We start from the raw sequence: 56,903 nt of genomic DNA, 5'->3' as shown, positions 1-56,903 counted from the left end.
CACCCTCACCGAGCGCGGCCTGCGCATCGTGAGTGGTCGCACCGAAAGCCACGTCATGCTGGTCGACCTGCGCGCCAAGGGCATCACGGGCAAGGAAGCCGAAGCCGTCCTGGGCGCCGCCCACATGACGATCAACAAGAACGCGATCCCCAACGACCCGGAAAAGCCGATGGTCACCAGCGGCGTGCGCATCGGCACCCCGGCGATGACCACGCGTGGCTTCAAGGACGAAGAGGCTCGCATCACCGCGAACCTGGTGGCCGACGTGCTCGAGAACCCGCGCGATGCGGCGAACATCGACGCGGTGCGCGCCAAGGTGCACGCGCTGACGAGCCGCTTCCCGGTCTACCGCTGATCACCTGGAAGACCTGACCGCATGAAATGCCCTTTTTGCGGTCATCTTGAAACGCAGGTCGTCGAGACCCGCGTTTCGGAAGACGCCGACTTCGTGCGCAGGCGCCGCCAATGCAGCGCCTGCGACAAGCGCTTCACCACCTACGAGCGGCCTGACGTCAACTTCCCCGTGGTGGTCAAGAAGGACGGCAGCCGCGCCGACTTCGACTCGACCAAGGTGCGCGCCTCGATGATGCTGGCGCTGCGCAAGCGTCCGGTGAGCATCGAGCAGATCGACAACGCCCTGCTGCGCATCGAGCAGAAGCTGCTGGCCAGCGGCCTGCGCGAAATCGACTCGACCAAGGTTGGCGAACTCGTGATGCGCGAACTCAAGAAGCTCGACAAGGTCGCCTACGTGCGCTTCGCCTCGGTGTACCGGAGCTTCGAGGACGTGGACGAGTTCAGGCAGTTACTGCGCGACATCTGAGGGCCGGGCGCCGGCCTCTCAACGATTCCAGCAAAGCTGCACCAGCGCATCCGAAGCGTCGGCCTGGCCCGCAGCCAGCCTGACACCCTGCTGGTTCACCGTCAGTGTTCCGCACTCGTCGTTGCGCGATGCGCCCTCCGGCACGGCCTGCAGCGTGTAGGTGGTCGCTGTTCTCGCGGCATAGCCGATGGCGTAGTTCGCCGTACCGGACGACGGCGCCTGCCGCAGCCCTGCCGGCAGCGCGACGGTCGCCGGGGGATACCTGCCATTGACGGTCAGGTACCGCTCTGTCCATTGCGCCGCCTGCAGCAACTGCTGCTTGGCATCGGCCCGCTTGGCCCGCAGCACATAGCGCGTATAGCTCGGGTAGGCGATTGCCGCGAGGATGGCGATCACCGCCGTCACGATCATGAGCTCGATCAGCGTGAAGCCGCGCGAGCGGAACCGCTCCTTGGCCTGCGCCTTGGGATGCTTGTCCATGGCCTAGTTCGACGACATCAGGTTGCGCCAGCCGAAGCGCCGGACGATATCCGGCCGCTTCGGCGCATTGCATTCGCCGGCCGCATTGCAGATGACGTCCTTGCCTTTTTCCCGGTCCTGCGGCTCGAAGGCGATGTCGTCCCTGCCGGAACGATTGCGAAAGCCGAGGTAGCCGCCAGCCGTGCCGGACCCGTTGTAGGCGATGCCGTCAGGGGCCGAGCCGCTGAAGAAGTCGATCACCATCGACCAGCCGTCGTCGCCGGTGCCCGCGGTGCAATCGAGCGGATTGCTGCCGGTGCCGGGAATGGTGGTCGAGAACAAGCCGGCGCTGTTGCTCAGCGCGTCGCCCGGATAGACGATGCGCTCCCTGGCGGCCGGCAGTCGGAGGTACCAGCCGCGCCTGGCGCTGGAACCGCTGTAGCTCACACTGTTGCCCGAAACGGTGCGGAACTCGGCATCACCTTCCCTGACGGCGTCGGTGCCAATGGCCTGCGCCACAAGGTCGGTCAATGCCGCGGTGCCCGTGCTGCCGTTGGCCCGGTCCCGGACGCCGTACAGATACTGGCTGGCGACAGTGCTTTCATCGCCGGCGGCAAACAGGCGACCCGTGCCGAACACCACCATGTAGCCGCCCCGCGGATGGCCGACGACCACCGGCGCCGCCGTGATCGGCTGCGTGGCGCCGGCCGTGAACAGCGGCACGTCGTCGAGGCTCGACGCGGTCGCGCCCGAGCCCATGGTGGCCTTCCATTTGCGGCTGTCGGCATCGCTCAGGTCGAACCGCCACAGGTTGCCGAGCAGGTCGCCGGCGTACGCAAAGTCGACCTTGCCGTCGCCGTTGCGGTCCACCACGCGCGGGGCGGAAAGCCCGTTGCCGGTGCCGCTGCCCTGTGTGGCAGGCGCGGGGATCTTGAGGACCGACTTGTCGCCGTCGAGATACTGGATCCACAGCACCGCTTTCTCGCTCGTGCTGTTGTAGCCATTGCCGAGGATCACGGCCTTGCGGCCGTTGTTCAGCAGCGCCACCTGCAGCGCACGCCTGGAGAAGGAATCGAGCGCGGGTTGCTGGAACTGATGGCCCAGGTCGCTATCGGAAAGCGCGGTCGTATCGATCACCGCCACGCTGGCAGCCCTGGACTCGTCGATGTTCTCGGGCTTGGTGACGTCGAGCACGAAGTAGCCCTTGCCGCCGGCTCCCAGCGTGCCCACCAGGAAGGATTTCCACCCGGCCGCCTTCTCGGCGTCCGTGGCTGTGGCCGTGGCAGCCGCCCCCATGTAGATGTCGGCCACGAAGGTGCTGCCGTCGACGTAGTACCTGTGCGAGTAGGCGGTTTCGCTGAGCCGCTTGAGACCGGGTGCGGCCGCCGTGCCGTAGAGGCCTTCGGGCACATAGGCGAACTCTTCCCTGCCGGTGGCCGCATTGAAGGCATACAGCATGCCGTCGTTGGCGCCCACGTAGACCATGGGCGTGCGAGCGGTGGCGGCGAACGTGGCATATGCATCGTTGGTGAAACCGCTCCTGGGTTGCCCCGCATACCAGACACTGGAACCCACGATGTCACCGAGCACATGGCCGCGCTTGCGCAATTGAAGGCCGGCGCCCTCGTTGCTGCGATCGCCGCGCAGGAAATCGAGCACGGCACGGCCGAGCGCGATGCTCGCGGTGTCTGTGCTGGCGGTTCCCTTGAGCGCGGCCTTCTGCACGTCGCTGAGGCTGGCCCAGCGAAACGGCACGCCGGAGCCCGTGGTTGCGGCACTGGTGGCCGTTGCCGCGGCAGTGCCCGAGAAGCTCAGCACCTTGCGATCGCCGTCGTGCGCGCCCCCTGCGGCCATGCGGGCATCGAGCAGCCCGCGCGCCGACCAGTCGGACGTAGCGGCCAGCCTGCCGTTGGCACCGAACCTGGTGGCGGTGAGCGCGCCCGACCAGTCGGCCGAGTCGTAGCCGGCTCGATAGACCGCCGTGCCGGTCGACACCCTGGAGGCACTCGCCGAAATCGAAGTCAGCGGGATGCTGGTGTTGAGCAGGATCTGCCCGAGGATGGACCTGAAAGCATCGCTGAGCGCCTGCGAATTGGAGGCCGGCGTGAAGGTGCCACGGCTGTTGAGCGCGGCATGCCAGAGGTCCATGCGCACGGCGGCGGCGTTGGCAGCCTTCTCGTGGTAATAGCCATAGGAGCCGCTGCCGGAACGCCAGGGCGGGAATATTCTGGTTCCATTCGACGAGCTGGTCTCGGTTTCCGTCGCCGTGCTCGCCAGCGGGTTCATCCAGGTGGCCGAGCCATCGACCAGGCGCGCATAGTCCCCGCTGTACGTCGGCTGCGCGGTCTCGGCTGAAATGGCCGGTGCGCCCGTCCACGACGAAGCGGCGCCAAAACCGACGGTGTAGGTCGTCAGATGCTGCCAGGTGGCCGGATCGTTCTTGGGATTCCAGTACTCGGGGACGGTCGCCGTGCCTATCGTGACGTTGCCGGCTTCCGCAACGATCTTCCTGAGATTGTTCGGCACGCCCGGCTGCAGGTCGCTGGCCCAGTAGTGAAAGGCCATGTCGGCCAGGGTCGGACGGTATTCCGCGATCGGCCTCCAGTTGCCCGTGGCATCCCTCGCCCAGTTGGCGCTGTCGCTGATGGCGCCGGCATTGTCCTTGTAGGGCGCGCGCGGCAGGTAGTCCATGGAATCGGGCAGGACGCGGTTCGTCCCGTCGGCGTTGCCGATGGCCGGCATGCCGAGCGCCGCCGGATCCGGGTTGAATCCGAAGAAGTTGTAGTCGCCGTCGGTCATGAAGATGTGAAAGGACTTGCGGCAGCTCGACTGTGTGGCTCCCTCCACGCCCGGGTCGTCCGAGTAAGGGCTGTAGCGCCCGGTGGTCTTCATGTACTCGCCGGCGCGGGTCATCATGGCGTGCAGCGGTGTGCCGCCGCCCGCGGCCAGGGCGTCGACCCAGTTCATGAACGCGGCGCGGTGCGTGCCGCCCAGCGAATTCATCAGATTCGCGTTGGCGAGGCCGTTGATCCGGCAGCCGCCGGCCTGGTAGGTGCCTGGCGAGGTATCGCCGAAGAACCCGACGCAGCTGTTGTCCTTGTTGCCGTTCATCGCCTGCCAGGAGAGACGAATACGGTCATCGGGAATGTTGGCCACCGAGAAATTGGCGCGGAGCGCGGTCTTCAGCGCTTCCATCCGGTTGGGCGTTCCGGGAGGCGGCGCAGCTTGCCCGTCCGACGCCCGCGAGGACCAGGCCATGCTCCCCGAGTTGTCGACCGACACGATCACGTTCGGCGCCGGCTCATCGACTGTGGTGCTGCGCGGCGCCTGTGCCAACACATACTGCCCGGCGTGGCCAACGGCCTGCGCCAGTACCAAGCCGCACACCAGGGCGTTCCTCGAAAACCTGTCGATGTTCATATGCCTCCCTCTCGCAATGCTCAATTCACCTTGGTGACCGGGTCCGGATCGAAGGACACCTGCAATTCGACCCGCGTCCCGCCTGCGGCGCTCGCGCTGCGCGCCCCCGTGGAGACGGCGGTGATTCGGTACAGCGGGTATTTGCTGTTCTTGCGGTCGATGACTTCGATCCAGTACCTGGCGCTGGCCAGCGCCGGATTGCCCGCAGCGGGCGCCCCCGTGAATTGCCCGTACGACGCATGCTTGTTCACATACGCGGTACGGGTCCAGAACCGGTAGGCCTCGCTGCCGGACGCAGCCGCCACCGAATCGGCCGCGGAGAAATAGCAGATGCCTTGCTCGCAACTGTTGGCGCCGTCGGCCATGTAGGCAGTCACCCAGCCGGTTTCCCTGTCGGGGAAGACACGGCCATCGTCGGCCTTGCGGCAGCGCGACGCCGGGAGCGTCGAACAGGCCACGTAGGTCTGGGTTGCGGTGGCAAAAGCCAGTTGCCGGATGTCGCGCTCCGCATCCAGCAGCGCGGCTTCCGCAGCCTCGAAGGCGCGCTGGTGTTCGCGCTGGTTGCCTGCCACCGACTCGAGCAACTGCGCCACTCGCGCGCCGCCCACCGCCAGCAGCGCTGAGAGCAGCAGCATGATCAGCACGATGAAAAGCGAAAACCCACGCTGCGCCAACCAGGCGCCGGAACCACCGCCGAACCGGAGCGCGCGCCTCACAGCGCCCCCAGGTTGTTTCGCAGCGCGAATACCGCCGTGTAGACGCGCCGCAGCCTGCCATCGCCGCTGGCCTGCGACTTGCCGTCGCAATCGGTATAGCCGCCGCTCGGGTTGTTCCTGGAACTGCCCGCAAGTTGCAGGCAGACGCGCACCGTGCGAACGCGGTTGAAGCTCGCCACGTCATCGGCCGTTACGTAGCGCACCACCTGTTCGCTTCCCGCCGCAGCCCCTACGCCGTACGCGACATCGAAGCGCTCGACGCCGTCGATGATCGGCTGCGGCGCGGTATTGCCGCTGCCCTTGCATCTCAGGACGCCGTTCGCCACCGAGAACTCGCTGGTGATCACCCGCACGTTGTCCGGAGCGACAGGAATGGCCGGGTCGTAAACGTCGCCCGCCGCGTTCTTGGCGCCCTGCCCCAGGCAGTCCTTGAAGTGATCGGGATTCGGCGCGTAGCCGATCTTCAGCCTGTCGTGCACCGAACCGCCCGGCGACTCCTCTCCCTTGATCGCGAAGAAGGCCGGCTCGCTCGCAAGATTGGTGTTCCTGTCCGCATTGGCATTGAAGTAGTACAGCGGCTCGGTCGCGTCGATGGGGATGTAGCCGGCCTGCCGGATCTGCTGGCCCAGCAGCCTGAACGCCAATGCCGACGATTGGTGGAGCGCGTTGACGTCGTCGCTCGTCATGGCTGTGTTGCGGGTGCCGAGCATGCTGGCGATGGCAGCCAGCACCACCAGCATGCCGATGATCAGCGCGACGAGGAACTCGACCAGCGTGAAGCCGGCCTGCGGCGGGCGAGGAGCGCGGGCCTTGTCGTTCATGGCTGCGGCACCGCAACGACGACTTCCAGGCAGGCCTTGCCCGTCGGGCAGCTCCAGGCCGGATCCGGCGCGATCGGGTTGACGACGGCAGGCTCGTCCCAGGCGATGTGCATGAACAGCAAGCCGCCGGCCGCCGCCTTGCCCTGCATGTCGGCCAGTCCGCCCGGCAACGCACTTGCTACCGTGCGCTTCCAGTTCCACAGATCGTAGGCCGCGAGCTCGACGGCGCTGCAGCTGGCATCGGCCCCTGCGCATGAACGCTCGGGTGCGGCAGCGCTTGCCGGCGACCAGTCGGCCACATAGGGGCTGTCGGCCGTGGCGCCCGTGACAAGGTTGGCACGGATGCGGTCGGCCATGTCGCCGGCCAGTTGCACGGCCATGTTCAGGTTGCTGGCACCCGCGCTGTCTGCGAGCACGCGCAGCTGGAGGCCGGCCAGCGCCAGCAGGCCGAACGAGAGCACGAGAACGGCCACCATGGCCTCGATCAGCGAAAAGCCCGCCTGGCTCCCGCGCGGCTTGCGAAATGGAACGCTCAGCACGTTGCGCTCCCCTTCACCAGCCGGTCGCGCCCACCGAGCGCCACGCACACTGCGGCGGCATTGGGCGAAGCGTCGTTCCCGGCCGGGCGGAAGCTGAAGCTGGCAACGCCTGCAGAGTGGCCCATGGCATCGAAGGACACGGCACCGAGGGAACTCTTTCCGATCGCGACCCGCGTGTCGGGGTCTTGCCGCCTGAGGGTTTCGACGGTGTCCCCGCTGCTAACCGTCGTGTCCCAGCCGCAGCTCTAATCCCTGCCGCGGCACTCTGCACGCTGCTGGAGGGTCACGGTTTTTCCGCGCCGGGCGGCCTCGGAGCGCGCGTGGCTCAGGCTCGCCATCAAGGCCGAGGCCATGCCCTGTACGCGATACTTTTCGATCAGGCTGCTGAAATTGGGCAGCGCCATGGCCAGCAGGACGGTCATCAGTACGATGACGGTCATCATTTCGACCAGCGTGAAGCCCCGCGCGGACGCGCAGAATCTGTTGTTCATGTCGTATCGCCCGCCGCCTTGCACCACGGTGCCGGACGGACGCTTCTCCCCTGATTGCAATAGCCGGAAATTCTATTTTTTCAATTTCTTATTGAAGGCCATTGCGCGACAAGCGGTCAAAGCAAATGGATCAACGGTCAATGGTTTTCAATTGATTCCAAATTGCCAATCAAATAAATTCGATTTAACAAAAAGATGACAAAAGAAATTGCGAATTTCATGGCCCATGCACTGGATCTCGCGCGCCAGGCCGGACCCGAGACCGATCCGAATCCGCGTGTCGGCTGCGTCCTGGTGGCCGCGGATGGCGCTGTGATCGGCCAAGGCAGCACCCAGCAGGTCGGCGGCCCGCATGCCGAGATCATGGCGCTGCGCGATGCGGCCGCGCGGGGCCATTCGGTCGCGGGCGCAACCGCCTGGGTCACGCTCGAGCCCTGCGCTCACCATGGCCGCACCGGCCCGTGCTGCGATGCGCTGGTCGCGGCGGGCATTGGCCGGGTCGTTGCATCGCTCGCCGACCCCAACCCGCTGGTCGCCGGCCAGGGCTTCGAGCGGCTGCGCGCTGCGGGCGTCGACGTCGAGGTGGGCTCGGGCGCAGAGGAAGCACGGGAGCTCAACATCGGCTTCTTCAGCCGCATGGTCCGCAAGACCCCCTGGGTGCGGCTCAAGGCCGCGGCCTCGCTGGACGGCAAGACCGGCCTGCACAACGGCGTGAGCCAATGGATCACGTCCGAACCGGCGCGCGCCGACGGCCATGCATGGCGTGCGCGGGCCAGCGCGGTACTGACGGGCGTGGGCACGGTGCTGGAAGACGATCCCCGGCTCGACGTGCGGCTGGTGGAAACCACGCGCCAGCCGCACGTGGTGGTGATCGACAGCCAATTGCAGACCCCGCCCGACGCAAAGCTCTTCTTGCCCGGCCGTGCCGTCTGGATCTACGCCGCGGCCCAGGACAGCGCGAAGGCCGCCGCCCTGGAAGCGCGCGGCGCCACCATCGCCTTTCTGCCCAATGCGCAGGGCAAGGTCGATCTGGCGGCGATGCTGCGGGATCTCGCCCGGCGCGAGGTCAACGAACTCCACGTCGAGGCCGGCCACAAGCTCAATGGATCGCTGCTGCGCGAAGGCCTGGTCGACGAACTGCTGGTGTATCTGGCGCCGAAACTGATCGGCGATGGCCTCGGCATGGCATCCGGCATTCACACGGGCGGCCCGTTGGCCGACCTGGCGGGCGCGCTACCGCTCGAATTCCGGACCTTCGACCGGGTGGGACCGGACCTGCGGATCGTGGCCCGGGTCGCCGGAAGGGACGCTTTCTAGCGGGCGAATGCGGGCGTCCGACGGCCGGACCCAGGATGTCTGCGAAAATGCGCGGATGTTCACCGGAATCATCACCGGCGTGGGGCGCATCGCCGCCATTCACGACCTCGGCACCTCCTCCTCCTACGGCAAAAGACTCAGCATCGCGGTGCCCGACGGCTACCTCGATGACGTCGGCCTTGGCGACAGCATCGCGCTCAACGGCGCCTGCATGACCGTCACCACGCTCGCCCCCGAGCGACAGCAGTTCACCATCGACATTTCAGCCGAGTCCCTCGACAAGACTGCGGGCCTGACCGACGAAGGCAGCCGCATCAACCTCGAGAAGGCGCTGCGCGCCAGCGACCGCCTCGGCGGGCACATCGTCTCGGGCCACGTGGACGGCATCGGCCGCGTGAGCTTCTTCGAGCCCGTCGGCGAAAGCTGGGAGCTGCGCATCGTTGCGCCGCAGGCGCTGGCCCGCTTCCTGGCGTACAAGGGCTCGATCACCATCAACGGCGTGAGCCTGACGGTCAATAGCGTGAAAGACGTCGCCGAAGGCGCCGAGGTCAGCATCAACCTGATCCCGCACACCGTCGAAAACACCTCGCTCGGCAGCCTGCAGGCCGGCTCGAAGGTCAACCTCGAAATCGATACCGTGGCGCGCTACGTGGAGCGCATGCTCCAGGCCGGCGTGCTGGTGCCGCCCTCCACGTATTCCAAGGACACAGCCGAATGAATGCCTCCGTCACGCCGATCGGCGCCCCCCGCGCCGCGCGCGCTCCTGCCCCCATCTCCCCGGTCGAGGAGATCGTGGCCGAGCTCGCCGCCGGCCGCATGGTGATCCTGGTCGACGAGGAAGACCGCGAGAACGAAGGCGACATCGTCATCGCGGCCGACCACATCACGCCCGAAGCCATCAACTTCATGGCGCGCCATGCACGCGGCCTGATCTGCCTCACGCTCTCGCGCGAAATGTGCGAGCGGCTGCAGTTGCCGCCGATGGTCCAGCGCAACGGCGCCAAGCATTCGACCGCGTTCACCGTGTCCATCGAGGCGGCCGAAGGCGTGACCACCGGCATCTCCGCCGCCGACCGCGCCCGCACCGTGCAGGCCGCCGTGGCGCCCAACGCCGTGGCCGCCGACCTGGTGCAACCGGGTCACATCTTCCCGCTGCAGGCGGTGGACGGCGGCGTACTGATGCGCGCCGGCCATACCGAAGCCGGCTGCGACCTGGCCGCGATGGCCGGCTGCTCGCCCGCCTCGGTGATCTGCGAGGTGATGAACGAAGACGGCACGATGGCGCGCCTGCCCGACCTGCAGATCTTCGCGGCCGAGCACGACATCAAGATCGGCACCATCGCCGCGCTGATCGAGCATCGCAGCCGCGTCGAATCGCTGGTCGAGAAGGTCGGCTGCCGCGAGATCCAGACCAACTGGGGCGCCTTCACGGCCCATGCCTTCATCGACAAGCCCAGCCGCGGCGTCCACCTCGCGCTGGTGCGCGGCAAGTGGGCGCCGGAAGACACGGTGTCGGTGCGCGTGCACGAGCCGCTCTCGGTGCTCGACGCGCTCGAAATCAACCGCCCGATGCACTCGTGGAGCCTGGACGCCAGCCTCTCGCACATTGCGGCCGAGGGCAAGGGCGTGGCCGTGCTGCTGAACTGCGGCGAGACCGCCGGCGAGCTGCTTGCGCAGTTCGACGGCACCGCGCGCCCCGCGCAAGCCCCCGAGCGCGGCCGCATGGACCTGCGCAGCTACGGCATCGGCGCGCAGATCCTGCGCGAATGCGGTGTGCACAAGATGAACCTGCTGGGCACGCCGCGCCGCATGCCCAGCATGGCAGCAGGCTACGGCCTCGAAATTGCCGGCTACCTCACGAAAGACTGAACGACCATGCAAGGTTCAAACAAGGGCGAGACGACGCTCAACGGAAAAGGACTGCGCATCGGCATCGTGCAGGCGCGCTTCAACGCCGACATCACCGACGCGCTGGCCTCGGCCTGCCTCTCGGAGCTCGAGGCACTGGGTGTGGCTGCCAGCGACATCCACCACCTGCAGGTTCCCGGCGCGCTCGAAGTGCCCGTGGCCCTGCAGGCGCTCGCCGAGCGCGGCGGCTACCACGCGCTCATTGCGCTGGGCTGCATCATCCGCGGCGAGACCTACCACTTCGAACTCGTGGCCAACGAATCGGGTGCGAGCGTGAGCCGCCTTGCGCTCGACTACCGCCTGCCCATCGCCAACGCGATCCTCACCACCGAAAACCTCGAGCAGGCCATCGCGCGGCAAACCGACAAGGGCCGCGACGCAGCCCAGGTCGCCGTCGAAATGGCGCAACTGCTGGCCACCCTTTCATGACCGAAGACACCTCCAAGCCCCTCAAGCCCGCTGACGCCAAGCCGCGCCAGTCGCGCGTCGGACTCACCAGCACCGGCGCGCGCAAGGCTTCGGCCAAATCGAACCGCAGCCGCGCGCGCGAGTTCGCACTGCAGGCGCTCTACCAGCACCTGGTGGGCCGCAACGACCCGACCGACATCGATCATTTCACGCGCGACCTCGCGGGCTTCCACAAAGCCGATGCGCTGCACTACGACGCGCTGCTGCACGGTTCGATCGAAGGCGCCGAGCAGCTCGACGCGCTGATCCGCCCGCTGCTGGACCGCAAGTTCGAAGAGATTTCGCCCATCGAGCACGCCGTGATGTGGATCGGCGTGTACGAGTTCCAGAACTGCCCCGACGTGCCATGGCGCGTGGTGCTCAACGAGTGCATCGAACTCGCCAAGGAATTTGGCGGCACCGACGGCCACAAGTACGTGAACGCCGTGCTGAACGGCCTGGCGCCGCAGCTGCGTCCGCTCGAAGTGGAAGCCGACCGCGCTTCAGGGAAAGCCAAGGCATGAGGAGCGCCGCCCGGCCGCCCGAAGGCGCTCGCCCCCTCGCTTGCGAGGGGGGAGGCGAAGACCCGCAGCGCCGCAGCCTGGGGGTGCAATGAGAATTTCGACGCGCGCCCAGCGCATCGAGCCCTTCTACGTGATGGAGGTGGCGAAGGCGGCCGGTGCGCTGGCCCGCGAAGTGGCCCACACCGACCGGCCGATGATCTTCCTGAACATCGGCGAACCCGACTTCACCGCTCCGCCACTGGTGCAGGAAGCCGCGGCCCGCGCGGTGCGCGCCGGCGCCACGCAGTACACGCAGGCCACCGGTCTCGACCACCTGCGCGAACGCATCAGCGGCTGGTACAAGCAGCGCTTCAACGTCGACGTGCCGGCCCGCCGCATCGTCATCACGGCCGGCGCCTCGGCCGCGCTGCAACTGGCGTGCCTCGCGCTGATCGAGTCGGGCGACGAAATTCTCATGCCCGACCCGAGCTATCCGTGCAACCGCCACTTCGTGAGCGCGGCGGACGGCAAGGCCGTGCTGGTGCCGACCACGGCCGAAGAGCGCTTCCAGCTCACGGCCGCGAAAGTCGAGGCCGCCTGGACCGACAGGACGCGCGGCGTGCTGCTGGCGTCGCCCTCCAACCCGACCGGCACCTCCATCGCGCCCGGCGAGCTGCGCCGCATCCACGAGGTGGTGTCGCAGCGCGGGGGCATCACGCTGATCGACGAGATCTACCTCGGCCTTTCGTACGACGACGCATTCGGGCAAACCGCACTGGCCATCGATGACAACGTCATCAGCATCAACAGCTTCAGCAAGTACTTCAACATGACCGGCTGGCGCCTCGGCTGGCTGGTGGTGCCCGAGGCGCTGGTGCCGGTGGTCGAGCGGCTCGCGCAGAACCTCTTCATCTGCGCCAGCACGGTGTCGCAGTACGCGGCGCTCGCCTGCTTCGAGCCCGAGAGCATCGCCGAATACGAACGCCGGCGCGCCGAATTCAAGGCGCGCCGCGACTGGTTCATTCCGCAGCTGAACGCGCTGGGCCTGAACGTGCCCGTGGTGCCCGACGGCGCCTTCTACGCCTGGGCCGACTGCACCGGTTTCGCCGAGAAGCTCGGCATCTCGGGCAGCTGGGACTTCGCCTTCGAAACCATGAAGCGCGCCCACGTCGCCGTCACGCCCGGCCGCGACTTCGGCACGGCGGAGACGGCGAAGTTCGTGCGCTTCTCCACCGCCAGCTCGATGGCGCACCTGCAGGAATCCATCGAGCGTCTGCGGGCGATGGCAGAGAACCGGGCCCAATGAGCTACGCGTTTCCGATCCGCGTCTACTGGGAAGACACCGATGCCGGCGGCATCGTGTTCTACGCCAACTACCTGAAGTTCATGGAACGCGGTCGCACCGAGTGGTTGCGCTCACTGGGCGTCGAGCAGCACAAGCTGCGCGAGGAAACCGGCGGCCAGTTCGTGGTGAGCGAAACGCAGCTCAAATACCATCGCCCCTCGCGGCTGGACGACGAACTGCTCGTTACAGCCGATCTTCAACAATTGGGCACCGCGTCGTTGATAATCGGCCAGCGCGTGCTATCAAAAACAGAGCAAAAGCGGACAGATGCCTCGGCGCCTGTCCTGCTGTGCGAAGGCACGATCCGCATCGGCTGGGTGGACGCCGCCACATTGCGTCCCGCACGCATTCCGAAGCAAGTGACGGGAACCCTCGAGCGCTACAGCGGCTCCATGACACAACCTTTCAAGCCATGAACCAAGACCTCTCCATCATCAATCTCCTGCTCCATGCGAGCTTCGTGGTTCAACTGGTCGTGCTGCTGCTGGTGATCGTCTCGATCGCCAGCTGGGCCGCGATCATCCGCAAGTACTTCGCGCTGCGGCGCATGCGCGCCCTCAACGACGATTTCGAGCGCGAGTTCTGGTCGGGCACCAGCCTGAACGAGCTGTTCGCCTCGGCCGCGCAGAACGCCAAGTTCGCCGGCCCCATGGAACGCATCTTCGCCTCCGGCATGCGCGAGTACCAGAAGCTGCGCGAACGCCACGTGAGCGACGCCGCCACGCTGCTCGACGGCGCCCGCCGCGCCATGCGCGCGAGCTTCCAGCGCGAGTTGGACGCGGCCGAGCAGAACCTCTCGTTCCTGGCCACCGTGGGTTCGGTGTCGCCGTACGTCGGCCTGTTCGGTACGGTCTGGGGGATCATGCATGCCTTCACCGGCCTCGCGGCCCTCGCCCAGGTGACGCTGGCCACCGTGGCCCCCGGCATCGCCGAGGCGCTGGTGGCCACCGCCATCGGCCTGTTCGCTGCCATTCCGGCGGTGGTGGGCTACAACCGCTTCGCCCGCGAGATCGACAAGATCGCCATCGCCCTCGAAACCTACATCGAGGAGTTCTCCAACATCCTGCAGCGCAACCTCTCGGCCAACCCGAACGCGGGCGTTGCATCGTCGGTGGCTCCGGCCAACCGCTGAGCGGAGGCGCAACGCATGCCCGCCATTTCATCCCGGGGCCGCGGCCGCCGGACGATCAACGAGATCAACATGGTCCCGTTCATCGACGTGATGCTGGTGCTGCTGATCATCTTCATGGTCACCGCGCCGCTCATCACGCCGAGCGTGATCAACCTGCCTTCGGTCGACCGCGCCAACAAGCAGCCCGACAAGCCCATCGAGATCGTCATCAAGAGCGATGACGAGGTACAGATCAAGAAGGACCCGTCCACCGGCACGGGTGGTACGTCCATTCCCATGACGCAGATTGGCTCCGCGGCCAAGACCGCCCAGGGCGGCGACGACCAGCGCCCGGTGGTCATCAGCGCCGACAAGTCGGTGAAGTACGAAACCGTCGTGAAAGCAATGAACCAGCTCAAGAAGAGCGGCGTCGAGCGCGTAGGCCTGTCGGTCACGACCACGGGCGGCAAATAAGGCATGTCGCTCGCACTGGATCGCCCCGAGTTCGCGCCGCCGCCGCAACGCGGCACGCCGCGCGCCGTCGTGCTGGCCCTCATTGCGCATGCGCTGCTGATCGCCGCACTCACCTGGGGCGTGCGCTGGCGCAGCGATGCCGACGAAGGCGCGGTCGATGCAGAGCTGTGGTCGTCCACGGTTCAGCAGGCAGCGCCCCGCCTGCAGGCACCGCCGGCGCCCGCACCGGTTCCCGCGCCGCCGCCGCCCGCCCCCGCACCGCCGCCCCCGCCTGTTGCCAAGGCCCCTGAGCCCGCGCCCGCACCCAAGGCCCCCGACATTGCCCTGGAGCGCGAGAAGAAGCTCAAGGAGCAGAAGGAACAGAAAGAGCGCGAGCTGGAGCAACAGCAGAAGAAAAAAGAGCTCGAAGCCAAGCAACGCGCCGAGGACGAAGCCGAGCGCAAGAAGGAACAGCAGAAGAAGCTGGCCGAGCAGAAGAAGCAGCAGGAAGCCGAGGCCAAGCAGGCCGAAGCCAAGAAGGCCGAGGCCGCCACGAAGCAGGCCGCCGCCGACCGTGCCGCAGCGCTCAAGCGCATGCAGGGCCTGGCCGGTGCGAGCGGCAGCGACGATTCGAAGGGCACGGCCCAGCGCTCTTCGGGGCCTTCGAGTGGCTACGCCGGCCGCATCGCCGCTGCCGTGCGCCCGAACATCACCTTCCCCGATGCCGAAACCGTGAACGGCAACCCGGCGGCCGAGTTCGAGGTGAGCCTCGCGCCCGACGGCACCATCGTCGGCGTCAAGCTGAGCAAATCGAGCGGCCTGCCTGGCTGGGACGACGCGGCCGAGCGCGGCCTGCGCAAGACCGACAAGCTGCCGCGCGACACCGACGGGCGCATCTTCCCATCGCTGATCGTGACACTGCGGCCCAAGCGCTGATTCCTGCCAGTTCCGGGCGATCTTCTCCAAGGCCGCCCGGAACTCCTCGGTTGCCGCACTGTCTACCCGCGCACAACAACAGCCGGGTCCACGCCCGCACAAGATGAACCCCAACGGCCGCATCCGCTACGGCAGCAGTCCACTGCTCGCCAGCCCCACACCCGTGTGGCGCAGCAAGTTCATCGTGGCCAGCATCGCCTTCGGCTTCGTGCTGCTGGCAAGCCGGGCCGCCTACGTCCAGATCTTCAACAACGACTTCTTCCAGCACCAGGGCGAGGTGCGCTACCAGCGCACGCTGGAGCTGCCGGCCAACCGCGGCCGCATCCTCGACCGCAACGGGCTGATTCTGGCCTCCGACATTCCGGCGCCCAGCATCTGGGCCATTCCCGAGGACATCGAGCGCGACGACCCTACGGTGCAGGCCAAGCTCAGGCAGGCCGCCAAGCTGCTCGGCATGCCGCAGAAGGATTTCGACAAGAAGCTCGAGGACGAGGACAAGACCTTCGTCTGGATCAAGCGCCAGGTCGATCAGCCGGTCGCCAAGGCGGTCGCCGCGCTCGACATCAAGGGCATCTACCTGCGCCGCGACTATCGCCGCCAGTACCCCGAAGGCGAGGCGGCGGCGCACGTGGCCGGCTTCACCAATGTGGAAGACATCGGGCAGGAAGGCGTGGAACTCGCGTTCAACCAGGAGCTGGCGGGCAAGTCGGGCTCGCGCCACGTCCTCAAGGACCGGCTGGGCCACATCGTCGAGGACACGGAGGACCAGGTGCCGCCGACCGACGGCCATGACATCCAGCTGAGCATCGACGACCGCGTGCAATTTGTGGCCTACGAGAAGCTGCGCGACGCCGTGGTCGCCAACAAGGCGCGCGCGGGCAGCGTGGTGGTGGTCGATGCGCGCACGGGCGAGCTGCTGGCCATGGCCAACTACCCGAGCTACGACCCCAACGACCGCCGCAAACTCACCGGCGAGCAGCTGCGCAACCGCGCCATGACCGACGTGTTCGAGCCCGGTTCGACGATGAAGCCGATCACCGTCGCCACCGCGCTGCAGCTGGGCCGCGTGACGCCCAAGACCATCATCGACACCAACCCGGGGCGCATCACCGTGTCGGGCGCGACCATCCACGACGACGAGAACTTCGGCGTGCTGACGGTCGAGGGCGTGATCCAGAAATCGAGCAACGTCGGTGCCACCAAGATCTCGCAACGCATGACGGCGCAGGAGATGTGGAACTCGTTCACCGCCGTGGGCCTGGGCCAGAAGCCGCAGACGCCCTTCCCCGGCGCGGTCAGCGGGCGCCTGCGGCCCTGGAAGTCGTGGCGGCCGATCGAGCAGGCCACCATGTCGTATGGCTACGGCCTCTCGGCGTCGCTCTTCCAGATCGCGCATGCGTACACCGCGTTCGCGCACGGCGGCGAGGTCATTCCTGTGAGCCTCCTGAAAAGCACCGGCACCGAGCCGCCCGGCGTGCAGGTGTTCTCGCCGCAGGTGGCCAGCGAGGTGCGCCAGATGATGCACTTGGCGGCCGCGCCCGGCGGCACCGCGCCGCTCGCGCAGACCGAGGGCTATTCGGTCGGCGGCAAGACCGGCACCGCGCACAAGCAGGTCGGCAAGGGCTACGCGAGCAACAAGTACCGCGCCTGGTACACCGGCATGTCGCCCATCGACAAGCCACGCATCATCGTCGCGGTGATGATCGACGAACCCGGCGCGGGCAAATATTTCGGCGGGCTGGTTGCGGCGCCGGTGTTCAGCCAGATCGTGCAGCAGACGCTGCGCGTCATGAACGTGGTGCCGGACCTTGCGGTGGCGTCGATGGCGCATTGATTCGCCACCCTCGTTTAGGATCGCCGGCAACTCATTGCCTGACGCTCCCGACATGGTCGACACCTCTCCTGCCGTTCGCCTCGAAGACCTGCTCCCGCTCCCCTACCAGCAAGCCCTCGCCGCCCATCTGCAGGCGAACGAACCCGAGTTGTGGCGCTGGGCGGCCTCAGCCGAAGCGCGCGAGGAGCACGCCGCGGCCGTCCGCGCCGACCTGCTGCGCAACTCGTACCGGCTCGATGCCGATGCCCACCCCGAGCTGCACGCGCATTGCAATGCGGCGGCGCACCGCATGGGCATCGCGGCGCGCGTCACGCTCTACCAGGCGGGCGACGGCACGATGAACGCCACGCTCTACTTCCTGCCCGGCGAGGCGCACATCGTGCTCTCAGGCCCTCTGATGGAGCGGCTGCAAGGCCCCGAGTTGGAGGCCGTGCTCGGCCACGAACTCGCGCACTACCTGCTGTGGGAGCGCGACGGCGGCAGGTACCACGTGGTCGACCGCATCCTGCAGGCCGCGGCGGCCGATGTCCGCGCCGATGCGAGCCACCTGCATGCGGCACGCCGCTACGGGCTCTACACCGAGGCCTTTGCCGACCGCGGCGCCTGCATCGCCTGCGAGGCGCTCGAACCGGCGGTCACCGCGCTGGTCAAGGTGCAGACGGGCCTGGCGCAGGTCAATGCGGCAAGCTACCTGAGGCAGGCCGACGAAATCTGCGCTGCGCCCGAACTGCAGACGCGCGGCACCAGCCATCCCGAAATCTTCGTGCGGGCGCGGGCTCTGCGCCTGTGGACCGAGCGCCAGCCCGAGGCCGACGATTGGCTGGCCGGCGCGCTCGAAGGCCCGCTGGACATCGCCACGCTCGATTTGCTCGGGCAGCAGCGCGCCGATGCGCTGACGCGCGAAACCATCGCGCAGCTCTTGCAACGCCCGTTCCTCCAGTCCGAATCGCTGCTGGCCCATGCGCGCCGTTTCTTTCCGAACTTCGCGCCACCCGCCGGGCCGATGCCGCCGCCTGCTCCGGTGCCGGCCGGCGTGCGCGATTACCTGGCCAGCGTGCTGGTCGACTTTGTCGCGGCCGATCCCGATCTTGACGACATCACGCTCGCCGCCGCGATCGGCCTGGCCGAAGCCATGGGCTGCGCCGCGCAACTCGAAGAACGCGTCGTCAAGGACATGCGCCTTCCCAAGCGCAGCCTCACGCGTGTGAAGCGCGACGCCGCCACGCTGCTCGAAAAGGCAGCGGCCCAACATCTGCAGGGCGCATCCGCATGACCACACCCGCCATCGCTCCCCTGCTGCAACTGCTGGACACCGCGGACGCCCACGGCGGCCTGCAGACCGACGACGTGCTGAGCCTCGTGCTGCCGCTGCTGCGCGAAGTGTCCGCACTCCACGAGCAAGGCAAGGTCGCCGCGCTCGGCAGCGCGTTCGCCTACCGCGTCGACGACACGCCCGCCCTCATGCTTATGCAGCCCGAAGGCACCGAGCCGCACCAGAACCGCGAAGCCATTGCGCCGCTCGAACAGCCCGCCGCCTCCGTGCTGCGCGTGGTCGGCGAGCACCGCGTGACGCTCGATGCCGACGAGGGCGTCTCCGTCGAGAACCTTGCGCTCATGGCCGATGCCTCGCCCGATGCCCTGCCGACCCGCCCCGTGTACCTGCCCGGCTACACCGCCTGGGAATTGCGCTTTGCGCACCACGACGCACTGAGCGACATCTTCTGCCTCGGCCAGGTGCTCGCCAGCCTTTCGTGCGGGCTCGATCTCACCGACAGCGAGGAACTGGCCCGCTTCGCCGCGAGCCGCGGCAACCTGTTCGCGCTCAACCGCCGCCTGCACCCGGTGGTGGCCGCGGTGATCGGGGAGATGACCGCGCTGGACCGCCACGAGCGCGCACGCGACCTGCCCTCGGTGATCCGCCGGCTCAAAACCTACCGCGACCAGCCGCTGGACCTGGGCCTGGACCGCATCGCACCCGCGAAGGACGGCGCGGGCCAGCGCCGGCAGGCGATCCGCCTGCACCTGCGCGATCGCCTCTTCGACCTCTCGCGCCGCAACCGCCTGCTGCACTTCAAGCCCAGCCAGACGCATGTGAACCTCACGGTGGCGAGCGTGCCCCTGGTGGTGGACATCAAGAACATCCGCATCGACCAGCTCTGCGTGTGGGACGGCCGCTTCGCGAGCGACATCGCCACCTGCGACCCGGTGCCGCTCGCGCGCTGGCTGCGCTTCGAAGACCAGCCCTACCTGCCGGGCGCGCTCGACCGCATCCTGCAGGAGGCGCGGCGAGATCGCTCCGAGTACGGCTTCTCGCAGCTTTCGCTGGTGATGGCCTTCCTGCGCTGGCACAACCTGAAGGAAGGAGAGAGCGAGCGAGCCGAGCGCATTGCCTCGCCGCTGCTGATGCTGTCGGTCGAGCTCACGCGCAAGAAGGGCGTGAAGGACCAGTACCTGCTCGAAGCCGCTTCGAGCGAAGCGCAGGTCAACCCGACGCTGCGCCACCACCTGCGCCAGCTCTACGGCATCGTGCTGCCCGAGACGGTGGACCTGCACGAAACCACCATCGAGCAGTTCCACGCCCAGTTGGCCGCGCAGATCGCGGCGACCGAGCCCGGCGTGCAGCTGCGGCTGGTGAAGCAGCCCGAGATCGAGCTGATCCATCAGCGCGCGCGCCAGCGGCTCGAACAGTTCAAGCGCCGCACCCGTGTGCGCAATCCCGGCGCGCAACCCGTCGCAGCACAGGACTTCAGCTATGCGAAGGACGACTTCCGCCCGCTCGGCCTGCAGCTCTATCACGCCAAGGTGCGGCCGGTTCCGCTGCCGCTGCGCAGCGCGGTGGGCGCACCTCCCATGCCACGCGCGCCGCAGATGGCCGCCACCGCCGCGCAGACCGAACAGCAGACGTACTCGCTGCACGAAAGCACCGGCAACCCCTACCAGTGGGACGTCGACCTCACCTCGGTGACGCTCGGCAACTTCAATCACCGCAAGATGTCTCTTGTGCGCGACTACTCGGCACTGAGCGAATCGGAAATCGCGAGCGACGCCTTCGACCGCGTGTTCTCGCTGCAGCCGCGCCAAGTCGATGCCGAGCCGCCGGCCGCGCTGCCACTGGCCGACCAGTGGCCCGTGGTGCAGGCCGATGCCACGCAGACCGCCGCCGTGGCGCTTGCGCGCACCGGCACCAGCTACATCATCCAGGGGCCGCCGGGCACCGGGAAGTCGCAGACCATCACCAACCTCATCGCCGACTACGTGGGGCGCGGGCAACGCGTGCTCTTCGTCTGCGAGAAGCGCGCCGCCATCGACGTGGTTTTCCACCGCCTGCGGCAGCAGGGACTGGACGAGCTCTGCTGCATGATCCACGACTCGCAGGGCGACAAGAAGGCCTTCGTGCAGAACCTCAAGAAGACCTACGAGCACTGGCTCGCGGCCCCCGAGGAACTGGACGCAGAAACCCGCGAGCGCACGCAGCTCGTCGACACCATGGACGCCGACCTGAAGGCGCTGGAACGCTTCGACGCCGCGATGCGCGAGGCGCCCGAGCACCTGGCCGTGGCGGTGCGCACGCTGATGGCGCGACTGATCGCGCTCAAGCCGCACGATCCCGCGCTCACGCCGCTGCAGGCCGAGGCACTGCCCACCTTTGCGGCCTGGCGCAGGCACGAAGACCTGGTCGCGCGCCTGCATCTCGCCGTCACCGAAAGCCTCGGCGTGCCGTACCTGTCGGCACATGCGTTCGCACAACTCGCCCCGGTGCTGCTGCGACAGGAGCGGCCGCTTGCGCGGCTGGTCGAACTCAGCGACCGCGCGGCTGAACAGATCGGCCCGCATCGCGACGCGTTGGCCGGCGCCTGGCCGCCGCTGGGCGACGATCCCACCCTCTGGGGCGATGCGCTGGCCGTGGTGGCCGACGCGCGCCGCGTGGCCGCGCTGGCCGCGCGCGGGCATCTCTCGCTGCTCGACACCGCGCACCCCACGAGCCTCGCGTTCGGCGAGGCGATGACGCAGCGCCGCGCGCTGCAGCAGGCGCTCGAGGAGGCCCTCGAACGCACGAACCGCTGGCGCGACAAGCTCTCGCCGAGCGACACCGAAGCTGGCCTCGCCCAGGCCAAGGCGCAGCAAGGCTCGCTGCTGCGCTGGCTCAAGCCGTCGTGGTGGCGGCTGTCGGGCGAACTCAAGCGCCGCTACGACTTCACCGGGCATGCCGTTCGCCCGCAGCCCAGCCAGGTGCTCGATGAACTGCTGGCCGAGCACACGGCCCGCGCAGCCGTCGGCAAACAGGCGATGCAGATCGAGGCCACCTACGGCTGCGCCGATCCCGATGACTTCGTGCAGCAGCTCGACGCCCTGCGCCGCGGCGATGCCACCGGCAACGGCGTGCGCGCAACCTTCCACGCGCACCTGCGCTCCGACGCCGGCGCGAGCCGCAGTGTCGAACGGCTGGCCGCGCTCGGCGAACGCACCGACGCGCTCGACGCCCTGTGGCGCGACCTGCTCGACGACCCCACCGCGCAGCCGCTGGCCTCGCTCGAAACGCTGGCCCGCACGTTGCGCGAACAAGCCGACAGCCTGCCGGCCGCGCTGCCTCACCTGCAGGAGCTTGCCGATGCCGACCCGGCTTTGGCCCGTGCGCTGCGCACGCTGCCGCTGCCGCCCGAGGCCGTCGAGTACGCCGTCGCGCGCGAAGGCCTGGAGCGCGTCTACCGCACCGAGCGCTGGCTGCCGCGCTTCGACAGCGCCGCGCTCGCGCGCCATGCGCAGCGCCTGGCCGACGGAGAGCGCAAGCTGCTCGACCGCAACGCTCGCACCCTTGCCGCCGCAGTGCGCCAGCGCTTTCGCGACCACGTGCAGAAAAGCGCCTTGCCCGCGAGCCAGCTCGACGCCGGCGGCAAGCTCTTCAAGAAGAGCTACAACGCAGGGCGGCGCGAGCTCGAACACGAGTTCGGCAAGACCATGCGCTACAAGGCCATCCGCGAACTCGCCTCGGGCGACACCGGCCAGGTGGTGCGCGACATGAAGCCGATCTGGCTCATGAGCCCGCTCTCGGTGTCCGACACGCTGCCGCTCGCGGCCGACCTCTTCGACGTGGTGATCTTCGACGAGGCGAGCCAGATCCCGGTGGAAGAAGCCGTGCCCGCGCTCTATCGCGCGCCGCAGATCATCGTGGTGGGCGACGAGATGCAGCTGCCGCCGACGAGCTTCTTCTCGTCCGGCCGCGACCCGGAGGACGAGACGGTGTCGGTGGAAGACGAAGGCGACCGCATCGCAGTCGTGCTCGATGCCGACAGCCTGCTGAACCAGGGCGCGCGCAATCTGCCGGCCACGCTGCTGGCCTGGCACTACCGCAGCCGCTACGAATCGCTGATCGGTTTCTCGAACGCGGCCTTCTACGCAGGCAACCTCTTCACCATTCCGGACCGCAGCCTCCCGGCGGACGCGCGCGACGAAATCCTCGTTCAATCGCGCAACCCGACGGACGCATCGGTGGCCGCGAACGTCGACGCCCTGCTTTCGCGCGCCATCAGCTTCCATCGCGTGACCGATGCGGTGTACGAGAACCGCATCAACGACGGCGAGGCGCGCCACATCGCGCAGCTGGTGCGTGAACTGTTGAAACGCGAGACCGGGCGCAGCCTGGGCATCGTCGCGTTCTCCGAAGCGCAGCAGACCGAGATCGAGGCCGAGCTCGATGCGCTTGGCGCCATCGACAGCGACTTCGCCGCGCGGCTCGAAGCCGAGTATGTGCGCGAAGAAGACGACCAGTTCTGCGGCCTCTTCATCAAGAACCTGGAGAACGTGCAGGGCGACGAGCGCGACATCATCATCCTGAGCATCTGCTACGGCCCCAACCCCGAGGGCCGCATGCTGATGAGCTTCGGCCCGATCAACCAGCGCGGCGGCGAGAAGCGGCTCAACGTGATCTTCAGCCGCGCGCGCCACCACATGGCCGTGGTCTCGACGATTCGCCACGAGGCCATCACCAACGACCACAACGAAGGCGCCGCGGCGCTCAAGCAGTTCCTGCGCTATGCGGAGTGCCTGTCGCGCGGTGATTCGGCCACGGCTCGGCGCGTGCTCGAAAGCATGAATCCGCTCACGCGGGGCAGCAGCGCGCAGCATGCGCGTGCCGACGAGGTGACGGCGCAGCTCGCAGCGGCGTTGCGTGCGCGTGGCCATGCGGTCGACGAGCAGGTGGGGCAGTCGCGCTTTCGCTGCGATCTGGCGTTGCGTGCGCCCGGGGGGGGGCACTATGCGCTGGGCATCCTGGTCGATACCGCGACGCACTACGAGAACCGCAACGTGCTGGAGCGCTACGTCTCGCGTCCGCGCGTGCTCGATGCGTTCGGATGGGACGTGGTGCAGGTGCTGGCGAAAGACTGGCTGCACACGCCGCAGGCCGTGCTGGAGCAGATCGAGCAGGCGCTAGCGAAACGCCCCTGACCCCGCCCCAAGCTCAGTCGTAGACGATCAGCGCCTTGCCCGCTTCCGCCTGCGCGGTCCAACTCGCCAGCGCCGCGTCGGTCGGGAAGAACTTGGCGCGCTCGCCCAGCTGCAGCTCGACCTGCGCACCGCCACGCGCCATCGACAACCGCACCGGCAGGCCCTGGATCAGGTCGCCGACCTCGGTTTGCTCGGTGCGCGGCGGAAAGTCTTTCAGCAGGCGCGCGATGTCGGGCGCCTTGCCGTTCACCGCCACGCGCAGGAACTTGCCGAAACGGCAGCGCGCGGTGGCCAGGTCCCACACCTGCTGCACCTGGAAGCGCGCCTCGAAGCCGCCGCGCGCGGGCTGCAACCGGCCGCTGACGATGACCAGCTCGTCGTCCTTCAGCGTGTTGCGGTTGGCGTTGATGAGTGCCTCGTCGGCCGTGGCGTCGATCGAGTCCGACTTGTCGTCGAGCTTGAAGATCGCCAGCCGGCCGCGCTGGCCGTTGATCACGCGGAAGTCGCTCACGATGCCGGCAATGACCTGCTGGTCGCGGCTGTCGAGCAGGTCGCCGATCTCGCGCTTGCAGAAGCGCCGCACCTCGTGCGAGACCTCGTCGAACAGGTGGCCCGACAGGTAGAAGCCCACGGCCGTCTTCTCGAGCGTCAGCCGCTCCTTCACGCCCCAGGGCGTGGCGTCGACGAGGTCGGGCTCGGCGGTGGCCGAACCGTGCTCCGCGTCGCTGAAGATGTCGACCTGCGCCGCATTGGCCGCCGTGGCGTTGGCGAATTCGAAGGCGCGATCGACCGAGGCGATCAGCGACGCGCGGTTCTGCTGGATCGCGTCGAACGCGCCGGCCTTGATGAGCGCTTCGACCGTGCGCTTGTTGATGCGCTGGCGGTCGATGCGCACGCAGAAATCGAACAGGCTCTTGAACGGCCCGCCCTCCTCGCGTGCACGCACCACGGCCTCGACCGCGAGCTGGCCCGTGCCCTTCACCGCGCCCAGGCCGTAACGGATGATCTTGTTCGTGACTGGCTCGAAGCGGTAGTTGCCGCGGTTCACGTCCGGCGGCTCGAAGGTGATGCCGAAGTTCTTCTGGGCGTCCTCGAACAAGAGCTTGAGCTTGTCCGTGTCGTCCATTTCCACGGTCATATTCGCGCAGAAGAACTCGGCCGTGTAGTGGACCTTGAGCCAGCCCGTGTGATACGCCAGCAGCGAATAGGCGGCCGCGTGCGACTTGTTGAAGCCGTAGCCCGCGAACTTCTCCATCAAGTCGAAGATCTCGTCGGCCTTGTCCTGGACGATGCCGTGCGTTGCCAGTGCGCCCGCGCGGAATTTCTCGCGGTGCTCGGCCATCTCCTCGAGCTTCTTCTTGCCCATCGCGCGGCGCAGCAGGTCGGCGCCGCCGAGCGAGTAGCCGCCCAGGATCTGCGCGGTCTGCATCACCTGCTCCTGGTAGACCATGATCCCGTAGGTCTCGGAGAGCATCTCGGCCACCGCCGGGTGCGGGTACTCCACCTCTTCGCGGCCGTGCTTGCGCGCCACGAAGCTGGGAATCAGGTCCATCGGGCCCGGACGGTACAGCGCGTTCAGCGCGATCAGGTCTTCGAGCCGTGTCGGGCGCGCATCCTTCAGCATGCCCTGCATGCCGCGGCTTTCAAACTGGAACACGGCCTCGGTCTTGCCGTCGGAGAAGAGCCGGTAGGTGGCCGCGTCGTTCAGCGGGATGTTCTCGAACGCGAAGTTCTCCTGGCCCTTGTGGCGCTTCATGATGAACTCACGCGCGATCTCCAGGATGGTCAGCGTGGCAAGACCCAAGAAGTCGAACTTCACGAGGCCGATCGCTTCGACGTCGTCCTTGTCGTACTGGCTCACGGCCGATTCGCTGCCGGGCTGCTGGTAGAGCGGGCAGAAGTCGGTGAGCTTGCCCGGCGCAATGAGCACGCCCCCGGCGTGCATGCCGATGTTGCGGGTCATGCCTTCGAGCTTCTGCGCGAGCTCGACCAGCATGCGGACTTCTTCTTCCTTCTCGATGCGCTCCGCGAGCTGCGGCTCCATCTCGATGGCGTAGTTGTTCTTGTCGCCCTCGATCTTCTTTTCGGGCGGGTACTGCAGCGTGACCGACATGCCGGGCTTGTTCGGAATCAGCTTGCTGATGCCGTCGCAGAACATGTAGCTCATGTCGAGCACGCGGCCCACGTCGCGGATGGCCGCGCGCGCGGCCATGGTGCCGAAGGTGGCGATCTGGCTCACGGCGTTGCGGCCGTACTTGTCCTTCACGTAGTCGATCACGCGGTCGCGGTTGCCCTGGCAGAAGTCGATGTCGAAGTCGGGCATCGAGACGCGCTCGGGGTTCAGGAAGCGTTCGAACAGCAGCTTGTATTCGAGCGGGTCGAGGTCGGTGATCTTCAGCGCATAGGCCACCAGCGAGCCGGCACCCGAGCCCCGGCCCGGGCCCACCGGGCAGCCGTTGTTCTTGGCCCACTGGATGAAGTCGCCCACGATCAGGAAGTAGCCCGGGAACCCCATGTTCAGGATCGTGTTGATCTCGAACTCCAGCCGCTCGACGTAGCGCGGGCGTTCGGCCTCGCGCCTGGCCTCGTCGGGAAAGAGATGCTTCAGGCGCTGCTCCAGCCCGGCGAACGATTCCTGGCGGAAGAAATCGTCGATAGGCATGCGCACGCCTTCGCTGATGAAGGGCGTCGGAAAGTCCGGCAGTTGCGGCTTGCCGAGCACCAGCGTCAGGTTGCAGCGCTTGGCGATCTCGACCGTGTTGGCCAGCGCGCTCGGCACGTCGGCGAACAGTGCCTGCATCTCGGCGGTCGACTTGAAGTACTGCTCCTCGGTGAACCGGCGCATCCGGCGCGGGTTGCCAAGAATTTCGCCTTCGGAAATGCACACGCGCGCCTCGTGCGCCTCGTAGTCTTCGCGGGCGGCGAACTGCACGGGGTGCGTGGCGACCACCGGCAGGTGCAGCCGGGCCGCCAGCTGCACGGCAGCGATCACGTGCGGCTCGTCTTCAGGCCGGCCCGCGCGTTGCAGCTCGATGTAGAAGCGATGCGGAAAGATGCCCGCCAGCTTCAGTGCCAGCTCGGCCGCACGCTCGCCCTGCCCCTGCAGCAGCGGCTGCCCCAACGGCCCGGCCTGGGCGCCGGAGAGTGCGATCAGCCCGCCTGCCAGTTCCTCGACCCATTCCAGCTTGCAGGCCGCCTGCGACTGGCCCCGGCCCACGTTCTGCGTCCAGGCCCGCGCCAGCAGCTCGGACAGGTTCAGGTAGCCCTCCATGTTCTGCACCAGCAGCACGATGCGGGTGAGCACGCCGGGCTCCTTGCCCATCCCTTCCACGAACACTTCAGCGCCGATGATGGGCTTGACGCCCTTGCCGCGGCCCTGCTTGTAGAACTTGACCGCACCGAACAGGTTGTTCAGGTCGGTGATGGCCAGCGCGGGCTGCTTGTCGGCAGCGGCGGCCTTGATGACTTCGTCGATTCGGTTGGTGCCGTCGACGACGGAAAACTCGGTGTGCAGGCGCAGGTGAACAAACATCCTTTCATTGTAGAAAGCGCCGCCTCCACGATGTGGGTTGGCAATCCCTGAAATCGCTCCCGGCCTGCCGGGAAGAGGCCCCGAGTCAGGGAAGCCCCACCGGCGGCACCTAAAATCCCGCCCCGTGCAAGAGATTTTGAATATCGCGGCCTACAAGTTCGTGGCCATCGACGACAGCCCCGTGCTGCGTGAAGACCTGCGCGCCCGCGCGCAGGCCCTGGGACTCATGGGCACCATCCTGCTGGCGCCCGAGGGCATCAACCTGTTCCTGGCCGGCCCCACCGACGGAGTGCGGGCTTTTCTGGCGCATTTGCGCGCCGATGCGCGCTTTACCGACCTCGAGGCCAAGGAAAGCTGGTCCGCCGCGCAGCCCTTCCGCCGCATGCTGGTGAAGCTCAAGCGCGAGATCATCCGCATGGACCATCCGGCCATCCAGCCCGCCGCGGGCCGGGCGCCCGGCGTGGACGCTCCTACGCTCAAGCGCTGGCTCGACCAGGGCCATGACGATGAGGGCCGGGAGATCGCCCTGCTCGACACGCGCAATGCCTTCGAAGTCGATTACGGCAGCTTCGAAGGCGCCATCGACTGGCGCATCGGCAAGTTCACCGAGTTCCCGCCCGCCCTCAAGGCGCATCGCGAGGAGTTCAAGGGCAAGACGGTCGTGAGCTTCTGCACCGGTGGCATCCGCTGCGAGAAGGCCGCGATCCTGATGCGCGAGGAAGGCGTGGAACACGTGCTCCAGCTCGAAGGCGGCATCCTGAAGTACTTCGAGGAGATCGGCAGCGCGCACTACCAGGGCGACTGCTTCGTGTTCGACGGCCGCGAGGCCCTGGCGCCCGACCTGAGCGCGCGCTCGGCACGCGCCAGTGCCCGCGCATCCGAAGATCCGGATCTCGGCATCAAGAAATAACACGGGCGCCGGATGCGGATCCTCCTGGTGGAAGACGAACTGGACATGGCCTCGTGGCTGGTCCGCGCATTGACCCAGAGCAGCTTCGTGGCCGACCATGCGCCCGATGCGCGCACCGCCGAGGCCTTCATGGCCGGCACCGAATACGACGCCATCGTGCTCGACCTGCGCCTGCCCGACAAGCACGGCCTGAGCGTGCTGGCCGACATGCGCAATGCCGACGACCGCACGCCGGTGCTGATCCTCACCGCGCAGGGTGCCTTGCAGGACCGCGTGCGCGGCCTGAACCTGGGCGCCGACGACTTTCTCACCAAGCCTTTCGAGCTGGCCGAACTCGAAGCGCGCCTGTCGGCCCTGGTGCGCCGCAGCCGCGGCAAGCAGCACCCGCGCCTTCAGTGCGCCTCGCTGTCGTACGACAGCCAGAGCCACGCCTTCACGCTGCGCGGCACGCTGCTGTCGCTCACGCCGCGCGAGCAGGCCGCGCTCACCGCCCTGTTGATGCGCAGCGGCGCGCCGGTCGGCAAGTCGCAGCTCTTTGCCAAGGTGTTCACCAACGACAGCACTGCCGGCCCCGATGCCATCGAGGTGGTGCTGCACCGGCTGCGGCGCAAGCTCGCGGACAGCGACGTGCGCATCGTCACCGTGCGTGGCCTGGGCTATATGTTGGAGAGCATTGCCGATGGATCCTCAGCCCCAGCGGCCCACTCCCAGCTCCCCGGCGAAGACGACTGAGCCGGCGCCGCAGCAAGCGCAGCGCTTCGGCATCCGCGCGCGGATGCTCGCGCTGCTGCTGCCCGGCATCGTCGCGCTGCTGGCGCTCGACAGTTGGAGCGACTACCAGGCGCTGACCGATTCGCTCGTGGTCGCCTACGACCAAAGCCTGCTCGAGCCGGTGCAGGCGCTGGCCAACGGCATCGTGGTGGCCGGCGACGGCAGCGTGCGGGTGCAGGAGCCGTTTTCGATCCAGGCGATGTTCGAGTCCACGCACCTGCGCTACAAATACCTGCACGTCGGCGTGCAGCGCATTCCGAAGGGCGAGGCGCTCGACGTGAAATCGCCCGAGACCACGCTGATGGGCGTGCCTGCCCTGCCCCGCCCGGCGCAGCGTCCGCCCGACGGCACGCCGGTGTTCTACGACGCGGTGCACGAACAGCATCCGGTGCGCGTGGCCGCGCTGCGGCAGACGGTGTACGACGACGTCCACCCCGGCGTTGCCTACAGCGTGCTGATCCAGGCGGCCGAGGGCATCGGCCCGCGCGCCGCGGCCCAGGCCGAGACACTGCGCCAGGAACTCCTGCGGGACACGCGCATGGTGGTGGTGATGGCGCTGCTGGTGTGGCTCGGCGTGGCCTGGTCGCTGCGCCCGCTGGAGCGCCTGCGCCGCTCGCTGCGCGAACGCTCGCGCGACGACCTGAAGCCGCTCGACGCCAGCGGCGTGCCGCATGAAGTCGTGCCGCTGGTCGACGCGGTGAACCACCACATCGCGGGCCACCGGCGCATGGTGGCCAAGCAATCGCAGTTCCTGGCCGATGCCTCGCACCAGTTGCGCACGCCGTTGAGCATCCTGTCGATCCAGGCGGGCTACGCGGTGCGCGAGACCGATCCGGCACGCATGCGCGAATCGCTGCACGCCATCGTCGCGCAGCTCGCGCGCACGCGCCGCCTGAGCGAACAGTTGCTGGCGCTGGCCCACGCCACCTCCGAAGACGAGGCCGCACCGGCCGAGCCCGCGGTGGCCGACCTCAACGCCATCGCGCGCGCCGTGGTGCTGCAGTACCTGCCGCTCGCGCGCGAGAACGACCAGGACCTGGGCTGGGTCGATGCACGCGGCGACACTGCAAACGGCGTGGCGGACATCGACAGCATCGACGCGGCCGGCGAGGAAGACGACCCACCCGTGCTGCCCGTCGCGGCCAACGCCGCCGAGCTGCACGAGGCGCTCGCCAACCTCGTGCACAACGCCATCAAGTACACGCCGCGCGGCGGCAACATCACCGTGACCGTGCGGCGCGAGGCTTCGTACGCTCTGGCCGAGGTGTGCGACAGCGGGCCGGGCATTGCGCCCGAACGACGCGAACAGGTGTTCGAACGCTTCCATCGCGACGCCTCCGCAGGCGCCGGTGCGGCGCACGGCGCGGGCCTTGGCCTGACCATTGCGCGCAGCTATGCGCGGCGCAACGGCGGCGAGATCGAACTCGACAACGCCGACATGCCGGAGAGCGCCAACGGCGGCGGACTGCGCGCAATCCTGAGGCTACCGCTGCGCGCCTTCTGAAGTCCTTTTTGCAAGGGTTTCACCGGACATGCCGGTACGTGATTACACGTATTTTGCGGTTCGCAAGGCCGCCAGAGCCTCTTCCGAAAGGGGATTGAAAGTCTCGATTCCTAGACTGCGCTCCTTCCAAACGAAGGAGACTTATGCAGCACCAGCTCGGTGAAGATCCGGCCTCGCACGCGCCCCGGCCCGCTTCAAAATTCAAAAAAGATTACTACGGCGGCGCCCTGCTGATCGTCACTGGACTGGCCGCGGTATATGCCGGCATCGGCTATCGCGTGGGCGAGTTGGCGCACATGGGACCGGGCTTCTTTCCGGTCGCACTCGGCGGGTTGCTGGCGCTCACCGGCCTGCTCATTGCCATCTCGGCGCGTGCAGAGAAGCCCGCGAGCGGCGCCAGTGAAGAGGCCGCGTCGCACGGCCATCCGGGCGGCATGCCCGACATGCGCGGTTGCGTCTGCATCATCCTCGGCATCCTCGCCTTCCTGCTGTTCGGCGAGTACGGCGGCCTGCTGCCGGCGACCTTCGCGATCGTGTTCATCTCGGCGCTCGGCGACCGCGACAACACGCTGACCGAGGCGCTGCTGCTGGCGCTCGCGATGTGCTTCATCGCAGTGGTGGTCTTCTGGTGGGCGCTCAAGCTGCAGCTGCCCCTGTTCCAGTGGGGAGGCTGAGATCATGATCGGTCAATCGCTCCACGACCTCTGGTTCGGCTTCGGCGTTGCGTTCCAGGGCTCCAACCTGCTGTGGTCGTTCTTCGGCGTGCTGGTGGGCAACCTGATCGGCGTGCTGCCGGGCATGGGCGCGCTGCAGGCCATCTCGATCCTGCTGCCGCTCACCTACGCGATGCATCCGGTGCCCGCCATCCTGATGCTGGCCGGCATCTTCTATGGCTCGCAGTACGGCGGCGCCATCGGTGCCATCCTGATGAACATGCCCTCGCACCCGCCGCATGCGGTGACCTGTCTCGACGGGTACCCGATGACCAAGCAGGGCAAGGGGGGCGTCGCGCTCGGGGTGACGATGATCGCCTCGTTCTTCGCGGCGTCCGTCGGCATCATCGTGATGATCTTCGCCTCGCCGCTGCTGGTGCAAATCGCGTTCAAGTTCGGCCCGACCGAGATCTTCTCGATCATGCTGCTGGGCCTGCTCGCCGGCTCCACCATGTCGCGCGGCTCGCCGCTCAAGGGCGTGGCGATGACGCTGTTCGGCCTGCTGTGCGGCGTGGTCGGCACCGACGTGAACAGCGGCAGCTTCCGCTTCGCGTTCGGCCTGCCCGAGCTGAGCGACGGCCTCGAACTCGTGGCGATCTCGATGGGCCTGTTCGGCGTGGCCGACTTCCTGCTCAACGTGAACCGCATGAAGGCCATCGGCGACACCGGCACGCTCAAGCTCAGCGACATGCGCCCGAGCAAGGAAGAACTCAAGCGCGCCTTCCCCGCCATGCTGCGCGGCACGCTGGTGGGCACGGTGTTCGGCGCAATGCCCGGCACGGGCCCGACCATCACCACCTTCATCGCCTATGCGCTGGAGCGCAAGGTGTCGAAGACGCCGAACAAGTTCGGCACCGGCATGATCGAAGGCGTGGCCGGCCCCGAGGCCTCGGCCCATTCGAAGACGCAGGTCGACTTCATCCCGACGATGAGCCTGGGCATTCCGGGCGACGCGGTGATGGCGCTGATCCTGGGTGCGCTGCTGATCCAGGGCATCCAGCCCGGCCCGCAGCTCATCACCGAGCATCCGGACATCTTCTGGGGCCTGATCGCCTCGTTCTGGATCGGCAACGTGATCCTCGTGATCCTGAACGTGCCGATGATCGGCGTGTGGGTGAAGCTGCTGAAGGTGCCCTACAAGTACCTGTTCCCGGCCGCGATGTTCTTCATTGCGACGGGCGTGTACAGCACGCAGAACAGCCTCTTCCAGATCTGGGAAGTGCTGGTGTTCGGCATCGTCGGCGCCGTGCTGATGACGCTGGAGTTCTCGGTCGCGCCGATCCTGCTGGGCTTCGTGCTCGGACCGATGGTGGAAGAGAACTTCCGCCGCGCGCTGCTGCTGTCGCGCGGCGACATGTCGGTGTTCGTGACGCGTCCTATCAGTGGCACTTTCATCGGCCTGTGCGCGCTGCTGCTGGCGGGCGTGGGTTACTCGGCGTGGCGCGCTCGTGGAGGCCGCAAGGCCATGGTCGAGCTGCCGAAGGCGCCGGAAGGTTCGCCGCCGGCCGAGGCGGTGTCGCTCAGCGGCGAATAGCCCGCGCGCTTCGCCAATGCATAGGGCCCGTTGAGCGGGCCCTTTTTCATGGCGCTGTGCGTGCGTTCAGGGCGCGATCACGCCGACGCGGTGACCTTTTTCGCGAATGTCCCCCGCCCTTCGGGCTCCTCCTTTATTTCGCGAAAAAGGCCCCCGCATCGACGTGATCGTTCAGAGCACTTGTTGATCGAGCGAAACAACAGCAACGCTCGTTGTGCACAGGGCACCGGGTGCTCCCCGCAGCGAAATAAAGGAGGAGGCCGCAGGCCGGGGGACATTCGCGGAGGGGAGTACCCGGTGCCCTGCGCACGCGCCCTGGACAACGGCCACTCGAGATCAGACCGGCGTAGTGCCCACATCAGGCTCGCGCACGCCAAAAGGCTTGCCGGGCAGAGGAATGAACTCGGTTTCGCCGGGCACATGGCCCATGCGCTGGGCGGCCCAGTCGGAGCCCGCTTCGAGGATGCGCTCGCGCCGGCTTGAGACGAAGTTCCAGGTGATGTAGCGCGGTCCGTCGAGCGGTTCGCCGCCGATCACCATCAGGCGCGCGGCGGTGTCGGAAGCCAGCACCGCGCCCTGGCCGTCGGGCAGCACGGCCATGGTGTGCACGGAAACAGGCTCGCCGTTCACGCTGACATCGGCATCGACCGCATAGATGGCCAGCTCGGGCGCCAGCGCGGGCAGCACGAAGCGCCCACCTGCCGGCAACGCGATGTCGAGGTACACGGTCTGCGACAGCGTCTTGACCGGCGAACGCGCACCGAAGGCCTCGCCCACCAACACGCGCACGCCGGCGCCCTGCTCCTTCAGCTCGGGGATCGCGTCGGCCGGCGTGTGCTCGAAGCTGGGCTCGATCTCCTCATGCGCCTGCGGCAATGCGACCCACAGTTGCAGACCGTGGTTCACGTAGGTGTCGGCCTTGAGGCGCTCGGGCTTGCGCTCGGAGTGCACGATGCCGCGCCCCGCCGTCATCCAGTTGATGGCGCCGGGCAGGATCTCCTGCACGCTGCCGAGGCTGTCGCGATGCATCATCGCGCCCTTGAAGAGATACGTGACCGTCGAGAGGCCGATGTGCGGATGCGGCCGCACGTCGTGCTCGGTGCCCGGCTGCTCGGTGGCCGGGCCGAAATGGTCGAAGAACACGAACGGGCCGACCGATCGGCGCTGCGCCGCGGGCAGCAGGCGCCGCACCTTGAAGCCACCGCCGAGGTCCTTGTCGTGCGGGTTGAGCAATTGGGTCTCGGGGTTGGTGTCGGTCATCGTGTTCTCCGTGGGGTTGCCGGTTATTCGCGCGATCTTGCCACTGTGCCGATGCGCTCGCCGAACGCGCGGGCGGTGTCGAAGTCGCCTTTCGCCATCTCGGCCGGGCTGGCGTCGGTCGGCGACTGCGTCAGCAGGCCGCCGTAGCCGCCCACGTAGTTCATCGAGTCGCGCGTGGCGGCCTTGTTGTTGGCCGGCAGGATGCCCATGCTGACCCAGATGCCGCCGTGCTGCATCGCGAGCGTCCAGAGGTAGGTCATGGTGGTGACCTTGTCGCCGTTCATGGTCGCGCTGTTGGTGAAGCCGGCGAAGAGTTTGTCCTTCCAGCCCTGCGTGTACCAGACCTTCGACGATGCATCCGCGAACTTCTTGAACTGCCAGCTCACGCCGCCCATGTAGGTGGGCGAACCGAAGATGATCGCGTCGGCCGCGGCCAGCAGTTCCCAGCCGCCTTCGGGCAGGTTGCCGTCCGCATCGATGGCGAGCAGTTGGGCGTCAGCGCCATCGGCCACGGCTTGCGCCACGCGCTGGGTGTGGCCGTAGCCGGAATGGAAGACGACGACGATGTTTGCCATGGGATGTTTTCTCCAGTGACTGTGGGTTGTTCGGAGTGCTTTTGTTCGGGGTGCGTGCACAGGCCACCGGGTACTCTCCTCCGCGAATGTCCTCCGCCTTCGGCTCCTCCTTTATTTCGCTGCGGGGAGCACCCGGTGTCCTGTGCACGATGGGCGCTCGCCGATGGGGTGCCTTGCGCAGCGAAATAAAGGAGGAGGCCGCAGGCCGGGGGACATTCGCGGAGCAAGGTACCCCGTCGGCGTGAGCGCACCCCGAAACAACACGAAGTGCGCGAAGCCTCCAGGAAGAGCTTACTTTCTATCGATGCTGAAACGACCAGCGCCCCAGGCGGCGATCGCAAGCAGGCCACCGGCAATCGCGATGTTCTTGTTGAAGTTGATCTGCTGCATCATTTTCATCGCGTCGGGCGCGGACCAGTACTTGTGGAAGAACAGCGCGGCCGCGACGGTGAAGGCTGCCATCGCGATCGCGGTCCAGCGGGTCTTGAAGCCCAGCAGCAGCGCGATCCCGAGACCGAGCTCGACGAGGATCGCGATGGCCGCCGCTACTTCGGGCAGCGGCAGGCCAGCCGAGGTGATGTAACCGACTGTGCCGCCAAAGCCCATGAGCTTGCCGATGCCGGCCGGGATGAACAGGTACGCGATCAGGATGCGGCCGATCAGGGCGAGCGTGTCTTGCGCGGAATTGGTGGTGGTGGTGGTGGTTGTAGTTGCCATGGTTGAAAACTCCTCGGTTGTTGAAAAAGAAAAAAGAGAAAAGAACCGGGCGCACCGAGCGCCCGGCAAGGGGGATCAGGCGGCCAGGTCGAACACCAGCACTTCGGCGTCCTTGCCGGCGCCCAGCGTCAGTTGCGATTCGCCCTGCAGCATCGCGGCGTCGCCGCCCACGAGCTTCTGGCCGTTCACTTCGAGCTCGCCGCGCACCAGGTGCACATAGCTCTTGCGCTGCGGGTCGAGCGCCAGGCTGGCCTTTTCCTCGCCGTCGAGCAGGCCGGCGTACAGGCGGGCATCGGCATGCACCGTCACCGAGCCGTCGCTGCCGTCGGGCGAGGCCACGAGGCGCAGCTTGCCGCGCTTCTCGGCGTCGGTGAACTGCTTCTGTTCGTAGCCCGGCGCAATGCCGCGCACATTCGGCTCGATCCAGATCTGCAGGAAGTGCGTGGTCTCGTCGGCCTTGTGGTTGAACTCGCTGTGCATCACGCCGCGGCCAGCGCTCATGCGCTGCACGTCGCCGGGAGGGATGCTTTCCACGTTGCCCATGCTGTCCTTGTGCGCCAGTTCGCCCGAGAGCACGTAGCTGATGATCTCCATGTCCTTGTGGCCGTGGGTGCCGAAACCGGCGCCCGCCGCCACGCGGTCTTCGTTGATCACCCGCAGGTTGCCGAAGCCCATGTAGGCAGGGTCGTAGTAACCGGCAAAGGAAAAGCTGTGGAACGAGCGCAGCCAGCCATGATCGGCATAACCGCGTTCCTGAGATTTACGGACTTGCAACATCGTAGAACTCCTTTGGCCCTGCCCCTTTGGGGGTATGCGGGCCTCTTTCATATGCCGCGCCGGATGCGCAGCGGATGTAAAGAACTTTAGGTCCGCACCCCATTCGGAAAGACGCCTCGGTTTGATGGCACCATTCAAATAATTTGATCAATGGAGCCCCCATGCCCAGCCCCCGAGACGTGCTGACCCCCGACGCCCTCGCCATGCTCCAGACCGTGGCCGGCACCGGCAGCTTTGCTGCCGCCGCCCGCTCGCTGAATCTCGTGCCGAGCGCGTTGAGCTACCGCGTGCGCCAGATCGAGGACGCGCTCGACGTGCTGCTGTTCGACCGCAGCGCCCGCCAGGCGCGGCTGACCGAGGCCGGAGCCGAACTGCTGCGCGAGGCCGACCGGCTGCTGGCCGAGATCGATGCGGTGGCCAACCGCGTGAAGCGCGTCGCCACGGGCTGGGAGCCGATGCTGACCATCGCGGTCGACAGCGTGATCGCGCGCGACCCGCTGCTCGACCTGGCCACCGCCTTCTTCGCCCTCGAGCCGCCGACGAGGCTCAAGCTGCGCGACGAGACGCTGCTGGGCACCATCGAGGCGCTGACCACCGGCGAGGCCGACCTGGCCATCGGCGCGGTGCTCGATGCGGCGAGCCTGACGTTCACCGCCACCGGCATCCGCAGCCGGCTGATCGGCGAGCTGCGCTTCGTCTACGCCGTGGCGCCGCACCATCCGCTGGCGCGCATGTCCGAGCCGCTGAGCGACGCGGTGATGCGGCAGCACCGCGCGGTGGCCGCAGCCGATTCGGCGCGGCACGGCCCCAGCATGACGGTGAACCTCGTGGGCGGGCAGGACGTGCTCACCGTGCCGAGCATGCAGGCCAAGATCGCGGCGCAGCTGCACGGGCTGGGCGGCGGCTTCCTGCCGGAGCCGATGGCGCGGCCGTACATCGAGGCCGGGCACCTGGTCGAGCTGAAGACAGAGCGCAAGCCGCCGCTTGGAACGATGCATTGCGCATGGCGCGTGCGCAGCGCGGGCAAGCCGGGGAAGGCGCTCGAATGGTGGCTGGCGCAGTTCGAGCATGAAGGCACGCGGCGCGCGTTGCTCGAGCGGCATCGGGGCCGATAAGTATTGCCGAGGAGCGCGCGGCGTCGCTAAGGGTGTGCCCTCAGGCGAAGCCCCTCTCGGACCGATGTAGAGTGCAGACACATCCAACCGCATTCCCACCCAGAAGAAAAGAGTCTGCAATGAGCACTCGCGCAACTGCCAAGCCCTCCGTCCGCCACCGAACCCCAGCCACCCCGCGCCATTACGCCGTCGTCGGCGCTGGCATTGCCGGGGTGGCCTGTGCGCGAACGCTGGTGCAAGCCGGCCACAAGGTCACGCTGTTCGAACGCGAGGCCACGGCCGGCGGACGCATGGCGAGCATCGACACCGCCTTCGGCCGCTTCGACAGCGGCGCGCAGTACTTCACCGTGCGCGACCCGCGCTTTGCGCTGGCGCTGGCAAGCACGCCCAGCCTGTGCAAGCGCTGGAGCGCCAACCTCGTGCGCGTGCTCGACGCCCACGGCCGCGTAGCCGAGGCGGCCCTGCCTTCGCTCGAGCCGCACTGGGTGGCGCAGCCCGGCATGGATGCGCTGGTGGCCCATTGGGCCAAGCCGCTCGGCGACAGCCTCGTCGCCGGCACGCAGGTCACGCAGATCGAGTGCGATGCACTTGCCCCCCAGCGCTGGCAGCTGCGCACCACGGGCACCGACGACTCCCGGCACGTGTATTCGGGCTTCGACGCCGTGCTGCTCGCCGTGCCGCCTTCGCGCGCCCGCGCGCTGCTGGGCGACGGCAAGCTCTCGGCCACGCTCAGCCGCAAGATCGAACCCGTGCGCATCGCGCCCTGCTGGACGCTGATGATCGCCTACCCCCAGGCCAACCAGCCCACCATGTCGCACCTCGGCCCGCAGTGGAACGCTGCGCGCAGCACCCACCACCGCGTGGCATGGCTGGCACGCGAATCCTCCAAGCCCGGCCGCGAGCCCGTCGAACGCTGGACGCTGCAGGCCAGCGCCGCGTGGTCGCAGGAACACGTGCGCGACACGCCCGCGCGCGTCGAGGCCAAGCTGCTGCGTGCCTTCGCCGAGATCACCGGCGTCCATGCCACCCCCGCGCACGCCCAGGCGCTGTGCTGGAGCGAAGCGCAGACGCAGGTGCCGATGGGCACCACCCACCTCTGGGATGCCAAGGCGCACATCGGCGTGGCCGGCGACTGGTGCACCGGCCACCGCGTGGAAGACGCGTTCCTCTCCGGCCTGTCGCTCGCACTCGACGTCATCTGACCGGGAGATGATGAGGGAGACCGGCCGCTTCGCGCCCTCGCCCACCGGCCCGCTGCATGCGGGCTCTCTGGTGGCAGCGCTGGCAAGCTGGCTCGACGTGCGTGCCCGCGGTCCGCAGGCGCGCTGGCTGGTCCGCATCGAAGACGCCGACACCGAGCGCTGCCTGCCCGGCATGGGCGAGCACATCCTCCAGCAGTTGGCTGATTGCAGCCTGCTGCCCGACGAAGCCCCCGTGTGGCAGACACAGCGCACCGCGCGCTACGAAGCCGCACTGGCCAGGCTGCAGGCCAGCGACCTGGCCTACCCCTGCGGCTGCTCGCGCAAGGACATCAACCAGGCGCTCGCGCGCCTCGGCCTGCGGCACGAGCGCCACGGCGAGCGGGTCTATCCTGGCACCTGCCGCGACGGACTGCACGGCAAGCCGGCGCGCGCCTGGCGCTTCGCCACCGGGAAGTTCGAAGCCGACCGGCCGCCCACGCCGGGCGTGCCCTGGGAGGAAGAAGACGCCGACGCCCCGGATGCCGGCAGCGAACTCTGCTGGACCGACCGCCGCCTCGGGCGCCAGTGCCAGAACGTGAGCCGCGATGTCGGCGACTTCGTGCTGCGCCGCGCCGACGGCCCCTGGGCCTATCAGCTCGCCGTGGTGGTCGACGATGCCGAACAGGGCGTGACCGACGTGGTCCGCGGCGAGGACCTCACCGACAACACGGCGCGCCAGATCCTGCTGCAGCGCGCGCTCGGTTTTCCCACGCCGAGCTACCTGCACACGCCGCTGGTGCGCGGCGCCGACGGCGACAAGCTGTCGAAGCAAAACGGCGCGATCTCCATCGACACGGGCACGCCCGAAGCCGCCCTGGCCGCGCTGGACAGCGCCGCACGCGTGCTCGGCCTGCGACCCGCCACGGCCACCGGCTGCGCGGACGCCCTGGCCGGCTGGGTGCCCGAATGGCGCGCTCTCTACAATTCGCAGCCGTAATGAATTCTCCCGACACCGTGTCCAACGACCTCCCGCGCAGCGACGATGCGCCCTCTTCCGACGGCAGCGACGACGACGCGGCCAAGCCGCACCCGCTGCATCGCCGCCTCAAGAGCTTCGTGAAGCGCGCCGGCCGCACCACCGACGGCCAGGCACGCGCCTTTTCCGAACTGGGCCCGCTGTTCCTCCTGCCCTACAAGCCCGAACCGCTCGACCTGACTGCCGCCTTCGGCGGCCGCGCCGGCCCTACGGTACTGGAGATCGGCTTCGGCATGGGCGAGGCCACAGCGCACATCGCCACCGTGCTGCCCGAGACCAACTTCCTCTGCTGCGAAGTGCACGAGCCCGGCGTGGGCGCGCTGCTCAAGCGCATCGGCGAGCAGTCGCTGTCGAACATCCGCATCTGCGCGCACGACGCGGTCGACGTGCTCGACCACATGCTGCAGCCCGGCACCCTGGCCGGCGTGCATGTGTTCTTCCCCGACCCGTGGCACAAGAAGCGCCACAACAAGCGCCGCCTGATCCAGCCCGAGTTCGTGACCAAGCTCGCGCAGCACCTGCGCCCCGGCGGCTACATCCATTGCGCCACCGACTGGCAGCCCTATGCCGAGCAGATGCTCGAAGTGCTGTCGACAGAGCCGCTGCTGCGCAACACGGCCGAAGGCTACGCACCCAAGCCCGGCTACCGCCCGCTCACCAAGTTCGAGAACCGCGGCATCAAGCTGGGGCATGGCGTGTGGGACCTGGTGTTCGAGCGGGTCGCATCGACCTGAGCACGCCCCGTCAGCGGGCTTGAGCGCCCCGGTGGGGCGTGGCACGATCCCGCGGATGACCAGCAAACCCGAAGCAGCGCAGCATCTGCGCGACCTCGCACGGCTGCGCCGCGTTCGCGACCGCATCGACCGGGAATACGCACAGCCGCTGGACGTCGAGGCGCTCGCCTACGGCGTGCACATGTCGGCCGGGCACCTCAGCCGCCAGTTCCGGCTCGCCTACGGCGAGTCGCCCTATTCCTATCTGATGACCCGGCGCATCGAACGCGCGATGGCGCTGCTGCGGCGCGGCGACCTCAGCGTCACCGAGGTCTGCTTCGAGGTCGGCTGCTCGTCGCTGGGCACCTTCAGCACGCGCTTCGCCGAACTGGTCGGCGTGCCGCCCAGCACCTACCGGCGGCAGGCCGCGCATGCGGCCGCGGAAATGCCGGCGTGCGTGGCGAAACAGGTGACCAGACCGATCAGGAATCGAGAAGCGCCGCTCGGCGGTCCGAATCTAGACTGACCGGCCTGACAACACCTGGACCGAACCGAGCACCATGAACATCACCATTCACGCGAGTTTTCTTCCCCACAACGACCCCGAGGCCTCCCTGGCCTTCTACCGCGACCTCCTCGGCTTCGAGGTCCGCAACGACGTCGGATACGGCGGCATGCGCTGGATCACGGTCGGCCCCGCCGGCCAGCCCGGCACGTCCATCGTGCTGGCGCCGCCGGCCGCCTACCCCGGCATCACCGACGACGAGCGCCGCACCATCGCCGAGATGATGGCCAAGGGCACCTACGCCGCCATCCTGCTGGCCACCCCCGATCTCGAGGGCACCTTCGCACGGCTGCAGGCCAGCGACACCGAGATCGTCCAGGAGCCGACCGACCAGCCGTACGGCGTTCGCGACTGCGCCGTACGCGATCCTGCAGGCAGCCTGATCCGCATCCAGCAGCTGTCCTGAGCCGGCCCCTGCGACGAGGGAGGCCGAGCTAACCCGCCTTCCCCCTTGGCCCCGAAATTGCTACACTTTTTTACTAATGTGAAAGAAGGTGTCCAATGAACGGATCACGCAGAAAGTGGTTGGGCAAGGCATGGGGCGCAGTGCTGCTGGGCAGTGGCATCGGCATTGCCCGCCCCGTCATGGCGCAGTCCGCGCGCGCGGCGGCTGGCGCACCGCATGTCGTGCTGCTCGGGCAATCGGTGCCGCTCACGGGCAGTGCCTACGAGATCGGCACCGCCTTCGCTGCCGGCAGCCGCCTCGCGGTGAGCCAGTTCAACGAACGCAACGCCGCCAATGGCCTGCAGCTGAAACTGCTGCAGCTCGACGATGGCTACGACGCGGCCCGCGCGGCCGCCAACGCGCGCACCCTGCTCACCACCCACAAGGCCGACATGCTCTTCGGCTTCGTCGGCACGGCCAGCAGCGAGGCCGGCGCCAACGTTGCGACGCAGCAGGGCAGCCTGCTGTTCGCGCCCTTCGCGGCCTCCGACACGCTGCGCGGCGTCGACCATCCCAACGTGTTCCACGTGCGGCCCGGCATGATCGACGAGGCCCTCAAGATAGTGAAGCAGTGCGCCACCGTGGGGCAGACCCGCGTGGCGCTGGTGGGCGACGACGACGCGATGGGCCGCGCCGGCCTCGCGGCCGTCGAGCAGGCCATCAGCGAACTCAAGCTGACGCCGCTGGTGGCGACGGCACTGGTGCCGCCGACCGGCGACAAGCTCGACGCAGCCTTGAAGACGGTGCAGCAGCAGTCGCCCCAGGCCATCGTTCTGGTGTCGCTCTCGGGCACCACGGCCAACGCCATCCGCAAGCTGCGCAAGAGCGGCTATGCGGGCAACTTCATGGCCTTCTCCATCGTCGGCATCGACCCGCTCTACGCCACGCTCGGCAAGGACATCGGGGGCATCGTGATCTCCCAGGTGGTGCCCTCGCCGCGGCCATCGGCCATTCCGATCGTCAAGGAATACCTTGCGGCCGTCGACAACTCCGACCAGACCGCGTCGTACGAAGGCCTCGAAGGCTTCATCGCGGCCAAGGCGGCCGGCGAGGCCGTGCGCCGCGCGGGCCGCGGCTTCAACACGGCGAGCCTGCTGCGCGTGATGTCCGGCATGACCGACTACGACGTGGGCGGCTTCCGCATCAACCTGCGCCCGGGCCTGCGCGACAACGTGCGCAGCATCGACCTCATCAGCATCTCCGCCGACGGCCGCGTATTGCGCTGACGCCGGCGCACGGGCTCAACCCGTGCTCACCAGCGCCTGCAGCGCATCGATCGACCGCAGCTCGATGCGCCCGTAGCCCAGTGCGACGACGCCCTCGCCTGCCAGCGCATTGAGCTCCTTCGACAGCGTCTGCCGCGTCACGCCCAGCATCATGGCAAGCGCCTCCTGAGGCAGCTGCAGTTGGTGCCGCAGGTGCACCGATTGCGTGGCATCGCCGCGCGCCAGCACCAGCAGCCGGTGCGCCACGCGGGCGCGCAGGCTGCGCAGCATGGCGTCTTCCGTCAGGCCGTAGAGCATGCGCACGCGCGCCGCCAGCATCGCGGCGATGGCGTTGGAGAAGACCACGTCGCGCATCAGCTGCACGAAGGCCGCGGGCGGCACCACGAGCAGGTCGAGCGCCTCCAGCGCGGTGGCGTCGTGCGTGCGCGGCGAGCCATCGATCAGCGTGATCTCGCCGAACCAGTTGCCGGGCTCCAGCACCGCGAGGATGGCCTCGCGCCCGTCCTGCCGCAGAGACGAGATCTTGATGGTGCCCGCCACCAGCCCATAGAAGCCGCCGCCGGCCGCGTGAATGGGATCGCCCTGGCGAAACACCATCGCGCCGCGCCGTGCATGGATGAGCTCGGCCGCGCCGAGCAGCGCCTCCCGCTGCGCGCGCGGAATGCTGGTGAACCATGGATTGCCCTCGAGGGCGCCGCGATGCGCGGCAGAGAGGCGGGGTTTGGACGAAGCGGCCATGCGGGCGGGGGTTTACCAGAACCCTGCATTGTCAAATTCTTGACAGTTCCAGGTCAAGCGCAGGCATACAGTGACCGGCACCCACAAGAACGGAGACCTCACGATGAGCAACGCACGCGCAAGTTTCAGGAGCATGCAGGAAAGCACGCGCGAAGACTGGCAGCTGATCGGCGGCGAGTTCATGCAGTTCGCGGGCGGCCTGCCCGCACGCGTGATCAAGCACCTGCAGATCCTCGAAGGCGACTACGGCGGCTTTCCGGTCGACCGCTACACCCATTCGCTGCAGACCGCTACCCGCGCACTGCGCGATGGCCGCGACGAGGAATACGTGGTGTGCGCGCTGCTGCACGACATCGGCGACACGCTCGGCAGCTTCAACCACCCCGACATTGCCGCCGCCATCCTCAAGCCCTTCGTGAGCGAAGCCAACCACTGGATGGTGCAGCACCACGGCATCTTCCAGGGCCACTACTTCTTCCACCACATCGGGCTGGACCGCGACATGCGCGACAGCTTCAAGGACCACCCGCACTACGAGCGCACGGCCGAGTTCTGCGCGCTCTACGACAACCCCGCTTTCGACCCCAAGGCCGAGACCCTGCCGATCGGCGAATTCGAACCCATGCTGCGCCGTCTGATGGCGCAGCCGAAGCAAAGCATCTACAAGGCAGCCTTGCAAGAACCGGCTGCGACCTGATGCCGAATTCCACAACCTCCAAAGGACACCACACCATGAACGCCGCCACCCAACCCGAAATCCAGAAGCTCGTCTCCGCCGAGGAATGGCAGCTGCGCGTCGACCTCGCCGCCTGCTACCGCCTCGTGGCGCTGTACGGCTGGAGCGACCTCGTCTTCACGCACATCAGCGCACGCATCCCCGGTCCGGAGCACCACTTCCTGATCAACCCCTACGGCCTGATGTTCGACGAGATCACCGCGTCGAGCCTGGTGAAGGTCGACCAGCAGTGCAACAAGATCATCGACTCACCCTACCCCGTGAACCCGGCCGGCTTCGTGATCCACAGCGCCGTGCATGCCGCGCGCGAAGACATCCAGTGCGTGCTGCACACCCACACCAAGGCCGGCATTGCCGTGAGTGCGCAGAAAAACGGCGTGCTGCCCATCAGCCAGCAGTCGACCTTCGTGCTGGCCTCGCTGGCCTACCACGACTACGAAGGCGTGGCCTTCCGCGACGACGAGAAGCCGCGCCTGCAGGCCGACATGGGGAGCGCCAACTTCCTCATGCTGCGCAACCATGGCCTGCTGACCTGCGGCAAGACCATTGCCGACGCCTTCCTCTCGATGTACACCTTCGAGAACACCTGTCAGATCCAGATCGCCGCGCAGTCCGGCGGCGGCGAACTCACGCAGGTGAACCCCAAGATCGTCGAGGGCGTGGGCCAGGCAATGAAGGTGCAGACCGGCGGCATGGGCGGCCAGTTCGTCTGGCCTTCGCTGATCCGCAAGCTCGACCGCATCGACGATAGCTACAAACAATAAGACGCGCGTCGCCTGCGCGATGATCGGGCGATGGAACTCCGGCAACTGCGCTACTTCGTCAAGGTCTGCGAGCTGCGCAGCATGGGCCGCGCGGCGGTCGAGCTGGGCGTGGTCACCTCGGCGCTGAGCCAGCAGATCAGCCGGCTCGAAAGCGAACTCTCGACGCGGCTGCTGCGCCGCCATTCGACCGGCGTCATGCCCACCGACGCGGGCCTGGCCTTCCTGCACCAGGCGCAGCTCACGTTGCGCCACGCCGACGACGCCGTGCGCGCCGCCCAGCAGGCGCGCCTGTCGGGCCATGTGAGCGTGGGCCTGGCGCCCACCACCGCTACCGTGCTGGGTGTGCCGCTGATGCAGGCCATGCAGGCGCGCTACCCCGAAGTGCGCCTGCACATGGTCGAGGCGCTGTCGGGTCACCTCACGACGATGCTGCACGCGCGCCAGCTCGATCTGGCCGTGCTGTTCCAGACCGACACGCCACGGCGCTGGAGCGTGGCGCCGCTGCTGGCTGAAAAGCTCTTCGTGATCGCCTCGCCCACGCTGTCACCGCGCCCCACCGGTGCGAAGGTGCGGCTGTCGCAGCTGGCCGAGGTGCCGCTGATCCTGCCCAGCGGCAGCCACGGCCTGCGCGCCACGCTGATGGCCGCCTTTGCGCGGGCACGCGTGGCGCCGCGCATCGTGGCCGAGGTCGACGGCCTGGCCTTGCTGATGGACGCTGTGCGCGCCGGCCACGGCGCCACCATCCAGCCCGGCGCCGCCACGGCGCGGCACGACCGCGACGATCTCGTGCTCACGCAGATTTCCGACGCGCACGTGGGCCGGCGCAACCTGCTCGTGAGCCTGTCGGACGACGAGCTTTCGCCCGCCGCGCTGGCCGCGCGCGTGGTGGTGGCCGAGACCGCGCGCACGCTGGTGCGCGAAGGCCGCTGGGCCGGCGCAAGTCTTCTCGATCACTGAACACCTGTTGCTTCTTTCGGCCTTTCGCGTGAAGGCTTCGCTCCCTAAAGTCTCCTGCATTCCAAGGAGACCCACGAGTGATAGACGTACTGGTTGTCGGTGGCGGCAATGCCGCGCTGTGCGCCGCGCTGATGGCGCGCGAGGCCGGCGCTTCGGTGCTGCTGCTGGAGGCTTCGCCCAAAGAATGGCGCGGCGGCAATTCGCAGCACACCCGCAACCTGCGCTGCATGCACGACGCGCCGCAGGATGTGCTGGTCGATGCCTACCCTGAAGAGGAGTATTGGCAAGACCTGCTGAAGGTGACCGGCGGCCTCACCGACGAGCACCTGGCGCGGCTGGTGATCCGCGCCTCGTCGAACTGCCGCGACTGGATGCGCAGCCACGGCGTGCATTTCCAGCCGCCGCTGTCGGGCGCGCTGCACGTGGCGCGCACCAATGCCTTCTTCATGGGCGGCGGCAAGGCGCTCGTCAACGCCTACTACCGCAGCGCCGAAAGGCTGGGCGTGCAGATCCGCTACGACACGCCCGTAGCGTCGGTCGAACTCGACGGTGACCGCTTCGTCGCCGTGCGCACCGAAGCCGGCGAGCGCATCGCGGCAAAGAGCTGCGTGCTGGCTTCGGGCGGTTTCGAGTCGAACCGCGAGTGGCTGCGCGAAGCGTGGGGCCGAAACGAGCGCGGCGAATGGCCGGCCGACAACTTCCTGATCCGCGGCACGCGCTTCAACCAGGGCGTTCTGCTCAAGCACATGATCGATGCGGGCGCAGACAGCATCGGCGATCCGTCGCAGGGCCACATGGTGGCCATCGACGCGCGCGCGCCGCTGTACGACGGCGGCATCTGCACGCGCATCGATTGCGTGTCGCTCGGCGTGGTGGTCAACCGCGACGCACAGCGCTTCTACGACGAAGGCGAAGACTTCTGGCCCAAGCGCTACGCGATCTGGGGCCGGCTCGTGGCGCAGCAGCCGGGGCAGATCGCCTGGTCGGTCATCGACCAGCAGGCGGTCGGGCGCTTCATGCCGCCGGTGTTCACCGGCACGCAGGCGAACACGCTCGGCGAACTGGCGCAGAAGATCGGCCTGGATGAAGCGACCTTCGTTCGCACCGTGCAGAACTACAACACCGCCTGCCGCGTCGGCCGCTTCGACCACACCGCGTTGGACGACTGCCACACCGAGGGCCTCGCGCCCGCCAAGACGCACTGGGCGCGGCCGATCGACACCGCGCCCTTCTACGCCTATCCCGTGCGCCCCGGCATCACCTTCACGTATCTCGGCCTGAAGGTGGACGAGACCGCCGCCGTGCGCTTCGGCGGCCGGCCGAGCCCCAACCTCTTCGTGGCCGGCGAAATGATGGCCGGCAACGTGCTGGGCAAGGGCTACACGGCCGGCGTCGGCATGAGCATCGGCACGGCCTTCGGGCGCATCGCCGGCACGCAGGCGGCGAACGCTGCAAAGAACATTTCAACGCAATCCCCGGAGGCCGCCCTTGCAGCAGCTCACTGACCTTGTTGCACGCGCCCGTGCCGATGCCGACGGCATCGGCGGCAGCCCCGCGTCGCGCGTGATCCCGATCCAGCCCGCCCTGCCGCTGACCGCGTCCGAAGGCGAGGTCGCGCGCATCCTGCAGATCTGCAACGCCTGCCGCTACTGCGAAGGCTTCTGCGCCGTGTTTCCTGCGATGACGCGGCGCCTGGAGTTCGGCAAGGCCGACACACACTACCTCGCGAACCTCTGCCACAACTGCGGTTCGTGCCTGCATGCCTGCCAGTACGCGCCCCCGCACGAGTTCGCGGTGAACGTGCCGCAGGCGATGGCGCAGGTGCGACTGCAGACCTACCACGACTACGCCTGGCCGCCCGTGATGGGCGCTCTCTACAAGAAGGCCGGGCTCACCGTCGCGCTCGCACTGGCGGGCGGGCTCGCGCTGTTCCTCGTGCTGGCCGCAGCGATGTCGGGCTCGCTGCTGCACGAACCGCTCGCGGGCAACTTCTACGCGATCTTTCCGCACAACTTCCTCGCCCTGGTATTCGGCGCGGTGTTCCTGTTCGTGATGTTCGCGCTGGCGATGGGCACGCGCCGCTTCTGGCGCGAGGTGTCGCCCGCGAACGATCCGGGCAATGCCCCCGACCTGCCGGGCGTGCGCCGCGCGGCCGGCGCCGAGGCCGCGCACGACGCGCTGCGCCTGAAGTACCTGGGCGGCGGCCACGGCGAGGGCTGCAACAACGACGACGACCGCTTCACCCTCTGGCGCCGGCGCTTCCATCACTTCACCTTCTACGGCTTCATGCTGTGCTTCGCCTCGACCTGCGTGGCGACGCTCTATCACTACCTGTTCGACCTGCACGCGCCCTACGCGCTCACGAGCCTGCCGGTGCTGCTGGGCACCGCGGGCGGCGTTGGCCTCGCGATCGGCCCCGTCGGCCTGCTGTGGCTGAACCTGCGTCGCCACGCCGCGCACGGCGACGCGGCGCAGCGGCCGATGGACCGCGGCTTCATCGCGCTGCTGCTGCTCACGAGCCTCACCGGCCTGGCATTGCTGGCCTGGCGCGACACCCGCTTCATGGCGCTGCTGCTCGCGGTGCACCTGGGCGTGGTGATGGCGCTCTTTCTCACACTGCCCTACGGCAAGTTCGCGCACGGCATCTTCCGCTGCGCGGCGCTGCTGAAGTTCGCCATCGAGAAGCGCCTGCCGAGCCGGCTGCGGCTGGGCGCGGACTGACCGACCCGACTCCTGCCATTTCACAACAACACCGAGACCTCACGACCATGAACCGACACACCTTCCTTCGCACCACCATCGCCGCGTTGATGCTCGCCAGCGGCGCGGCATCCGCCGCCGACTGGCCGACGAAACCCATCACGCTCGTCGTTCCCTTCGTGGCCGGGGGTACCACCGACATCGTCGCGCGCACCATCGGCCAGAAGCTCTCCGAATCGCTCAAGCAGCCGGTGATCGTCGACAACCGCGGCGGCGCGGGCGGCACCGTGGGCGCGACCATCGCGTCGAAGGCGCCGGCCGATGGCTACACGCTGTTCCTCGCCACCATTGCACACGCGATCGCGCCGGGCCTCTACAAGAAGCTCGCCTATGACTTCCAGCGCGACTTCGATCCCGTCGCGCTCGCAGCGTCCACGCCCAACGTGCTGATCGTCAACGAGAAGGTGCCCGCCAGGACGGTGGCCGAACTCGTCGCGTACATCAAGGCCAACCCCGGCAAGGTCAACTTCGGCTCGGCCGGCAACGGCAGCACCGAGCACATCTCGGGCGAACTGTTCCGCTCGATGACGAAGACCGACATCGTGCACGTGCCCTACAAGGGCGGCGCGCCGATGATGGCCGATCTGATGGGCGGCCAGATCCAGATGGCCATCGAGACCAGCCCCTCGGCTTCGCCGCATATCCGCGCCGGCAAGGTGCATGCGCTGGCCGTGACAACGAAGACGCGCGCGCCCGCCTACCCCGGCGTGCCCACGCTCGACGAGGCCGGCCTCAAGGGCTACGACATGACGACGTGGTTCGCGCTCATGGCGCCGCACGGCACGCCGCCCGAGATCGTGCAGCGCCTGAACACCGAACTCGCCCGCGCGCTGCAACAGCCCGATGTGATCAAACGTTTCGAGGAACAGGGTGTAACGGCCGGCAACATGAAGCCTACGGAACTGGCCAACTTCATCGGCACCGAGACGACCAAGTGGGTCAAAGTGGCGAAGGAAGCCGGCGCCACCGCCGAGTAAGCGGGCCGGCTCGGACAAGCCCCTACGGCCAGGGCGGAAACCCGCTGGCCGGGGCCGGCGTGCGTTGTCTGCAGAATAGAGGGCCATGCACGTTCGAAAAGCTGCGGTTCCCGCCCTCGTCCTCCTCCTTTCCGCACTCTCCCTCCCCGCCCTGCTTCCCCCCGCCACCGCGGCGGCCGCTCCCAAGGACCTTCAACCCTCCCGCTCGCCCGACGCCGCCGAGGCCCGCATCGAGTCCCTCATCGCCCGCATGACGGTGCAGGAGAAGGCCGGCCAGCTGAGCCTGTACGGCCCGGCTGACATCGACACCCCCAACAACCCGCAGGCCGGCTCGCGCAATGCGCAGCAGGAAACCGCCGACGTGCGCGCCGGCCGCCTCACCGGCCTGTTCAACAACGCTGGCCTCGAGAGCAAGCGGCGGCTGCAGCAGATGGCGGTAAGCGAGTCGCGCCTGGGCATTCCGCTGATCTTCGGCGCCGACGTGATCCACGGCTTTCGCACCATGTTCCCGATGCCGCTGGCCGAGGCGTCGAGCTGGGAGCCCGCGCTCGCCGAGCGCACCGCGCGCGCCGCGGCGGTCGAAGCCACGGCTGACGGCTTCCGCTGGACTTTCGCGCCGATGGTCGATGTCGCGCGCGACGCGCGCTGGGGCCGCGGCCTCGAAGGCGCGGGCGAAGACGCGTATCTCTCCAGGCAGTTCGCCGCCGCGCGCGTGCGCGGCTTCCAGGGCCCCGACCTCTCGCGGCCCGACGCCATGCTGGCCACGCCCAAGCACTTCGCGGCCTACGGCGCGGCCGAGGGCGGACTCGACTACAGCGTGAGCGACATCTCCGAGCGCACGCTGCGCGAGGTGTACCTGCCGCCCTTCCGCGCGGCATTGGACGCGGGCGCGCTGTCGATCATGAGCGCCTTCAACGAGATCGGCGGCGTGCCCTCCACTGCCAATCCCGCGCTGCTCACGGGCGTGCTGCGCGACGAATGGAAGTTCAAGGGCTTCGTGGTGTCCGACTACACGGCCGACGAGGAACTGGTGGAGCACGGCTACGCCGCCAATCCGCGCGAAGCGGCCAGGCAGGCCTTCATGGCCGGCACCGACGTGAGCATGCAGAGCGGCCTGTACGCGCGCTACCTGCCCGAGCTGGTGGCTTCGGGCGAAGTGCCGATGGCACGGCTCGACGACGCGGTGCGCCGCGTGCTGCGCGTGAAGCAGAGGCTCGGCCTGTTCGACGACCCCATGCGCGGCCTCGACGGCCCACCTGCCGCGCAACGCACCGAGAACCCCGAATTCATCGCGCTGGCCCGGGAGAGCGCGCGCCGCTCCATCGTGATGCTGAAGAACGAGCGCGCGCTGCTGCCGCTGTCCAAGGCCGGCACGAAGATCGCGCTGATCGGCCCCTTCGCCGAGGGCACTGTCGATCTGATGGGCGCCTGGAGCCTGTCCCCGGGCCAGTCGGCGCCGGTGGGCGTCGACCAGGGCCTGCGCGCGGCACTGGGGGCCGATTCGTCGGTGAACGTCGTGCGCGGCTCGGGCATCGAGTCGGCGCTGCCCGGCGGCATCGACGCCGCGGTGGCCGCCGCGCGCGATGCCGACGTGGTGCTGCTGGCCATCGGCGAGAGCCAGAAGATGTCGGGCGAGGCGCGCTCGCGCACCGACATCGGCTTGCCGCAGGCGCAGCAGGACCTGGCCGAAGCCGTGGCCGCCACCGGCAAGCCGGTGGTCGTGCTGCTGAGCAACGGCCGCGCGATGGCGCTCAAGGGTGCGGTGCGCGATGCGCGCGCCATCCTCGTCACGTGGTTCCTGGGCGTGCAGACCGGCAACGCGATCGCCGACGTGGTGTTCGGCGACTTCAATCCCTCGGGCCGCCTGCCCGTGAGCTTTCCGCAGACGGCGGGACAGGTGCCCTACTACTACGGCCACAAGCGCACCGGCCGCCCCTCGCCCGAGAACGCACCGGGCACGGCCTTCAGGACCCGCTACCTGGACGCGACCAACGAAGCGCTCTACCCCTTCGGCTTCGGCATCGGCTATGCACCGGTGCACTACGACGGCGTGGAGCTGAGTTCGGAGCGCCTGCCGCTGTCGGGCACGCTGCGCGTGCGCGCCACCGTCAGCAACACCGGCCAGCGCGAGGCCGAGGAAGTGGTGCAGCTCTACATCGCCCAGCGCGCCGCCAGCGTGACCCGGCCCGTGCGCGAGCTCAAGGAATTCCGCAAGGTCGACATTGCGCCCGGCGCATCGACGGTCGTCGAGTTCGCGCTCACGGCCGACGACCTGGCATTCGTCGGCCGCGACATGAAGCCGGCCGTGGAGCCCGGCGATTTCGATCTCTGGGTGGGGCCTTCGGCCGCGGGCGGCATTCGCAAGCAGTTCGCTCTCACGCGAGAGTGAAGTCGTCGACGCCTGTCAGGGGCGGTGCGCCCTGCGGCAGTTTCAATCGAGCCCGTGGAACACGCTGTCGTCCGGCCCGATGTGCGAGGGCGGCGTCCAGGCGGCGTCGCGCATCGAGCGGCTCACGAGCTTTTCCACGCCCAGCAGCGTGGCGAAGATCGCCATGCGCACCGGGATGCCGTTGTCGGTCTGGCGGAAGATGGCTAGGCGCGGGTCGTTGTTCAGGTCGACGCTGAGGTCGTGCGAACCCGGGCGGCCGTCGCGCGGCAGCGGGTGCATCACGACCACCTCGGGCTTGCAGGCCGATTCGACGAGTGCGCGGTTGATCTCGAAGGCGTTGTCGAAGCCCTCCAGCACTTCGTCGTGTGCGAAGCGCTCTTTCTGGATGCGCGTGGCGTAGATGATGTCGGCGACAGCCAGCGCCTGCGCGGGCGTGGCGGCGGTCTCGACCACGTGGCCGTTGCGGCTCACGGCGTCCACGATTTCCGCCGGCATCGCGAGCGAGGGCGGCGAGATGAGCGTGAACTTCAGCCCCTTGTACAGAGCGAGCAGCTTGATGAGCGAGTGCACGGTTCGCCCGTATTTCAGGTCGCCGACCATGGCGATGTGCGCACCGTCCACCAGCTTGCCCAGGCGCGAGAACTCGCGCTGGATGGTGTACAGGTCTAGCAGTGCCTGGCTCGGATGCTCACCCGGTCCGTCGCCGCCGTTGATGACGGGCACGTTGGTGGCGCGTGCGAACTCCGCCACCGAGCCCTGCTCCGGATGCCGCACCACGATGGCGTCCACGTATCCGCTGATCACGCGGCTGGTGTCGTAGATCGATTCGCCCTTGGCCATCGACGAGAAGGTGAAGCCGGTGGTGTCGCACACCGAGCCGCCCAGCCGACAGAACGCCGCACCGAAGCTCACACGCGTGCGCGTGCTGGCCTCGAAGAAAAGGTTGGCGAGCACGGCGCCTTCGAGCACGCGGCTGACCTTGCGTCGCCGGGCGATGGGCTGCATGACATCGGCCAGCTGGAACAGCTCGTCGATGGCGTCGCGGTTGAACTGGCTGACCGAGAGCAGGTGGTGCGCGCCCTCGACCGCCATCGACTTGCGAAAGGCGCCTTCATATGCGCTTTGCGTATATTCACTGCGTCGACCGTCCGAAGCCAGGATTTCGCTCACGAAGCGGCGAGCGACCTCGGGCATGGCCCTGAATTCGTTGGATTCATCGGGAAGCAGCCAGGCGTCGAGCGCTCTTCTTCGGCTGCCGATGCGCTCGGCGAAAGCGTCGCGCGTCATGTTGAGTTGACGCATCGCGTCGCGGAGGAGCACCTGTTGCGGCATGTTCATGGACCGCAAATATATACTCAATGCGTATATTTTCAAAACCCAACGAAAAACCGCCTGCCGTTTCAGCTACCTCCGGGTCTTCCTCGCGGGCTTCTTCGCCACCTGGCGCTGCGAGCGCTGCCGCAGCGTCGAGCCCGAGCCGCGCGGCGGGTTCGCCGGCGCCACGTCGTGCTGGCTCGCCCTCGAAGTGAAATCGCATGTCTTCACCGCCAGCTCGACGATGCGCGCCAGCGTGGGACTGGCGTTGTCGCGCCGGTAGACCGCGCTGTAGACCAGCGGCGGCGGCATCGGATCGCTCCTGACGACGCGCAGCAGCCCGCTCCTGATGTCCGGGCGCACATAGTCGAGCGCCTGCTGGCTGATGCCGAAGCCGCTGATCGTCAATTCGCGCGGACAGTCGTGCTGTTCGTCAGCAGCACCTTGCCGAAGCGAAAGCCATGCTCTGCGCGCCAGGCCTCGTAGAACCTGTTCTTCGAGGCACCGGCGGGCTGCTCGATCACCGGATAGTCGGCAAATTCGTGCGGCTTCAGCGCCCGCTGCGGAATGCTCAGTCTCGGGCTCGCGATCCAGGCCTGGTCGACCTGCCCCACCTTGATCGACTCGAAGGCCTGTCCCCAGAAGGTGCCGGGCATGATGGACAGGTCGAGCTTGTTGGCTTCCAGCCGCTCGAAGAGCGTCAGCCCCGCATCCACCACCGGCTCGAGCGTCACCTCGGGATGCAGCTTCTGCAGCAGCTGGATCAGCCGCGTGAGCCAGGTCATCGCGATCAGCTCCGTCACACCCACGCGGAAGGTGCCGCGCAGCGTCTTGTCGAGGCTGATGTCGTGCTCGATGCGCTGCCAGAGCCGCAAGGCCTCTTCCGCCAGCGGCAGCAGCTCGCGGCCGGAGTGGGCCAGCTCCAGGCCATGCGAGGTGCGATGCAGCAAGGGGCCGCCGAGCGAATCCTCGAGCTCCGCCAGGCGCTTCGAGATGGCCGACTGCGTGGTGTGCAGCTTCACCGCCGCGGCACTGAAGCTCTGGAGCTTGGCGCTGAAGAGAAAGGCCTCCAGCTGCTTGAAGGTGAAGTTCATGCCAACGGAATGTACGCCTACGGTCCGCCAGGAAAAAAAGGAATACCGCGGCGGTCCGATTTCTCGTTTGTCCTGCGATGCATGCACTTTGATACTGCATGCATGCTTCACATCGCACCACGACTGAACCGGATCAAGCCGTCCCCGAGCTCCATGGCCGGCCAGCGGGCGCGCGAGCTGCGCGCCGCGGGCCGGGACATCCTCGGCCTGACCGCCGGCGAGCCCGATTTCGAGACGCCCGAGCACATCAAGGAGGCCGCCATCCGCGCCATGGCCGCCGGCCAGACCCGCTACACCGACGTGGGCGGCACGCCGGCGCTGAAGGAAGCCATCGCGGGCAAGCTCCTGCGCGAGAACAGGCTGACCTACGCGCCGGGCGAGATCATCGTGGGCACCGGCGCCAAACAGGTGATCTTCAACGCGCTCATGTGCACGGTCGCGGCGGGCGACGAGGTCATCGTGCCGGCGCCCTACTGGGTGTCCTACCCCGACATCGCCCTGCTGGCCGGCGGTGTCCCGGTCTTCGTCGACTGCCCGGCGGCAGCGGGCTTCAAGCTCCAGCCCGCCGACCTCGAGCGCGCCATCACCGGCAGGACGCGCTGGCTGATGCTCAACTCGCCGAACAACCCGAGCGGGGCAACCTACACGCGCGCCGAGCTCCAGGCGCTGGCGGAGGTGCTGCGGCGCCATCCGCACGTCTGGATACTGACCGACGACATCTACGAGCACCTGATCTACGGCGGCGTCGAGTTCGCCACCATGGCCGAGGCGGCGCCCGACCTCAAGGACCGCACGCTGACGGTGAACGGCGTGTCCAAGGCCTACGCGATGACGGGCTGGCGCATCGGCTACGGCGCGGGCCCCTCGGCGCTCATCAAGGCGATGGTCAAGCTGCAGTCGCAAAGCACGTCCGGCCCGAACTCGATCGCCCAGGCGGCGGCCGTCGCGGCGCTCACGGGGCCGCAGGACACCATCGCCAGCAACCGGCGCGAATACGAAACGCGGCGCGACATGGTGGTCGCCGCGCTCAATGCCATCGACGGCATCCGCTGCGAGGTGCCCGACGGTGCGTTCTACGTCTTCGCCTCATGCAGCGCGCTCTTCGGGCTTCGCACTCGCAAGGGCACGGTAATCGACAGCAGCGACGACTGGGTGATGCACCTGCTCGACTCGCAGGACCTTGCCGCGCTGCAGGGCAGCGCTTACGGCGTGCCGACCCATTTCCGCATCTCCTTCGCAGCCAGCACCGAGCAGCTGCGGGAAGGCTGCCGACGCATCGCGCGGGCACGCGACGAACTCTCGGGTCAAGCCATCAACCAGGAACCGCAATGAAACTCCGCTCCCTTCTGAAGCTGCTGCTGGCCCTTGCCATCGGCACCGCCTGGTTCGGCACCACCCACGCATGGGCCGCCGATGCCTTTCCGTCGAAGCCGATCAAGATCCTCGTGGGCTTCTCGCCCGGCGGCTCCAACGACATGGTGGCGCGCCTGATCGGGCCGAAGCTGGCCGAAGGACTCGGGCAGCAGGTGCTGATCGACAACCGGCCGGGCGCCGGCGGCAACATCGCCGCGTCGGCCATGCTCGCCGCGCCCGCCGACGGACACACGCTGCTGATGTGCACCACGGGCACGCTGTCGATCCAGCCGCATGTGCTCAAGAGCATGCCCTTCGACTCCGAGAAGGACATCGTGCCGGTCACGCAGGTGGTCAACGCGCCCTACATGCTGCTGGTCAATTCGAATCTGCCGGTGAAGAGCGTGAAGGAACTCATCGCCTACGCCAGGCAGAAGCCCGGCGAGATCAACTTCGCCTCCTCGGGCACGGCAACGGGCGGGCACCTTGCGGGCGAAATGCTGAAGAGCCGCGCGGGCATCGACATCGTCCACGTGGCCTACAAGGGCACCGGCCAGGCGATGACGGACCTCATCGCGGGCCAGGTCTCGATGATCTTCGACCAGCCCGTGAGCTCGATGCAGTACGCCCGCTCGGGCAAGCTGCGCGCACTGGCGGTCGCCAGCCCGCGCCGGCTGCCGGCCTTTCCGGACATCCCGACCGTGGCGGAAGCCGGCGTTCCCGACTTCGACCCCGTGACCTGGGCCGGCATCTGCGCGCCGAAGAACACGCCGACGGCCGTGGTCGAGCGCATCCAGCGCGAAGTCGCCAAGGTGCTGGCGATGCCCGAGATCGCCAAGCGGCTCACCGCCGACGGTCTGGAGCCCGTTGGGAGCACGCCGGAGCAATTCCGCACCTTCCTGGCTGCGGACAAGCGCAAGTGGGGCCTCGTGGTGAAGGACGCCGACGTCAAGGCCGAATGAACGGGAACCCGAGCATGAACCAGCTTCCAGACATCGTCCGCGACTTCGAGCGCGTCTCCTCCGAGCAGATTCGCCAGGCTTCGGCCTTCCAGCCGGCCATCCTCGCCGATGTGGCGGGCCGCCGCGGTGCCCTGCACGGCCGCATCCAGGCCTTGCGCCATCGGATGATACTGGCGGGCAGCGCGCTCACGGTGGAAGTGCGGCCCGGCGACAACCTGATGATCCATGCCGCCATCGCGCTCGCGAAGCCCGGCGACGTGCTGGTGATCGACGGCAAGGGCGACCAGAGCGCAGCCCTCATGGGCACGATCATGATGAACGCCTGCCGCCAGGTCGGCATCGCGGGCGTGGTGATCGACGGCGCGGTGCGCGACAGCGTGGAAATCGATGAGATGGGCTTCCCGGTGTTCTCGGTCGGCACCAATCCCAATGGGCCGACCAAGCTGGCCTGGGGGCGCATCGGGCATCCGGTGTCGGTGGGCGGCGTGGCAGTACGCCCCGGCGATCTCGTCATCGGCGATGCGGATGGCGTGGTCGTCATCGAGCGGGAGAAGGTGGAGACGCTTCTTCAGGCGGCGGCGAAGAAGGTCGAGGACGAGACGGCGCGCATCGAAGCCATCAGGAATGGCAACACAGCGGCCAAGTGGCTGGACGCCGCGCTGCGCAACGCGGGCGTTCTCAAGGAAAACGAGACCCTCTAGGGCCGTGCGTCATCGGCTGA

52 protein-coding genes (1 of these 52 running past the window's edge) are annotated in these 56,903 nt (G+C 67.9%); 37 read left to right on the top strand and 15 right to left on the bottom strand.

All coding sequences use genetic code 11. From position 1 onward, the window contains the following. Together glyA and nrdR are read left to right on the top strand one after the other, a co-directional pair. A protein-coding gene (gene glyA, locus ASD05_RS12125; RefSeq protein ID WP_056592288.1) for a serine hydroxymethyltransferase crosses the window boundary here: on the top strand, nt 1-355 show its final stretch. Its footprint begins 890 nt before the window's first position; 355 of the gene's 1,245 nt are visible here — the last part of the coding sequence; its start codon lies off the left edge, out of view; the stop codon is at nt 353-355. 21 nt (nt 356-376) lie between these two features. After that, nucleotides 377-820, top strand: a complete 444-nt coding sequence (gene nrdR / locus ASD05_RS12120) for a transcriptional regulator NrdR (RefSeq protein WP_007836918.1) — start codon at nt 377-379, stop codon at nt 818-820. 18 nt (nt 821-838) lie between these two features. Here nrdR and ASD05_RS12115 read toward each other — a convergent pair whose 3' ends face one another. The 6 genes from ASD05_RS12115 to ASD05_RS30705 form a co-directional block, all read right to left on the bottom strand. Further along, nucleotides 839-1,300, bottom strand: coding sequence for a type IV pilin protein (locus ASD05_RS12115; protein WP_056592285.1), 462 nt, complete (start codon nt 1,298-1,300; stop codon nt 839-841). Nucleotides 1,301-1,303: 3 nt separating this feature from the next. Further along, complete coding sequence (locus ASD05_RS12110) at nt 1,304-4,699, bottom strand: pilus assembly protein (protein ID WP_235507952.1); 3,396 nt, start codon at nt 4,697-4,699, stop codon at nt 1,304-1,306. A gap of 20 nt (nt 4,700-4,719) precedes the next feature. Beyond that, entirely contained in the window at nt 4,720-5,415 is a 696-nt protein-coding gene (locus ASD05_RS12105; protein ID WP_235507951.1) for a PilX N-terminal domain-containing pilus assembly protein, read from the bottom strand. Beyond that, nucleotides 5,412-6,236 (bottom strand): PilW family protein, encoded by an 825-nt coding sequence (locus tag ASD05_RS12100; RefSeq protein WP_056592284.1) that lies wholly within the window; start codon nt 6,234-6,236, stop codon nt 5,412-5,414. The genes ASD05_RS12105 and ASD05_RS12100 overlap by 4 nt, the downstream gene beginning before the upstream one ends. Next, on the bottom strand, nt 6,233-6,775 hold the full coding sequence (pilV, locus tag ASD05_RS12095) for a type IV pilus modification protein PilV (RefSeq protein ID WP_056592282.1): 543 nt from the start codon (nt 6,773-6,775) through the stop codon (nt 6,233-6,235). The genes ASD05_RS12100 and pilV overlap by 4 nt, the downstream gene beginning before the upstream one ends. A gap of 245 nt (nt 6,776-7,020) precedes the next feature. Further along, complete coding sequence (locus ASD05_RS30705) at nt 7,021-7,266, bottom strand: Tfp pilus assembly protein FimT/FimU (protein WP_235507950.1); 246 nt, start codon at nt 7,264-7,266, stop codon at nt 7,021-7,023. A 219-nt stretch (nt 7,267-7,485) separates the two neighbouring features. On the opposite strand from ASD05_RS30705, the gene ribD reads away from it, so the two are divergent. From ribD to ASD05_RS12025, 13 genes are all read left to right on the top strand, one after another. Then, the gene (ribD, locus tag ASD05_RS12085) at nt 7,486-8,583 is read left to right on the top strand and encodes a bifunctional diaminohydroxyphosphoribosylaminopyrimidine deaminase/5-amino-6-(5-phosphoribosylamino)uracil reductase RibD (protein WP_235507949.1); all 1,098 of its coding nucleotides are present in this window, start codon (nt 7,486-7,488) and stop codon (nt 8,581-8,583) included. Between the two features lie 55 nt (nt 8,584-8,638). Continuing rightward, complete coding sequence (locus tag ASD05_RS12080) at nt 8,639-9,301, top strand: riboflavin synthase (RefSeq protein WP_056592278.1); 663 nt, start codon at nt 8,639-8,641, stop codon at nt 9,299-9,301. Then, nucleotides 9,298-10,452, top strand: a complete 1,155-nt coding sequence (gene ribBA, locus ASD05_RS12075; protein WP_056592274.1) for a bifunctional 3,4-dihydroxy-2-butanone-4-phosphate synthase/GTP cyclohydrolase II — start codon at nt 9,298-9,300, stop codon at nt 10,450-10,452. Before ASD05_RS12080 ends, ribBA begins: the two co-directional genes overlap by 4 nt. Nucleotides 10,453-10,458: 6 nt before the next feature. After that, nucleotides 10,459-10,920 (top strand): 6,7-dimethyl-8-ribityllumazine synthase, encoded by a 462-nt coding sequence (gene ribH, locus ASD05_RS12070; RefSeq protein ID WP_056592270.1) that lies wholly within the window; start codon nt 10,459-10,461, stop codon nt 10,918-10,920. Beyond that, a complete protein-coding gene (nusB, locus tag ASD05_RS12065; RefSeq protein ID WP_056592267.1) occupies nt 10,917-11,462 on the top strand; it encodes a transcription antitermination factor NusB in 546 nt (181 codons plus the stop codon). The genes ribH and nusB overlap by 4 nt, the downstream gene beginning before the upstream one ends. Nucleotides 11,463-11,550: 88 nt before the next feature. Further along, on the top strand, nt 11,551-12,747 hold the full coding sequence (locus ASD05_RS12060) for a pyridoxal phosphate-dependent aminotransferase (RefSeq protein WP_056592263.1): 1,197 nt from the start codon (nt 11,551-11,553) through the stop codon (nt 12,745-12,747). Continuing rightward, nucleotides 12,744-13,202, top strand: coding sequence for a tol-pal system-associated acyl-CoA thioesterase (gene ybgC / locus ASD05_RS12055; protein ID WP_056592258.1), 459 nt, complete (start codon nt 12,744-12,746; stop codon nt 13,200-13,202). Before ASD05_RS12060 ends, ybgC begins: the two co-directional genes overlap by 4 nt. Next, nucleotides 13,199-13,918: a protein TolQ gene (tolQ, locus tag ASD05_RS12050; RefSeq protein ID WP_056519063.1), complete on the top strand. Its 720-nt coding sequence runs from the start codon at nt 13,199-13,201 to the stop codon at nt 13,916-13,918. The genes ybgC and tolQ overlap by 4 nt, the downstream gene beginning before the upstream one ends. Before the next feature lie 15 nt (nt 13,919-13,933). Next, on the top strand, nt 13,934-14,371 hold the full coding sequence (locus tag ASD05_RS12045) for an ExbD/TolR family protein (RefSeq protein WP_056592255.1): 438 nt from the start codon (nt 13,934-13,936) through the stop codon (nt 14,369-14,371). A 3-nt stretch (nt 14,372-14,374) separates the two neighbouring features. Continuing rightward, on the top strand, nt 14,375-15,286 hold the full coding sequence (locus ASD05_RS12040; protein ID WP_056592251.1) for a cell envelope integrity protein TolA: 912 nt from the start codon (nt 14,375-14,377) through the stop codon (nt 15,284-15,286). A 103-nt stretch (nt 15,287-15,389) separates the two neighbouring features. Beyond that, nucleotides 15,390-17,120, top strand: coding sequence for a peptidoglycan D,D-transpeptidase FtsI family protein (locus ASD05_RS12035; protein WP_056592247.1), 1,731 nt, complete (start codon nt 15,390-15,392; stop codon nt 17,118-17,120). 34 nt (nt 17,121-17,154) lie between these two features. Continuing rightward, on the top strand, nt 17,155-18,393 hold the full coding sequence (locus ASD05_RS12030; RefSeq protein ID WP_157610086.1) for a SprT-like domain-containing protein: 1,239 nt from the start codon (nt 17,155-17,157) through the stop codon (nt 18,391-18,393). Continuing rightward, a complete protein-coding gene (locus ASD05_RS12025; RefSeq protein WP_056592242.1) occupies nt 18,390-23,564 on the top strand; it encodes an AAA domain-containing protein in 5,175 nt (1,724 codons plus the stop codon). The genes ASD05_RS12030 and ASD05_RS12025 overlap by 4 nt, the downstream gene beginning before the upstream one ends. 13 nt (nt 23,565-23,577) lie before the next feature. Here the strand turns inward: ASD05_RS12025 and dnaE are convergent, their stop codons facing one another. Continuing rightward, entirely contained in the window at nt 23,578-27,096 is a 3,519-nt protein-coding gene (gene dnaE / locus ASD05_RS12020; RefSeq protein WP_056592239.1) for a DNA polymerase III subunit alpha, read from the bottom strand. 124 nt (nt 27,097-27,220) lie between these two features. Between dnaE and ASD05_RS12015 the strand changes: the two genes are divergently transcribed. The 5 genes from ASD05_RS12015 (at nt 27,221) to ASD05_RS11995 (ending at nt 32,528) form a co-directional block, all read left to right on the top strand. After that, nucleotides 27,221-28,006, top strand: a complete 786-nt coding sequence (locus ASD05_RS12015; protein ID WP_056592236.1) for a sulfurtransferase — start codon at nt 27,221-27,223, stop codon at nt 28,004-28,006. A gap of 12 nt (nt 28,007-28,018) precedes the next feature. Further along, nucleotides 28,019-28,738 (top strand): response regulator, encoded by a 720-nt coding sequence (locus tag ASD05_RS12010; RefSeq protein ID WP_056592233.1) that lies wholly within the window; start codon nt 28,019-28,021, stop codon nt 28,736-28,738. Further along, entirely contained in the window at nt 28,686-30,281 is a 1,596-nt protein-coding gene (locus ASD05_RS12005; protein ID WP_082572044.1) for a sensor histidine kinase, read from the top strand. The genes ASD05_RS12010 and ASD05_RS12005 overlap by 53 nt, the downstream gene beginning before the upstream one ends. A gap of 143 nt (nt 30,282-30,424) precedes the next feature. Further along, nucleotides 30,425-30,955, top strand: coding sequence for a tripartite tricarboxylate transporter TctB family protein (locus ASD05_RS12000; protein WP_200955421.1), 531 nt, complete (start codon nt 30,425-30,427; stop codon nt 30,953-30,955). A gap of 4 nt (nt 30,956-30,959) precedes the next feature. Beyond that, the gene (locus tag ASD05_RS11995; RefSeq protein WP_007837948.1) at nt 30,960-32,528 is read left to right on the top strand and encodes a tripartite tricarboxylate transporter permease; all 1,569 of its coding nucleotides are present in this window, start codon (nt 30,960-30,962) and stop codon (nt 32,526-32,528) included. A gap of 336 nt (nt 32,529-32,864) precedes the next feature. On the opposite strand, the gene ASD05_RS11990 is transcribed toward ASD05_RS11995, so the two are convergent. The 4 genes from ASD05_RS11990 to ASD05_RS11975 form a co-directional block, all read right to left on the bottom strand. Next, nucleotides 32,865-33,788: a pirin family protein gene (locus ASD05_RS11990; protein ID WP_056592227.1), complete on the bottom strand. Its 924-nt coding sequence runs from the start codon at nt 33,786-33,788 to the stop codon at nt 32,865-32,867. 23 nt (nt 33,789-33,811) lie between these two features. After that, entirely contained in the window at nt 33,812-34,363 is a 552-nt protein-coding gene (locus ASD05_RS11985) for a flavodoxin family protein (RefSeq protein WP_056592224.1), read from the bottom strand. A 291-nt stretch (nt 34,364-34,654) separates the two neighbouring features. Next, the gene (locus ASD05_RS11980) at nt 34,655-35,149 is read right to left on the bottom strand and encodes a DoxX family protein (RefSeq protein WP_268810532.1); all 495 of its coding nucleotides are present in this window, start codon (nt 35,147-35,149) and stop codon (nt 34,655-34,657) included. Between the two features lie 6 nt (nt 35,150-35,155). Beyond that, on the bottom strand, nt 35,156-35,857 hold the full coding sequence (locus tag ASD05_RS11975) for a pirin family protein (RefSeq protein ID WP_056592218.1): 702 nt from the start codon (nt 35,855-35,857) through the stop codon (nt 35,156-35,158). 161 nt (nt 35,858-36,018) lie between these two features. Here ASD05_RS11975 and ASD05_RS11970 point away from each other — a divergent pair, with 161 nt between their 5' ends. The 7 genes from ASD05_RS11970 to ASD05_RS11940 all read left to right on the top strand — a co-directional run bounded on the left by ASD05_RS11970 (nt 36,019) and on the right by ASD05_RS11940 (nt 42,138). Beyond that, nucleotides 36,019-36,972 (top strand): LysR family transcriptional regulator, encoded by a 954-nt coding sequence (locus tag ASD05_RS11970; protein ID WP_056592214.1) that lies wholly within the window; start codon nt 36,019-36,021, stop codon nt 36,970-36,972. 119 nt (nt 36,973-37,091) lie between these two features. Next, nucleotides 37,092-38,174, top strand: a complete 1,083-nt coding sequence (locus ASD05_RS11965; protein ID WP_082572043.1) for an NAD(P)/FAD-dependent oxidoreductase — start codon at nt 37,092-37,094, stop codon at nt 38,172-38,174. Nucleotides 38,175-38,184: 10 nt separating this feature from the next. Further along, nucleotides 38,185-39,150: a tRNA glutamyl-Q(34) synthetase GluQRS gene (gene gluQRS, locus ASD05_RS11960; RefSeq protein WP_056594308.1), complete on the top strand. Its 966-nt coding sequence runs from the start codon at nt 38,185-38,187 to the stop codon at nt 39,148-39,150. Beyond that, the gene (gene trmB / locus ASD05_RS11955) at nt 39,150-39,923 is read left to right on the top strand and encodes a tRNA (guanosine(46)-N7)-methyltransferase TrmB (protein WP_056592211.1); all 774 of its coding nucleotides are present in this window, start codon (nt 39,150-39,152) and stop codon (nt 39,921-39,923) included. Before gluQRS ends, trmB begins: the two co-directional genes overlap by 1 nt. Before the next feature lie 55 nt (nt 39,924-39,978). After that, nucleotides 39,979-40,428, top strand: a complete 450-nt coding sequence (locus tag ASD05_RS11950; protein WP_056592209.1) for a helix-turn-helix transcriptional regulator — start codon at nt 39,979-39,981, stop codon at nt 40,426-40,428. Nucleotides 40,429-40,462: 34 nt separating this feature from the next. After that, complete coding sequence (locus tag ASD05_RS11945) at nt 40,463-40,873, top strand: VOC family protein (RefSeq protein WP_007834908.1); 411 nt, start codon at nt 40,463-40,465, stop codon at nt 40,871-40,873. A 95-nt stretch (nt 40,874-40,968) separates the two neighbouring features. After that, entirely contained in the window at nt 40,969-42,138 is a 1,170-nt protein-coding gene (locus tag ASD05_RS11940; protein ID WP_056592207.1) for an ABC transporter substrate-binding protein, read from the top strand. A gap of 15 nt (nt 42,139-42,153) precedes the next feature. Here the strand turns inward: ASD05_RS11940 and ASD05_RS11935 are convergent, their stop codons facing one another. Continuing rightward, entirely contained in the window at nt 42,154-42,876 is a 723-nt protein-coding gene (locus tag ASD05_RS11935; protein WP_056592204.1) for a Crp/Fnr family transcriptional regulator, read from the bottom strand. A 103-nt stretch (nt 42,877-42,979) separates the two neighbouring features. On the opposite strand from ASD05_RS11935, the gene ASD05_RS11930 reads away from it, so the two are divergent. The 7 genes from ASD05_RS11930 (at nt 42,980) to ASD05_RS11900 (ending at nt 51,459) form a co-directional block, all read left to right on the top strand. After that, nucleotides 42,980-43,573, top strand: a complete 594-nt coding sequence (locus tag ASD05_RS11930; RefSeq protein ID WP_056594305.1) for an HD domain-containing protein — start codon at nt 42,980-42,982, stop codon at nt 43,571-43,573. Nucleotides 43,574-43,608: 35 nt separating this feature from the next. Beyond that, entirely contained in the window at nt 43,609-44,376 is a 768-nt protein-coding gene (locus ASD05_RS11925) for a class II aldolase/adducin family protein (RefSeq protein WP_056592201.1), read from the top strand. 30 nt (nt 44,377-44,406) lie between these two features. Next, entirely contained in the window at nt 44,407-45,333 is a 927-nt protein-coding gene (locus tag ASD05_RS11920) for a LysR family transcriptional regulator (RefSeq protein ID WP_007834918.1), read from the top strand. A 77-nt stretch (nt 45,334-45,410) separates the two neighbouring features. Continuing rightward, the gene (tcuA, locus tag ASD05_RS11915; RefSeq protein ID WP_056592198.1) at nt 45,411-46,838 is read left to right on the top strand and encodes an FAD-dependent tricarballylate dehydrogenase TcuA; all 1,428 of its coding nucleotides are present in this window, start codon (nt 45,411-45,413) and stop codon (nt 46,836-46,838) included. Further along, on the top strand, nt 46,822-48,054 hold the full coding sequence (tcuB, locus tag ASD05_RS11910; RefSeq protein ID WP_056592195.1) for a tricarballylate utilization 4Fe-4S protein TcuB: 1,233 nt from the start codon (nt 46,822-46,824) through the stop codon (nt 48,052-48,054). Before tcuA ends, tcuB begins: the two co-directional genes overlap by 17 nt. Before the next feature lie 47 nt (nt 48,055-48,101). Continuing rightward, complete coding sequence (locus ASD05_RS11905) at nt 48,102-49,070, top strand: Bug family tripartite tricarboxylate transporter substrate binding protein (RefSeq protein ID WP_056592192.1); 969 nt, start codon at nt 48,102-48,104, stop codon at nt 49,068-49,070. A gap of 85 nt (nt 49,071-49,155) precedes the next feature. Further along, complete coding sequence (locus ASD05_RS11900) at nt 49,156-51,459, top strand: glycoside hydrolase family 3 N-terminal domain-containing protein (RefSeq protein ID WP_056592188.1); 2,304 nt, start codon at nt 49,156-49,158, stop codon at nt 51,457-51,459. Between the two features lie 42 nt (nt 51,460-51,501). Here the strand turns inward: ASD05_RS11900 and ASD05_RS11895 are convergent, their stop codons facing one another. The 3 genes from ASD05_RS11895 to ASD05_RS11890 all read right to left on the bottom strand — a co-directional run bounded on the left by ASD05_RS11895 (nt 51,502) and on the right by ASD05_RS11890 (nt 53,867). Next, complete coding sequence (locus tag ASD05_RS11895) at nt 51,502-52,797, bottom strand: aspartate carbamoyltransferase (protein ID WP_056592185.1); 1,296 nt, start codon at nt 52,795-52,797, stop codon at nt 51,502-51,504. A 66-nt stretch (nt 52,798-52,863) separates the two neighbouring features. Continuing rightward, nucleotides 52,864-53,181: a hypothetical protein gene (locus tag ASD05_RS30700; RefSeq protein ID WP_235507948.1), complete on the bottom strand. Its 318-nt coding sequence runs from the start codon at nt 53,179-53,181 to the stop codon at nt 52,864-52,866. Further along, nucleotides 53,178-53,867 carry a LysR family transcriptional regulator gene (locus ASD05_RS11890; RefSeq protein WP_235507947.1) on the bottom strand — a complete coding sequence of 230 codons (690 nt, stop codon included), beginning with the start codon at nt 53,865-53,867 and terminating at the stop codon, nt 53,178-53,180. Before ASD05_RS11890 ends, ASD05_RS30700 begins: the two co-directional genes overlap by 4 nt. Nucleotides 53,868-53,969: 102 nt before the next feature. On the opposite strand from ASD05_RS11890, the gene ASD05_RS11885 reads away from it, so the two are divergent. The 3 genes from ASD05_RS11885 to ASD05_RS11875 are packed head-to-tail and all read left to right on the top strand — an operon-like array spanning nt 53,970 to nt 56,883. Then, a complete protein-coding gene (locus ASD05_RS11885; protein WP_056592182.1) occupies nt 53,970-55,199 on the top strand; it encodes a pyridoxal phosphate-dependent aminotransferase in 1,230 nt (409 codons plus the stop codon). After that, nucleotides 55,196-56,182: a Bug family tripartite tricarboxylate transporter substrate binding protein gene (locus ASD05_RS11880; protein WP_056592179.1), complete on the top strand. Its 987-nt coding sequence runs from the start codon at nt 55,196-55,198 to the stop codon at nt 56,180-56,182. Before ASD05_RS11885 ends, ASD05_RS11880 begins: the two co-directional genes overlap by 4 nt. 14 nt (nt 56,183-56,196) lie before the next feature. Beyond that, nucleotides 56,197-56,883: an RraA family protein gene (locus ASD05_RS11875; protein WP_414930044.1), complete on the top strand. Its 687-nt coding sequence runs from the start codon at nt 56,197-56,199 to the stop codon at nt 56,881-56,883. Nucleotides 56,884-56,903 lie beyond the last annotated feature (20 nt).

The sequence above is a fragment of the Variovorax sp. Root434 genome (assembly GCF_001426595.1).
In the GTDB taxonomy this organism is placed as follows: Bacteria; Pseudomonadota; Gammaproteobacteria; order Burkholderiales; family Burkholderiaceae_C; genus Variovorax.
This window is presented reverse-complemented; position numbering and strand designations above follow the sequence as displayed.

Excerpts from the sequence above, each read along its gene's own strand:
- nrdR (WP_007836918.1), top strand. The coding sequence starts at position 377 with ATGAAATGCCCTTTTTGCGGTCATCTTGAAACGCAGGTCGTCGAGACC.
- ASD05_RS12115 (WP_056592285.1), bottom strand. The coding sequence starts at position 1,300 with ATGGACAAGCATCCCAAGGCGCAGGCCAAGGAGCGGTTCCGCTCGCGC.
- ASD05_RS12110 (WP_235507952.1), bottom strand. The coding sequence starts at position 4,699 with ATGAACATCGACAGGTTTTCGAGGAACGCCCTGGTGTGCGGCTTGGTA.
- ASD05_RS12100 (WP_056592284.1), bottom strand. The coding sequence starts at position 6,236 with ATGAACGACAAGGCCCGCGCTCCTCGCCCGCCGCAGGCCGGCTTCACG.
- ASD05_RS30705 (WP_235507950.1), bottom strand. The coding sequence starts at position 7,266 with ATGAACAACAGATTCTGCGCGTCCGCGCGGGGCTTCACGCTGGTCGAA.
- ribD (WP_235507949.1), top strand. The coding sequence starts at position 7,486 with ATGGCCCATGCACTGGATCTCGCGCGCCAGGCCGGACCCGAGACCGAT.
- ASD05_RS12080 (WP_056592278.1), top strand. The coding sequence starts at position 8,639 with ATGTTCACCGGAATCATCACCGGCGTGGGGCGCATCGCCGCCATTCAC.
- ribBA (WP_056592274.1), top strand. The coding sequence starts at position 9,298 with ATGAATGCCTCCGTCACGCCGATCGGCGCCCCCCGCGCCGCGCGCGCT.
- ribH (WP_056592270.1), top strand. The coding sequence starts at position 10,459 with ATGCAAGGTTCAAACAAGGGCGAGACGACGCTCAACGGAAAAGGACTG.
- nusB (WP_056592267.1), top strand. The coding sequence starts at position 10,917 with ATGACCGAAGACACCTCCAAGCCCCTCAAGCCCGCTGACGCCAAGCCG.
- ASD05_RS12060 (WP_056592263.1), top strand. The coding sequence starts at position 11,551 with ATGAGAATTTCGACGCGCGCCCAGCGCATCGAGCCCTTCTACGTGATG.
- ybgC (WP_056592258.1), top strand. The coding sequence starts at position 12,744 with ATGAGCTACGCGTTTCCGATCCGCGTCTACTGGGAAGACACCGATGCC.
- tolQ (WP_056519063.1), top strand. The coding sequence starts at position 13,199 with ATGAACCAAGACCTCTCCATCATCAATCTCCTGCTCCATGCGAGCTTC.
- ASD05_RS12045 (WP_056592255.1), top strand. The coding sequence starts at position 13,934 with ATGCCCGCCATTTCATCCCGGGGCCGCGGCCGCCGGACGATCAACGAG.
- ASD05_RS12040 (WP_056592251.1), top strand. The coding sequence starts at position 14,375 with ATGTCGCTCGCACTGGATCGCCCCGAGTTCGCGCCGCCGCCGCAACGC.
- ASD05_RS12035 (WP_056592247.1), top strand. The coding sequence starts at position 15,390 with ATGAACCCCAACGGCCGCATCCGCTACGGCAGCAGTCCACTGCTCGCC.
- ASD05_RS12025 (WP_056592242.1), top strand. The coding sequence starts at position 18,390 with ATGACCACACCCGCCATCGCTCCCCTGCTGCAACTGCTGGACACCGCG.
- dnaE (WP_056592239.1), bottom strand. The coding sequence starts at position 27,096 with ATGTTTGTTCACCTGCGCCTGCACACCGAGTTTTCCGTCGTCGACGGC.
- ASD05_RS12010 (WP_056592233.1), top strand. The coding sequence starts at position 28,019 with ATGCGGATCCTCCTGGTGGAAGACGAACTGGACATGGCCTCGTGGCTG.
- ASD05_RS12005 (WP_082572044.1), top strand. The coding sequence starts at position 28,686 with ATGGATCCTCAGCCCCAGCGGCCCACTCCCAGCTCCCCGGCGAAGACG.
- ASD05_RS12000 (WP_200955421.1), top strand. The coding sequence starts at position 30,425 with ATGCAGCACCAGCTCGGTGAAGATCCGGCCTCGCACGCGCCCCGGCCC.
- ASD05_RS11995 (WP_007837948.1), top strand. The coding sequence starts at position 30,960 with ATGATCGGTCAATCGCTCCACGACCTCTGGTTCGGCTTCGGCGTTGCG.
- ASD05_RS11990 (WP_056592227.1), bottom strand. The coding sequence starts at position 33,788 with ATGACCGACACCAACCCCGAGACCCAATTGCTCAACCCGCACGACAAG.
- ASD05_RS11985 (WP_056592224.1), bottom strand. The coding sequence starts at position 34,363 with ATGGCAAACATCGTCGTCGTCTTCCATTCCGGCTACGGCCACACCCAG.
- ASD05_RS11975 (WP_056592218.1), bottom strand. The coding sequence starts at position 35,857 with ATGTTGCAAGTCCGTAAATCTCAGGAACGCGGTTATGCCGATCATGGC.
- ASD05_RS11970 (WP_056592214.1), top strand. The coding sequence starts at position 36,019 with ATGCCCAGCCCCCGAGACGTGCTGACCCCCGACGCCCTCGCCATGCTC.
- ASD05_RS11965 (WP_082572043.1), top strand. The coding sequence starts at position 37,092 with ATGAGCACTCGCGCAACTGCCAAGCCCTCCGTCCGCCACCGAACCCCA.
- gluQRS (WP_056594308.1), top strand. The coding sequence starts at position 38,185 with ATGAGGGAGACCGGCCGCTTCGCGCCCTCGCCCACCGGCCCGCTGCAT.
- trmB (WP_056592211.1), top strand. The coding sequence starts at position 39,150 with ATGAATTCTCCCGACACCGTGTCCAACGACCTCCCGCGCAGCGACGAT.
- ASD05_RS11950 (WP_056592209.1), top strand. The coding sequence starts at position 39,979 with ATGACCAGCAAACCCGAAGCAGCGCAGCATCTGCGCGACCTCGCACGG.
- ASD05_RS11945 (WP_007834908.1), top strand. The coding sequence starts at position 40,463 with ATGAACATCACCATTCACGCGAGTTTTCTTCCCCACAACGACCCCGAG.
- ASD05_RS11940 (WP_056592207.1), top strand. The coding sequence starts at position 40,969 with ATGAACGGATCACGCAGAAAGTGGTTGGGCAAGGCATGGGGCGCAGTG.
- ASD05_RS11935 (WP_056592204.1), bottom strand. The coding sequence starts at position 42,876 with ATGGCCGCTTCGTCCAAACCCCGCCTCTCTGCCGCGCATCGCGGCGCC.
- ASD05_RS11930 (WP_056594305.1), top strand. The coding sequence starts at position 42,980 with ATGAGCAACGCACGCGCAAGTTTCAGGAGCATGCAGGAAAGCACGCGC.
- ASD05_RS11925 (WP_056592201.1), top strand. The coding sequence starts at position 43,609 with ATGAACGCCGCCACCCAACCCGAAATCCAGAAGCTCGTCTCCGCCGAG.
- ASD05_RS11920 (WP_007834918.1), top strand. The coding sequence starts at position 44,407 with ATGGAACTCCGGCAACTGCGCTACTTCGTCAAGGTCTGCGAGCTGCGC.
- ASD05_RS11905 (WP_056592192.1), top strand. The coding sequence starts at position 48,102 with ATGAACCGACACACCTTCCTTCGCACCACCATCGCCGCGTTGATGCTC.
- ASD05_RS11900 (WP_056592188.1), top strand. The coding sequence starts at position 49,156 with ATGCACGTTCGAAAAGCTGCGGTTCCCGCCCTCGTCCTCCTCCTTTCC.
- ASD05_RS11895 (WP_056592185.1), bottom strand. The coding sequence starts at position 52,797 with ATGAACATGCCGCAACAGGTGCTCCTCCGCGACGCGATGCGTCAACTC.
- ASD05_RS11890 (WP_235507947.1), bottom strand. The coding sequence starts at position 53,867 with ATGAACTTCACCTTCAAGCAGCTGGAGGCCTTTCTCTTCAGCGCCAAG.
- ASD05_RS11885 (WP_056592182.1), top strand. The coding sequence starts at position 53,970 with ATGCTTCACATCGCACCACGACTGAACCGGATCAAGCCGTCCCCGAGC.
- ASD05_RS11880 (WP_056592179.1), top strand. The coding sequence starts at position 55,196 with ATGAAACTCCGCTCCCTTCTGAAGCTGCTGCTGGCCCTTGCCATCGGC.
- ASD05_RS11875 (WP_414930044.1), top strand. The coding sequence starts at position 56,197 with ATGAACCAGCTTCCAGACATCGTCCGCGACTTCGAGCGCGTCTCCTCC.